The following is a 44328-nucleotide window of genomic DNA, read 5'->3' as shown; positions in this document are numbered from 1 at the left end:
GTCGCCAGGGAGGCGCGGGCATGGGCGGCCAGGGCCGCGTCGGGAGCGAAGAGGCCCTCGGGCTCCGGTTCGGTGCGCGCGCCGGCGGCGGCCCCGGGGCGGGAGGCCTGACCCCCGCCCGTCAGGTCGGCGCCCGTCAGTGCCGCCCTCGCCCGGGCCGCGCCGGTCGTGGCGTCGCCCGCGGCGGCGCGGGCCGCGGCGAGTTCGGCGGCGTGGTCCACGGCCGCGGTCGACGCCGACGGCGACCACTGCTCGCCGCGGCGCCCCGCGTCCATCGCCTCGTTCGCGAGCCGGTCCGCGTGCTTGTTGCGCTCGCGCGGGATCCACTCGTACCGCACCCGGCCCGGCGGGAAGACCCGGCCCGCCTCGGCGGCCAGCGGCTTCATGTCGGGGTGCTTGATCTTCCAGCGGCCGGACATCTGCTCGACGACCAGCTTGGAGTCCATGCGGACGTGGACGGTCGCGTCCGGGAAGAGCTCGAAGGCCGCCCGCAGGCCCGCCACCAGGCCCTTGTACTCGGCCACGTTGTTCGTGGCGACGCCGATGTACTCGGCCCGCTCGGCCAGCGTCTCCCCCGTCGCCGGGTCGAGGACGACCGCGCCGTAGCCGGCGGGTCCCGGATTGCCCCGGGAGCCGCCGTCGGCCTCGACCACGAGCTCGCGCATTACAGGCCGGACTCCGACGTACGGACGAGGATCCGGCGGCAGTTCTCGCAGCGCACGATCGCGTCGGCCGCCGCCGCCCGCACCTCGTTGAGCTCGGTGATGTTCAGCTCGATGTGGCAGCCCTCGCACTTGCGCTGGTACAGCCGGGCCGCGCCGACCCCGCCCTGCTGCTCGCGGAGCTTCTCGTACAGCTTCATCAGGTCGGCCGGGACGGAACCCGCCACCAGCTCGCGCTCCTTGGCGACCGAGGCGGCCTCGGCGTCGAGCTCGGCCTGGGCGGAGTCACGGCGGCCGGTCGCGTCGTCGACCTTGGCCTGGACGGCGGAGACCCGCTCGGTCAGCTCCGTGACCCGCTCCTGCGCGGACTCGCGGCGCTCCATGACCTCGAGGACGATCTCCTCCAGGTCGCCCTGGCGCTTGGCCAGCGAGGTGATCTCGCGCTGGAGGTTCTCCAGGTCCTTCGGCGAGGAGACGGCGCCGGAGTCGAGGCGCTGCTGGTCGCGCGCGGCGCGCTGGCGCACCTGGTCGACGTCCTGCTCCGCCTTGGTCTGCTCGCGGGCGCAGTCGCTCTCCTCGGTCTGCGCGGCGACGAGCAGGTCGCGCAGCTGGGTGAGGTCCTTGTTGAGCGACTCGATCTCGGCGTGCTCGGGCAGCGACCTGCGCTTGTGCGCGATCTGCTGGAGGCGCACGTCCAGCGCCTGGACGTCGAGGAGTCGGATCTGGTCGGCGGGCGCGGCGTTCAGTTGGGGGCTCCAGAAGAGGTGTGGTGGGAGGACCAGGGGTCGGTGACCGTCTTCGAGACGTGGACCCGCAGGTCCCAGCCGTGGCGGTCGGAGATGGTGTCGAGCTGGGCGGCGGCCTGCTCGCACCAGGGCCACTCGGTGGCCCAGTGGGCGGCGTCGACGAGCCCGAGGGGCCCGGCGGAGGAGTGCGCGGCCTGCGTCGCCTCGGAGACCGGGTGGTGGCGCAGGTCCGCGGTGAGGAAGGCGTCCACGCCCGCGGCCCGCACGGCGTCGAAGAGGCTGTCGCCCGAGCCGCCGCTGACGGCGACCCGGCGCACCGGCATGTCGGGGTCGCCGGCGACCCGGATGCCCTGCGCGGTCGCGGGCAGCCGCCTCGCGGCGCGCGCGGCGAACTCGGCCAGGGTCTCGGGCTGGTCGAGCTCGCAGATCCGGCCGAGGCCGTTCTCCGGGACGAGGGGCCCGGTGACCCGCAGGTCGAGGGCGCCGGCGAGGGCGTCGGAGACGCCCGGGTCGGCGGTGTCGGCGTTGGTGTGCGCCACGTGGAGGGCGATGTCGTGCTTGATCAGGGTGTGCACGACCCGGCCCTTGAAGTGGGAGGCGGCGACGGTCGTCGTGCCGCGCAGATAGAGCGGGTGGTGGGTGACGACCAGGTCGGCGCCGAGGTCGATCGCCTCGTCGGCGATCTCCTGGACCGGGTCGACGGCGAAGAGGACGCGGCTGATCTCCGCGTCGGGGTCGCCGCAGACCGTGCCGACGGCGTCCCACTGCTCGGCCCGCTCCGGCGGCCAGAGGGCGTCGAGCTCGGCGATGACTTCAGACAGACGGGGCACGGAGGAAAGGCTACCTGGCCGCCTTGTGCGCCTGAACCGGCGCCGCTCTCGCGGACGTGGTCCTCCGCCGTCGCGGTTCCTCGATCGACGGTCGCGTCCATCTGCGGAGACGGTCGCGGTCAGCTGCGCGGATGGCCGCGGTCATCTGCGCGGACGGTCGCGGTCATCTGCGCGGACGGCCGCGGTCATCCGCGCGGATGGTCGCGGCCGTGCCCCTGGATGGCCGCGGCCATCTCCCCAGGTGGCTGCGGTCACCTCCGCAGACGGCCGCCGCCTTCTCCGCAATGGTCACGGCAGAAGCCCCCGGCACCGGTCGTGCCAGGGGCTCCCTCGTCCGCTCGTCTACTTGACGAGGTCCGCGCGCAGGTCGTCGAGCACGCTGTTCGCGGCCGTCACGCCGAGGCCCAGGTACCAGGTCTCGTCCGGGACGTCCTTCGCCTGGCCGGCCTTGACCGCCTTCAGGTTCTTCCAGAGCGGGTTGCCCTGGGCGGTGTCGCGCTTGGTGGCCTTCGGGTCGCCGTACACGCCGGTGAAGATCCAGTCGCCGTCGGCCTGGTCGATCTTCTCCGGGCTGACCTCGACCGCCAGGTCGTCGACCTGCTGGTTCTTCGGGCGCGGCAGGCCGGCGTCCTCGAGGATGGTGCCGATGAAGGAGGCCTTGGCGTAGAGGCGGATCTTGCCCGGGAGGTAGCGGACCATCGAGACGGTCGGCTTGTTCGGGCCGATGTCCGTGCCCAGCTGCTTCGCCTTGGTCTCGTACGCGGCGAGCTTCGACTTCGCCTCGGCCGTCCGGTCCAGGGCGGCGGCGTTGAGGAGGTAGTTCTCCTTCCAGGTGAAGCCCGGGCGGATGGAGAAGACGGTGGGTGCGATCTTCGACAGCTCGTCGTACTTGTCGGCGGCGCGCAGCTGGCTGCCGAGGATGAGGTCGGGCTGGAGGTTGGCGATGGCCTCCAGGTTGAGGTTGTTGATGGTGCCGACGGACTTCGGCGCGCCGGCGTCCTTCGCGAGGTAGCCGGGGATGCCGTCGTCGCCCTCGGAGGGCGCGTAGCCGACGGGCTTGATGCCGAGGGAGACCACGTTGTCGAGCTCGCCGACGTCGAGCACGACGACGCGCTTCGGGGCGGACTTGATCTCGGTCTTGCCGAGCGCGTGGGTGAGCGTGCGCGGGAACTGGCCGGCCTTGGCGTCCGTGCCCATGGCGGCCGTCCTGGCGGCGGCGTCGCCGAAGTCCTTACCGCCGGCGGCGACGTCCTTCTTCTTGCCGCCCTCGTCCTTCTTGGCGCCGTCCGAGGAGCCGTCACCGCCTCCGCAGGCCGCGAGGGTGAGCGCGGCGGCGAGGCTGAGGGCGGCGGCTGCGGTGCCGCGGCGGCGGAGGGGCATGTCGGGTCTCCTGTACGCGTACGGGGGTGGGACTGACAAGGGGGACTACTGCGTTCGGACCACGTCCGCCGGCTCCGGCCGGACCGTGGACCGCGGGCCGCGCGCTGGAGTCAGCGCCGTGGGGCCGCGGGACCGCGGGACTGCCGGGCCGCCGGAAACGGCAGCTCGCGACCCGTCCGCGGACTCACAGATTCCACTTAGGGTCGCCTTACCTTACTCACCCCTGGCCCCACCAGCACAACCCGGCCCCGCCCCTCAGAGGAATCGGACGACCGCCACCCTTTGGTGTGAAGTGGGGTGGCTCGTGTTGTTCGGCTGGAAGTGCGAAAACTAGCTTCGTGGCCGGAGGTGACGAGTCGATGACAGCCTGTGCCATCGAGACGACCACGGGAGACGGCCCCGGAAGCCCCGCCGTCGGCCCGGGAGCGTTCACGATCACCGCGAACGGCGCCTACGCGGCGCGGCTCGCCGGTTCCGGAGACGCCCTCTACGTGGAGCGGTGGACCCTCGACGGACCCGAGCCCTACGCCGTACCGCTGCCGCTCGCGCAGCCCGAGGAGCCCGGCGCGCTCCTGACGCCGCTGGCGGACGGCCGCGTCCTGGTCGGCCGCGCCGTGGACGGGCGCCGGTACGCGTTCTCGCTCCTCTACCCCACCGGCCCCGACACCGGCGAGCTCTCCCTCGGCTCCGTCCAGGCCCCCGCACCCGGCGCCCTGACGCTCCTGCCGCCGTCGCCCGACGGCATCTGCGCGTACGCGATGTGCGTCGGCCCGGACACCACCACGCTGTGGCTGGTGGCGGGCGGGGCCTTCGGCCCCGAGCAGGTGGCCGAGGTCAGGGGCCGCTGCACGGGCGGCGTCTGGCTGGACCGTACGGGACGGATGCTCGCGCTCGACCGGCAGCTGGACGGCGGCCCGGTGAAGGCGGTCGCCGTCGACCTGGAGCGCGGCGGCGAGGTCACGCCCCTGCTCCAGATCACCGAGGACAGTCACGACCGGCTGCTCCTCGCGGACCCCGACAGCGGTCTGCTGCTCATCCGCTCCGACGCGCCGTCGCCGGGCCACGACCGGCTCGGCTGGGGCGTGCTGGGCAGCCTGCTGCCGGTCCGCTTCCCGGAGTGCCTGCGGCTCGACGACGCGGCGGTGACGCCCATCGCCGTCCAGCCCGGGCAGGTACTGATGCCGGAGAACTGCGGTGTCGCGCTCCGGATCGACGCGATGGCCGGCAGCTGGGTGGGCATGTGGCGGCCCTCCTCACGACGGATGCACCAACTCGCCGCGCCCGCGGGCTGGCTGGCCGGCTCGGGCCTGTGGACGGCCGCCGGCGTCCTGCGCCTCCCGTACGCGACGCCCGGCGCGCCCTGCGGCCTCGCCTCGCTCACGGAACCCGCCGAAACGCCCGCCGAACCGGCGGCCGCGGAAACGGAACCGCTCGCCCCGGAGCCCAAGGTCTGCCGTCCCGTCCCCTTGCAGCAGGCTCCCCTCACGAACCGCAAAAGCGCTGGCTAAACTCACGGAGCCGCACCAGAAAGAGCGACAACAACGGGGTGAGTTCCGCCATGAGCAACAAGGACGCGCAGGAGCACAACGGCTCGGGCAAGCACCGCGGACCGGCCGCGCCGGCGGAGGACTCGTCGTCCTCGCCGCACGGCCGTCACCGGCGCGAACCCGACGCGCAGTAGGCAGCGTCTGAGAAGCACGCGAACGGCCCCCGGACGACAGGTCCGGGGGCCGTTCGCGTTCCCCACCACACCCCCATGTGGATGGTCCTCGGTGAACCCGCCGGCGCTCAGCCCTTCTTCAGGCCCAGCACCTCCGCCGCCGCGAAGGTCTCGCCCGCCGGCCGCGCCGCGTAGTGCGGCGTGAGGAGTGCGTCCAGCTCCTCGTACGTGAAGACGTCCTTCGCCGTGTCGAACTTCGCCGCCACCCGGGGCCGGTCGACGACCGCCACCATGCCGCCGTGGACGACGAGCAGCTGGCCGTTGACGCCGGCCGCCGCCGGGGAGGCGAGGTAGCCGACGAGCGGCGCCACGTGCTCCGGCGACAGCGGGTCGAGCTCGTCCTCGGCCGTCGGCTCGGCGAAGCCGGCGAACACGTCCTCCGTCATCCGGGTGCGGGCCCGCGGGCAGATGGCGTTCGTGGTGACGCCGTACCGGGCGAGGGCCAGCGCCGTGGAGGTGGTCAGACCGACGATCCCGCCCTTGGCCGCCGCGTAGTTGGGCTGCCCGGCCGAGCCGGCGAGGAAGGCCTCGGACGAGGTGTTGACGATCCTGCCGTAGACGCCGCTGCCGCCCGCCTTGGCCCGGCCGCGCCAGTGCGCGGCGGCGAAGTGCGTGGTGTTGAAGTGGCCCTTGAGGTGCACCCGGATGACCGAGTCCCACTCGTCCTCGCTCATCGAGAAGACCATCCGGTCGCGCAGGATGCCCGCGTTGTTGACCAGGACGTCCAGCTTCCCGAACTCGGCCACGGCCAGGTCGACCAGGCCGCGCGCGGTCTCGAAGTCGGCGACGTCGCCGACGTGGGCGACCGCCCGGCCGCCCGCCGCGCGGATCTCCGCCGCGACCTCCTCGGCGGGCGCCGCCGAGGCCTCGCCGGAGCCGTCGCGCCCGGGCCGGCCGTAGTCGTTGACGACGACGGCCGCGCCGAGCCTGGCCAGTTCCAGGGCCTCGGCCCGGCCGAGGCCGCGGCCCGCGCCGGTGACGATCGCGCTCAGACCCTCAAGAGGCAGTGACATGGGCAGGTCCTCTCAGGTGGGGGTGCCGGTCAGATCTCGATGCACGTGCGCAGGGCCACGCCCGTCCGCATCTGCTCCAGCGCCTCGTTGATCCCGGCGAGCGGCACCCGGTGGGTGATCAGGGACGCCAGGTCGATGCGCCCGGCCCGCCAGAGCGCGATGGCCCGTTCGTACGAGCGGAGCACGTCCCCGCCGCCGTACATCGAGGGCAGGATCCGCTTCTCGTCGAAGAACAGCTCGAACATGTTGAGCTGGAGGAAGTCGTCGAGCGCGCCCGCGCCGACGACGCACAGCGTGCCGCCGCGCCGGGTCGCCTCGTACGCCGTGCGCGCGGTGGCGGACCTGCCGACGACCTCGAAGACGTAGTCGAAGCCCTCGCCGCCGGTGATCCGCTGCCTGGCGTCGGCGAGCGCGTCGGGCGCGACCGCCTCGGTGGCGCCGAAGCGGAGGGCTGCCTCGCGGCGGGACTCGACCGGGTCGACGGCGACGATCTGGGCGGCGCCCTGGAGCTTCGCCCCCTGGACGGCGGAGATGCCGACGCCGCCGCAGCCGATGACGGCGACCGACGAACCGGCCTCCACCTTCGCCGTGTTGATGGCGGCGCCGAGACCCGTCGTCACGCCGCAGCCGATGAGCGCGGCGATGTCGAAGGGCACGTCGTCGGGGATCGGGACGGCGCAGCCGGCGTCGACGACGACCTCCTCGGCGAAGGTGCCGGTCCCGGCGAAGCCGAAGACGTCTCCGCCGGGGCGCCTGAAGTTGGGGGTACCGGCGTTCATGAAGCCGGCCAGACAGAGCTGGGTCTGGCCGCGCCTGCAGGCGGGGCAGCTGCCGCAGGCGGGCAGCCAGCACAGCAGCACCCGCTGGCCGACGCCGAGGCCGGTGACGCCGTCGCCGATGTCGACGATCTCGCCGGCGCCCTCGTGTCCGGGGACGAAGGGCGCGGGCTGCGGCAGGACGCCGCTCATGGCGGAGACGTCGGAGTGGCACAGGCCGGTGGCCCGGACCCGGATCCGCACCTTGCCGGGGCCGAAGCCCACCGCCTCGACGTCGTCGAGGACCTCGAGTTTGTCCTGGCCGATCTCGTGCAGTACGGCTGCGCGCATGGTGCGGCTCCAATCAGCCCATGGGGTTCAGGAGTGTTCGACGACGGTGTCGGCGAGTACGGGGGCGTCGTCCCGTTCGACGGCGCTGACCGCCACCTGCGTACGGCCCTCGGCGGCCCACATCCGGATCCGCAGGGTCTCGCCCGGGAAGACGACTCCGGCGAAGCGGGTGCGGTAGGAGCGGACGCGCGTGACGTCGCCGTCGAGGAGGGTGTCGACCACGGCCTTGAGGGTCATGCCGTACGAGCAGAGGCCGTGCAGGATCGGCCGGTCGAAGCCCGCGAGCTTGGCGAACTCGGGGTCGGCGTGGAGCGGGTTCCAGTCGCCGGAGAGCCGGTAGAGCAGGGCCTGGTCCTCCCGGACGGTCCGCTCGACGGTGGCGTCGGGTGCGCGGTCCGGGAGTTCGAGGCGCTCGGAGGGTCCGCGGTCGCCGCCCCAGCCGCCCTCGCCGCGTACGAAGATCTGGGCGTCGCTGGTCCACAGCGGCCCGTCGTCGTCGGCGGCCTCGGAGCGGAGCACCAGGACGGCCGCCTTGCCCTTGTCGTACACGGCGGCGACGCGGGAGGTGGAGACGGCCCTGCCGGAGACGGGCAGCGGGCGGTGCAGGGTGATCGACTGGCCGCCGTGGAGGACGGCGGCGAGGTCGATGTCGATGCCGGGGGCGGAGAGTCCGCCGACGACGCCCATGCCGGCGCCGGCGACGGTGGCGAAGCTGGGCAGGACGTGGAGCCGGGATTCCAGGGTGTAGCGCAGCTCGTCGGGGTCGGTCGCGGGGACGCCCGCGCCGAGGCCGAGGTGGTAGAGCTGCACGTCCTTGTGGTCCCAGGCGATCTCGGCGCTGCGGGGCTCGGCGGCGACGGCCTTGGCGGCGTCAATGGGCATCGCTCTGTTGCTCCTCGTGGCAGGTGGAGACCTCGGCGCGGTCGTCCGCACCGTCGACCGCGCCGAGGCCGTGCGGGGGCGTTCTAGAACGCGTTCTAGAACGGTGATCCCCATGTATAGCCGAGCCCCTGGGAGTTGTGAACCCTCCTGACGGCATGTCAGATCGCTGGTTCCGGCGCCCCGGACCCGGGACATTTGTCACCGTCAGGTCCGTACGTCCGGGCCTGCCGGACCCCGGCCCCGGCTCCGTAGCTTCGTGGTCATGACGAACCAGACAGCGAGGCCGGCGGAGACGGCGGCGCCGGCGACGCGGACGGCGGTCGCCTTCTCCGCGGTGACCAGGACCTTCGGCGCCGTCCGGGCCGTGGACGGGATGGACCTCGCCATCCGCCGCGGCGAGACCGTGGCCCTGCTGGGCCGCAACGGCGCCGGCAAGTCCACCACCATCAACCTCCTCCTCGGCCTCGACGAGCCCGACGGCGGCCGGGTCCGGCTCTTCGGCGCCGAGCCCGCCCGCGCGGTGGCGGCCGGCCGGGTCGGCGCGATGCTCCAGGACGCCCGGCCGGTGCCGCGGGTCACCGTCCGCGAACTGGTCGGCTTCGTCGCCCGCACCTACCCGGACCCGCTGCCCGTCGGCGAGGCGCTGGCGCTGGCCGGTCTCACCGAGCTCGCGGACCGCCGCGTCGACCGGCTCTCCGGCGGCCAGGCACAGCGCGTACGGTTCGCGGTCGCGCTGTCCGGCAACCCCGAACTGATCGTCCTGGACGAACCGACGGCCGCGCTCGACGTCGAGGCCCGCGAGGCCTTCTGGGCCTCCATGCGGCGCTACGCCCGGCGCGGCAACACGGTCCTCTTCTCCACCCACTACCTGGAGGAGGCCGACGAGCACGCCGATCGGATCGTGGTCGTCGACTCCGGCCGCGTCCTCGCCGACGGCACCGCCGAGCAGCTCAAGCGCGCGGCCGGCGGCTCCTCGGTCTCCTTCGACCTGGCCGGCCGGCCCACCGACGGTCTGGCCGCGCTGCCCGGAGTGACCTCGGCGGAGATCCGTGGCGACCGTGCCCGGCTGCGCAGCGACGACCCGGACGCGACGGTCCTGGCGCTGGCGTCCCTGGGCCTCGTCCGGCGCCTGGAGGTCGCCCCGGTCTCGCTGAACGACGCCTTCCTGTCCCTCACCCGGGGCGACGCCGCCCGGACCGGCCCTGCCGTCCAGGCCGCCCGCGCCACCACGAGCCGCACCGACACAGCCACCGGCACCCGCACCGGCACCGGCACCGACACCGACACCGACACCCTGGAGCGGGTCCGATGATCACCGCGTACGTACGCCTCGAAGTCCGCCGCACCCTGCGCGACGCCGGTTTCGCGATCTCCTCGGTCGGCGTGCCGGTCATGATGTACCTGCTCTTCACCAACCTCGGCGGCCAGAACAGCCCCGAGTTCAAGACCGCCGCGATGGTCGGCATGGCGGCGTACGGCGCGCTGGGCGCCGCGCTGTCGCTCGGCACCGGGGTCGCCGAGGACAAGTCCTCCGGCTGGCTGCGGCAGCTGCGGATCACTCCGATGACGCCGCGCCAGGTGGTCACCGGCCGGGCCCTGACCGGCACGGTCGTCGTCCTGCCCGCCATCGCCGCGGTCCTGCTGGCGGGCGGTCTCGCCAACGGCGTACGGCTCGACGCCTGGCAGTGGGCGGTCGTGGCCCTCGCGCTGTGGGCCGGTTCGCTGCCCTTCACCCTGCTCGGCCTCGGCAACGGCTACCGCCTCTCCGCGCAGACGACGGGTGTCGTCAACGTGGCCTGCAACCTGGGCCTCGCGGTGGTCGGCGGCCTGTGGTTCCCCGTCGACCTGTTCCCGAAGTGGCTGGCGACCGTCTCCTCGTACACCCCCACCAACCGCTTCTCGGAGCTGGGCCGCGCGGTGGCGGAGGGCACGGCTCCGGGGGCGGCGGCGCTGACGGTCCTGGCGGTGTGGGCGGTGCTGTTCGGCGCGTACGCGGCGGTCTCGTACCGTCGTTCGGCATGGACGGCGTGAACGGGAAGCAGTCACAGGGGTGGGGATGAGGACGGGGACCGAGGACTGGTGGCGGTGCAGGCGCGCGGCGCTGCGGCGGCGCGCGGAGAAGCGGCACCAGGAAGGACCGAGCGGGCTGAGCCTGCTGCCGTGGCTGCTGATGGGCCTGGGCGCGCTGTCCCATCTGCTCAGCGGCGACGCACCGAACCCCTGGATCGGCGGCCTGGGTCTCCTCGCCTTCAACACCCTCTACATCGCGATCGTCCTCCGCGCCTTCGACGAGCACCGCCGCGAGACCGCGGCCACGTGGTGGCTCCTCGCCTCGCTCGGCGCGCTCACCTTCGCGCTCGCCATCGGGTACGGCCGGGAGTGGCTGCTCCTCTTCCCGCTGCTCGGCCTCGCGGTCGGCGCGATCGTGCGGGGCGCGGTGCTCCTGCGGCTGATCGTCCTCCCCCTGGTCCTGGCGGTCGCGGCGGTGACGTTCTGGCGGGACGGCTGGGACTCGTTCGGGATCGTGTACGGCACGTTCATCTCGGTCATGGTGACGGCGGCGATCCTCACCCTGAACAGCACGGTCCTGGAGCTGCGGGCCACGCAGGAGGAACTCGCCCGCACGGCGGTGGAGAAGGAGCGGCTGCGCTTCTCCCGCGACCTGCACGACCTGCTCGGCCACACCCTGTCCGTCGTCGTGGTGAAGGCGGAGGCGGCCCGCCGCCTGGCGCCGCGCGACCTGGAGGCGGCGCTCGCGCAGCTGGCGGACATCGAGACGGTCGGCCGGCAGGCGCTGACGGAGATCCGGGAGGCGGTGACGGGCTACCGCGAGGCCTCGCTCACGACGGAGCTGGACCGGGCCCGCGACGCCCTGTCCTCCGCCGGCATCGAGCCGGTGGTCCGCCAGTCGGGCCCGCCGCTCGAACCGCAGACGGAGGCGCTGTTGAGCTGGGTGGTGCGGGAGTCGGCGACCAACGCGGTACGGCACAGCGGCGCGACCCGCTGCGAGATCGAGGTCGGCGGCGGTCCGGAGCGGGTGCGGGTGACGGTGACGGACGACGGGCGCGGCGTCCCCGCCGGCAGCACGCCAGGCAGCGGTCTGCGGGGCCTTCGGGAACGGGTCGCCGCGGCGGGCGGCACCCTGGTCTCGGGGCCGGGCCCGCGCGGCGGGTACCGGGTGACGGCGGAGCTGCCGGTGGACCCGGCGGCGGATTCGGGGGCGGACCTGTAGACGCGGGTCGCCCCTGATCCGCTCGCCCGGACCGTCAGGCGTGCTGCTCGACGGCCTGGCCGCCGATGTTCGCGTCGGAGCTGTTCCCGCTGATGGACGCCTGGGGCTTGTTGTCGCGGCCCACCTTGTCGAGGCCGAGCAGGTCGACGAGACCGGCGTCCTGGGCCTGGGCGTTCGGGTTGTCGGCGGCCAGGGCCTGAGGGGCGCCGGCGAGACCGAGGGCGGCACCGGCGAGGAGGAGGGCGGCACATGCGCGCTGGGTGGTGTTCATGACCTGCCAACGAGCGGGGCGGGATCGGGGTGCGGCACCCGGGGTGCGGTCGGTATCCGGACACGTTGACGGGGTGGCCCCCGCCACACCGCGCGGCCGCCCCGGAAGATCCTTCGCGGGACGCCGTCCCCTTCTGCGGAACATTTCCCTCCGCGCGCCCGGCGGCGACCCGCGCAGCAAGATCAACTTCGTTCAACTTTGCACTTTACGCACGAAGTTGTCCACTTCGCGACCAACCCGTTCCCGGCGATTTCCGGCACACCGGCCGCTGGCGGTACCGATGGGACCTACCGGGGGCATATGACCAACCCCCGGTCGCACCACCATCAGGGGGTTTCATGTCCAGCATCACTCGCCGCAGGGCCCTGGGCGTCGCCGCGGGCGCCGCCGGCGCCGCCGCGGGGCTCGCCCTGGCCGGCCCGGCCACCGCCTCCACCTCGCGCACCACGGCCGCGACGGCCGGTCCCGCGGCTCCGGGATCGTTCGACGAGGTCTACCTCGGCCGCCGCATCAAGGGCGGCCCCGCGCAGGGCGGCGGGCAACACGGAGGCTCGCACGGGGGCGGCCACGGGGACGGCCACGGAGGCGGCCACGGCGGCGGCTACAGCGTCACGATCGACGGGGCGGAACTGCACGTCATGCAGAACGCCGACGGCACCTGGATCAGCGTGATCACGCACTACGAGCCCGTCGCCTCGCCCAAGGCGGCCGCCCGTGCGGCCGTCCGCGAGCTCCAGGGCGCGCCGCTCGTCCCGCTCGCCCTCGCCTGATCCGCCCCGACCGACCCGACCGCGTCGACCGCCTCGACCGCCTCGACCGCCCCGACCGCCCCGACCGCCCCGACCCCGGAGCCGTACCACCGTCATGACCATACGCAAGAACCAGGCCACGCTGACCGCCGACGAGAAGCGGCGCTTCGTGGCCGCGCTGCTCGAACTCAAGCGCTCGGGCCGCTACGACACCTTCGTCACCACGCACAACGCCTTCATCATGGGCGACACGGACACCGGCGACCGCGTCGGGCACCGCTCGCCGTCGTTCCTGCCGTGGCACCGGCGCTTCCTGCTGGAGTTCGAGCGGGCGCTGCAGTCGGTCGACGCGACCGTCACCCTGCCCTACTGGGACTGGACGGCCGACCGCACCTCCCGCTCCTCGCTCTGGGCGCCCGACTTCCTCGGCGGCACCGGCCGCGCGCGTGACGGCCAGGTACTCGACGGCGCGTTCGCCCGCTCCGGCAACAGGTGGACCATCAACGTCCGGGTGGACGGCCGCGACTACCTGCGGCGCGACCTCGGCGCGGGCGGGCGGCAGCTGCCGACGCGCGCCGAGGTGGACTCGGTCCTCGCCATGGAGACGTACGACACGGCTCCCTGGAACAGCTCGTCGGAGGGCTTCCGCAACCACCTGGAGGGCTGGCGCGGCGTGAACCTCCACAACCGCGTGCACGTCTGGGTCGGCGGCCAGATGGCCACCGGCGTGTCCCCGAACGACCCGGTGTTCTGGATGCACCACGCCTTCGTCGACAAGCTGTGGGCCGAGTGGCAGGCCCGCCACCCCAAGTCGCCCTACCTCCCGGCCGCGGGCACCCCGAACGTCGTCGACCTCCACGACACGATGCGCCCGTGGAACGACGTGACCCCGGCGGACATGCTGGACCACACGGCCCACTACACCTTCGACACGGCCGCGTGACACCGCCGGGAGGCCACCGGCGGGGCAGCGGGGGCCCGGCCCCGTACGACGCGCCCCAACAGGCCTCCCGGCCTACGCTGTTCCCTGTGAACGAGATGCCGCAGGACCACCGCCCCGCCAAGTCGACACGGGTCCTCCTCGCCGAGGACCAGGGGATGATGCGGGGCGCGCTCGCGCTGCTGCTCGGGATGGAGCCGGACATCGAGGTCGTCGCGCAGGTGGGGCGGGGCGACGAGATCGTGGCCACCGCGCTGACGGCCCGGCCGGACGTGGCGCTCCTGGACATCGAACTGCCGGGCCGCTCGGGTCTGGAGGCGGCGGCGGACCTGCGCGACGAGGTGCCGGACTGCCGGGTCCTGATCCTGACGACCTTCGGCCGGCCCGGCTATCTGCGCCGCGCGATGGAGGCGGGCGCGGCGGGTTTCCTGGTGAAGGACGGCCCGGTCGAGGAGCTGGCCGAGGCCATCCGCAAGGCCCTGCGCGGCGAGACGGTCATCGACCCGGCCCTCGCGGCGGCGGCCCTCAGCGCGGGCCCGAACCCGCTGACGGCCCGCGAACGCGACGCCCTCGGCGCCTCCGTGGACGGCGCGACCGTCGCCGACATCGCGGCGAAGCTCCACCTGTCCGAGTCCACGGTCCGCAACTACCTGTCCTCGGCCATCGGTAAGACGGGCACCCGCAACCGCATGGAAGCGGTGCGGGAGGCCCGTCAGCAGGGCTGGCTGTAGCCGGCCGGCCGGCCACCGGGTCGACCCAGGGTGACCGGCCGGCCAGAGGCGGGAGCCGGTGGCTCAGCCCGTGTAGTAGCCCGCCACGTCGGCGAGCAGGTCGAGCGAGCCCGCCTTGTTGTAGAAGGTGACCTTTCCGTCCTTCACCGGCACGACGACCAGGTTCGGAACCGTCTGTCCGGCCACCACGTTCAGGTTCGACGCGCTCGTACGGGTCGTGCCCGCCGGGTAGACCGACACGAAGGTGCCCGCCGTCGCGTTCGTCGCCGTCACGTTCATCACCACGGCGGTGACGTTCGTGGCCGGGACCCCGCCCTTGCCGGCGACGGTGAGCGTCACCGTGCCACCCGGGCCCAGCTTCGCCTTCGGCACACCCACACCGCTACGGGTGTCCATCACGCGCGAAGGCGTGACGGGCTCGTAGAGGGAGCCGGTGGTCTCCGTCGTGTAGTAGCCGGCGACGTCCGCGAGGAGGTCGAGCGAACCCGACTTGTTGTAGAAGGTGACCTTGCCGTCCTGTACGGGGACGATGACGAGGTTCGGGACGGTCTGGCCGGCCACGACGTTGAGGTTCGACGCGCTGGTGCGCGTCGTGCCCGCCGGGTAGACCGACACGAAGGTGCCCGCCGTCGCGTTCGTCGCCGTCACGTTCATCACCACGGCGGTGACGTTCGTGGCGGGGACCTCGCCCTGGCCGGCGACGGTGAGGGTCACCGTGCCGCCGGCACCGACCTTGGCCTTCGGCACGCCGACCCCGCTGCGGGTGTCCATCACGCGCGACGGCGTCACCGGACGGAAGCGGGAGCCTGCCCCGTCCGTCGTGTAGTAGCCGGCGACGTCGGCGAGCAGGTCGAGCGAACCCGACTTGTTGTAGAAGGTGACCTTGCCGTCCTTCACCGGCACGACGACCAGGTTCGGAACCGTCTGACCGGCCACCACGTTCAGGTTCGACGCGCTCGTACGGGTCGTGCCCGCCGGGTAGACCGACACGAACGTGCCCGCCGTCGCGTTCGTCGCCGTCACGTTCATCACCACGGCGGTGACGTTCGTGGCCGGGACCCCGCCCTTGCCGGCGACCGTCAGCGTCACCGTGCCACCCGGGCCCAGCTTCGCCTTCGGCACGCCCACGCCGCTCCGGGTGTCCATCACGCGCGACGGCGTCACCGGACGGTAGGTGCCGGAGGCGGTGCCGCCGAGGACGGTGACCGAGCCGGTGCGCTCGAGCGCAGGGCCCGCGCCGTCCGCGGGGACGGCGGTCAGGGTCCAGGTGTACGCGCCGTTGGCGGCGGGCCTGCCGGCCTCGTCCTTGCCGTCCCAGGCGGCGTCCACCCGGCCGCGGGCGTCGGTGCCGCGCAGGGTGCGGACGACGTCGCCGGTCGCCGTGTGGCGGAGCGTGAACTCCCAGGACGCGGCGGGCTTGGACAGCCACCAGCGGCCGCGGACGCTCGCGCCGGGCGTGGTGAGGTCGAGCGCCGTGCCCGGCACCGCCTGGTCGATCACGGAGAGCGGGGAGGCCTGGACGCCGGTCGGCACGATCCGCACGCGCCGGTCGTCGCCGACGTACGCGAGGTGGCCACCGAAGCGGTCCACCGTCCAGTCGGACCTGGCCCGCGTGGCCTTGCCGAGGTCGGCGCCGCTCACCGCGTTGCGCCGGGGCAGGTCGGCGTGGGCGCCGGAGGCGGGCAGTCCGCCCTGGAGGTCGTAGACGTCGATGCCCTGGCCCTCGTTGGCGACGGCGAGGTAGCCGTCACCGAGGAGGGTCGAACCGGCCGGGGCGGTCGTGAACTTCTTCGCCTGGCGGTCGTAGACGCCCGCGCCCCGGAAGCTGCCGCTGTAGCCCTCTTCGCAGCGCCAGTAGACGAAACGTCCCACGGCCTGGAGCTCGGACGGGCGGCAGGCACCCGGGATGGCGAAGGACTCGGTGACCGCCGTGCCGCCGGCCGCCAGGGACGTGGCGCTGACGGTCGATCCGCTCGTGCCCGCGCCCCACAGCGTGTCGCCCCAGAGCGCCGCCGGCATCGGGTCGCGCTTCACCACGACCTGACTCGTCCCGCCCTCGCGGAAGTCGACGACGAGCTGCGCGCCGCCCTGGACTCCGTCCTGGATCAGGCCGTAGCGGCCGGAGAGGTCCTTAACCCAGGGGCTGGACAGGGGCGCCTTGACAGCCGGGCCCCAGTTCGTGTCCCCGTTCTTGAAGAGGACCGTGCCCGCGTGCTCCATGGGGTTCCTGCGCCCGTGGAAGCCGTCGCCGCTCGCGTACATGGTGATGCAGTACGTCGTCGGATCGTTGCCGCTGTCGCCGCAGTCGTCGTCCCGACCGCCGGCGAGGACGTCCTGCGTGGTGCGTCCCGGCTCGGGGCGACCCGAGGTGTTCAGCCAGGTGCTGCGGTAGGAACCGATGATCGTGTGCGGCTCGTAGAGCTCGGAGTCGTCGGCGGTCGTCAGGATGCCGCTGCCCAGCGCGATGCCGGCCGGCCGCGCGGGCATGTCCTCGATGTCCGCGACCCGGGTACGGGCGATGGTGCCGTCGGAGGCCCGGGTGAAGCGGTAGAAGCCCCAGTCGAGCGGACCGCGGTGGGGCTTCGTCTCGGCGCCGGCCACGAGCGCCGACCCGTCGGGAAGGTTCGTGATGTCGCCCCGGGCAACGGCGAGCAGGTCCTCTTTGCCTCCGTCGGGGCGGTGGTGCCAGAGGACCCGCCCCTGGTACTCGTTGTCCCCGCCGTTGATCGGCGCGAGGGTGAGCAGGGCGGTGCCGGTGGCCTTCGTACCAATGGCCGCGACAGCGTCCTCGTACGGCACATCCCGCAGGTCCAGTTCCTGCTCGGGAGCCGCGACGTCGGCCCGGTCGAGCAGCGCGCCCTCGTAGTAGCCGTCGCGCAGGATCCAGTCGGGGCCGAGCCGGAGCTGGTCCCAGCTGTACTTCTCGGGCAGCTCCTTCAGGACGCCATCCGACAGGTCCACCAGCCAGGACCGGGTCTCGGCCTTGCTGTCGACCCAGATGCTGCCGCTGATGACCACGGACCGCGCGTCGCCGGCGACCCCGAGGCGCCAGCCCTCGGGCAGCCCCTCGATCGCGCGGTCCTGCACGGCGCCGCCCTCGGTAGTCGTCAGCAGGTGCAGCCCGGTCGAAGCCTGTTCCGTCCCGGTGCGGGTGACGACGGTGGAGCCGTACGTGGCGACGTACGACTGACCCTCCGGGATCGCGATGGTGACGGTGGGCTCCCCGCCCTTGACCGGGCCGAGGGTGACGCGCGGGCTCGGGCTCTCCTCGAACACGGCGAGCGTGTCCGTGCCGTAGCCGTACGTGCCGATGCCGGGCGCCGAGAGGAACCGACCCTCGTCGACGTCGTACACCGGCTTCTTCGGGAGCCGCTGGTCGAGGATCGTCGTGGCGCCGGTGGCGTAGTCGATCCAGCGCAGGCGGTCGTCGCCCTCCTGCGCGGTCAGGAAGCCGGTCTGGCCGGCGTTCAGGACGAGCGTGGCGCGCGGGACGAAGCGCGCGCCCGCGGGGACGACGACCGGCGCCGTCGCCGGGTCGGTCGCCGGGTCCTCGGCGAACGCCGTACCGGCGGCGGCACCGAGGCCGGCCGGTACGGCGAGCGAGAGAACGAGAGCGGCGTTGACGAGGCCGCGCGCCCGCCCGCGTCTGCGGGATGACCTGATCAAGTGGGTTTCCTCCCCATGGAACGCGGTACGGGGAGGCGTCGGCGGTGGTCGTGCCACCCGTCCGGTCCGGCGCGCGAGCCCCCAGCTCTCCGCGTCCGCTCACCCGTACGAACGGCGTGACTCTAACAGGCCGTTCATGACTCCTCCGGATCTTTTCGCGGCGTCGGACCGGAGACCTCCGGCGAGGGCTGCGGCACCGGCTTCGGCGTGGGTTTCGACGTGGGCTTCGGCAGCCACAGCAGCATCAGGAGGGCGCCCGCGAGGAGGAGGCCCGTCGCCGTGCGGAAGGCGAGGGCGTAGCCCGCGGTGAGGGTTTCCGGGGTGATGGTGGCGCCCGTGCGGGAGGTGGCGATCGTGGAGAACGCGGCCAGGCCGACGGCGCCGCCCATGATGCGGGAGGTGTTGGCGAGGCCGGAGACGAGGCCCGTCTCGGAGGGCACCGCGCCCGAGGTGGCCAGTGCGGCGAGAGGGGTCGCGGCGAGGCCGAGGCCCGTCATCATCAGGACGCCCGGCAGCAGGATCGCGGTCACGTACGTGCCGTCGGGCGTCAGCGTCGACTGCCAGCCGAAGCCGACCGCCGCCGCGAGGGCGCCGAGCACGGCGAGGTTGCGGGCGCCGGTCGCCGGCATCAGGAGCGGGGCCAGTTTGGCTCCGACGATGACGCTCACCGAGCTCGGGACCAGGGCCAGGCCGGCCTGGAGCGGGGTGTAGCCGAGGACGTTCTGCGCGTACACCGTCATGAAGAACCACATGCCGTACGAGGACGCCCCGCACACGACGATCGCCGCGTTGGACGCGGAGACCGCGCGGGAGCGGAACACCCGCAGCGGCACCAGCGGTGCGGCCGCCCGCGCCTGGACGGCCACGAAGGCGGCGAGCAGGGCGATCCCGCCGAGCAGCGGCAGCAGGGTGGCCGGGGCGGTCCAGCCCGCCGCCTCCGTCTGCACGATGCCGTACGCGAGGGCCGTCAGGCCCGCCGTGACGAGCACCGCGCCCGGCAGGTCGATCCGCCGGACCCCGCCCGTGCGGCCTTCGCTCAGCCACAGCGCGGCGCCCGTGAGGACGAGGACGCCGACCGGGACGTTGACCAGCAGCACCCAGCGCCAGGACAGCAGGTCGACGAGGACGCCGCCGACGAATCCGCCCGCCGCGCCGCCGGCCGCGCCGACCGCCGTCCACGTGCCGATCGCCCTGGTCCGCGCGGGCCCTTCCGGAGCGGCGGCGGTGAGGATCGTGAGCGTCGCCGGTGACAGGACGGCGGCGCCGAGGCCCTGGGCCGCCCGGGCCGCGACCAGTTGCCAGCCTTCCTCCGCCAGTCCGCCCGCCACCGAGGCCAGGGTGAAGAGGGAGAGGCCGGCCACGAACATGCGCTTGCGGCCGAACAGGTCCGCCGCCCGGCCGCCGAGCAGCATGAAGCCGCCGAAGGCGATCGCGTACGCGTTGACCACCCACTGCAGCCCGGCCGCCGACAGCCCCAGACCGGCCCGCATCGACGGCAGCGCCACGTTCACGACGGACACGTCGAGGACGACGAGGAACTGTCCCGCGCAGGCGATCAGCACCACCAGCCAGAGGCGGCGGGGAGGGGACAGGGCGGGGGCGGCGGTGCGGGAGGCCGGGGAGGCGGATTCGGTTCGCGGCATGCGCGTCATGGTCGCAGACATGCCAAGACCCGTACATCGCGATATCGCCCCGGCCCACGGGCCCGCCCTCGCGCCACCGCCGGCAACCGCCGCCCTACGGCCTCCGGAGCATCGTCACCACCGCCGCGCCGCCCAGGCCGATGTTGTGGGCGAGGCCCACGCGCGCGCCCGGCACCTGGCGCGGGCCCGCCTCGCCGCGCAGCTGCCAGACCAGTTCGGCGGTCTGCGCGAGGCCGGTGGCGCCCAGCGGGTGGCCCTTGGAGATGAGTCCGCCCGACGGGTTGACCACCCAGCGGCCGCCGTACGTCGTGGCGCCGGACTCGACGAGCTTGCCGGACGCGCCCTCCTCGCACATGCCCAGCGCCTCGTACGTGAGGAGCTCGTTGATCGAGAAGCAGTCGTGCAGCTCGACGACGTCGACGTCCTCGATGCCGAGGCCGGAGGCCTCGTACACCTGCCGGGCCGCGGCCCGCGACATGGGCCGGCCGACGACGTCGATGCAGGAGCCGGAGGCGAAGGACTCCTCGGTGTCGGTGGTCATGGCCTGGGCCGCGATCTCCACGGCCCGGTCGCGCAGGCCGTGTTCGTCGACGAAGCGCTCGGAGACGACGACCGCCGCGGCCGCGCCGTCGGAGGTGGGCGAGCACTGGAGCTTGGTCAGCGGCCGGTGGACGGTCCGGGCGGCGAGGATCTCCTCGACCGAGTAGACGTCCTGGAACTGGGCGTTGGGGTTGCGGGAGGAGTGCTGGTGGTTCTTGGCGGCGACGGCGGCGAGCTGCACCTCCGTGGTCCCGTGGCGGTCCATGTGCTCGCGGGCCGCGTTGCCGAAGATCTGGGCGGTGGGCGGCGCCGCCTCGAAGCCGTGTCCGGCCGCCATGATCCCGTAGTGCCGGGCGACGGGCGAGCTCGCGAGGTCCGCGCCGCCCGAGCCGCCGCCGAGGGCGCCGCGCGTCATCTTCTCGAAGCCGAGCGCGAGCACGCAGTCGGCGGCGCCGCCCGCCACGAACTGCCGGGCCGTCATCAGGGCGGTGGACCCGGTCGCGCAGTTGTTGTTGACGTTGTAGACGGGCACGCCGGTGAGCCCGAGTTCGTACACGGCGCGCTGTCCGGCCGTCGAGGCCTGGAAGCAGTAGCCGACGGGCACCTGCTGGACGAGGCCGTACGGGATGCCGGCGTCGTCGAGGGCGGCGGTGCCGGCCTCCTTCGCCATGTCCCAGTACTGCCAGTCCCGGGTCTCCGGCTTCTCGAACTTCGTCATGCCGACGCCGACGATGTACGTCTTCCCCATGTCGGGGCCCCCTCGGTCTCTCGGGTCAGTCTCTGGGCAGGCCGAGCAGCCGCTCGGCGACGACGTTGAGCTGCACCTGCGTGGTGCCGCCCGCGATGGTCAGGCAGCGGGACATCAGCAGCCCGTGCACGGCCCGCTCCCCCGGCCCTTCGGCCACCGCGCCCGCCGGGCCAAGGAGTTCGAGGCCGAGCTCGGCGACCTTCTGCTGGTGGAGGGTCTGGACGAGCTTGCGGACGCTGGCGCCGGGGCCCGGTTCGAGGCCGGACACCTGGAGGAGCGTGGTGCGCAGGCCGATGCAGGCGAGGGCGTGGGCCTCGGCGACGAGGCCGCCGATCCTGGCCCGTAGGGCGTGGTCGGCGGTGTCGCGCGCGGAGGCGGCGACGAGCGCTTCCAGGCCGGTGTCGAAGGCGACCTGGTCGGCCATGTGGACGCGCTCGTTGCCGAGGGTGTTGCGGGCCACCCGCCAGCCGTCGTTCACCTCGCCCACGACCGCGTCGGCGGGCAGCACGGCGTCGTCGAACCAGACCTCGTTGAACAGGGACTCGCCGGTGATCTCCTTCAGCGGCCGGACGTCGATGCCGGGCGTGTTCTTCATGTCGACGAGGAAGTAGGTGAGGCCGCGGTGCCTGGGCGCGTCGGGATCGGTGCGGGCGAGGAGGATGCCGTAGTCGGCCGTCCGGGCCGAACTCGTCCAGACCTTCTGTCCGTTGACGCGCCAGCCGCCGCCCTCGACGGGTTCGGCGCGGGTGCGGAGGGAGGCGAGGTCGGAGCCGGCCTCGGGCTCGGAGAAGAGCTGGCACCACTGCTGTTCGCCGCGCAGGGTGGGCCCGAGGTGGCGGTCGCGCTGGGCGGGTGTGCCGTACGCGATGAGGGACGGCACGACCCAGGTGGCGATGGACAGCGGGCTGAGCCGGATGCCGAGGGCGTCCGCCTCGCGCTGGACGGCGAGCTGCTGGAGCGGCCCGGCACCGAGTCCGTACGGCTCCGGCAGGTGCGGCGCGGCGTAGCCGCTGCCGGCGAGGGCCTTGCGCGCGGCGTGCGGATCGAGCCCGACGGCGGGCGCGAGGGCTTCGCGGGTCGCGGCCCGGAACTCCGTGGCCTCCTCGGGGAGTTCGAGGCGGAGCTCGCGCCGGGTCCCGGCGGCGGCGAGGCGGACGGCGGAGAGGCGGTGGCCGTCGCCGGTGCCGAGGAGCTGGCGGGCGACGAGGGCGCGGCGCAGGAGGAGGTGGGCGTCGTGTTCCCAGGTGAAGCCGATGCCGCCGAGGATCTGGAGGGCGTCCTTGGCGGTGCCGTAGGCGGCGTCGAGCGCGGTGGCGGCGGCGAGGGACGCGGTCAGGGACCGCGCGTCCTCGCGGGTCTCGCGGGCGGCGCGGGCGGCGTCCCAGGTCAGGGCGCGGGCCTGTTCGAGCCGGACGAGCATGTCGGCGCAGAGGTGCTTGACGCCCTGGAACTGTCCGATGGGCCGGCCGAACTGGATCCGGGTACGGGCGTGTTCGGCGGCGGTGCCGAGGGCGCGGGAGGCGGTGCCGCAGGCGTCGGCGGCGAGGAGGACGGCGGCGAGGTCGTGGACGAGGCCGGAGTCGAGGGCGAGGACGCGCCCGCCGGGTACGAGGACGCCGTCGGCGCGGACCTCGGCGGTCGGCCGGGTGGGGTCGGCGGAGGCGTGGAGGCGTACGGCGAGGGTGTCGGCGTCCACGGCGAGCCACACGGTCCCGTGGGCGGCGCGCGCGGGCAGCACGATCAGGTCGGCGCAGGCCGCGCCGAGCACGGGCGGGGCGACGCCGTCGAGGACGAGCCCGTCGGCGGTACGGGAGGGCGCGGCGGTCAGGGTGCCGGCGCCGAGCGCCACGGCGGCGATCCGCTCGCCGCCCGCGACGGCCGCGGCATCCTCCCTGCGCCCGGCGCGGTGTAGCAGCTCGGCGGCGAGGACGCTCGGCAGATGGGGCCCGGGCAGCACGGCCCGCCCGGCCTCCTCCAGGACCACGGCGAGATCGACCAGATCGCCGCCCCCGCCCCCGCACTCCTCGGGCAGATGCACCCCGAGCAGCCCCTGCCCGGCGGCCCCGTCCCAGTACGCGGGCCGCTGGGCGGCGAGGCCGGGGAGGTCGAGGTGCCTGCGGACCTCCTCCGGCGGTACGGCGCGGGTGAGCCAGCCGCGGACGGATCGGGCGAGCTCCCGCTGTTCGTGCGTGATGGCGATGCCCATGGCACGGCAGACTAGAACACGTTTCAATCTGACGGAAGGTCAGATAAGCGATGGGATCGGAACTCGGACCGGAGCGCCGGCCGGCCGGACTAGGGGGCGGGGCGCTGGTGCCCGCACTCGATGCGGGCACCCGACTGGTCGCGCACGGTGGCCTCGTAGGCGAAGCTCACCCACACGCTGACGCCCTGATCGTGAAGGACGACCTCGAACGGCTTGTCGTCCTCGCCTTCGGGGGTGTCGGCGGCGATGGCGAACCTCTCCCCCGGGTTCATCCAGTAGTCCTCGCCCCACGGCTCGACCCAGATCGCGAGTGCCCGGTCGGTGTCGTTGCCCAATCTGATCTCCGGCATGGCCGCAGGGTAGGCGCCCGGTTCCACGACGGGCTCGGTGGGTCAGACGGCGCCCGGGCCGAAGCGGCGGCGGTACTCCGAGGGTGTGAGGCCCGTCTCGCGGCGCATCAGGGCCCGCAGGTGGGCCGCCGTGCCGAGTCCGCTGCTCCGGGCCACCACGTCGAGCCGCGTCTCACCGCGCTCGATCAGCCGGCGCGCGAGGGTCAGCCGCTCACCCGTGAGCCAGGCGAGCGGTGTCGTGCCGAGCTCGGCCCGGAAGCGGCGGTGCAGGGTCGCCGGACTGACGGCGGCCCGCGCCGCCAGGTCCGCGACGGCCAGCGGCTCGTCGAGCCGTTCCTGCGCCCACGCGAGGAGGGGCGCGAGCGATTCGTCGGGGATCTCCGGCACCGGCCGCTCGATGAACTGCCGCTGCCCGCCGTCCCGGTGGGCCGCGAACACCAGCCGCCTGCTGACGGCGTTGGCGATCTCCGCGCCGTGGTCCCGGCGCAGCACGTGCAGCCCGAGGTCCAGCGCCGCCGCGCTGCCGGCCGCCGTGAGGATGTCGCCGTCGTCCACGAACAGCACGTCCTCCTCCAGCCGCACCGCCGGGAACCGCTCGCGGAAGGAGTCGGCCCACTGCCAGTGCGCGGTGGCCCGCCGCCCGTCGAGGACGCCGGCCTCGGCCAGCGTGAACGCCCCGCTGCAGAAGCCGACGAGCCGCGCCCCGCGCGCGTGCGCGCGCCGGACGGCGTCGAGCACGGCCGGCCGGCGCGGCACCTCCACGTCGGGACGGTTGGGCACGATGACCGTGTCCGCCGTCTCGATCGCGGCGAGCCCGGCGACGCCGGTGAGCGTGAAGAAGCCGTCGCGCATGAGCGTGTCCGGCTCCGGCGAGCAGAGCCGGAAGTCGTAGAGCCGCTCGCGGCCGGGCCCGAGCTCGGGGCGCCGCAGCCCGAAGACCTCGGTGGCACAGCCGAGCTCGAAGGGGTTCGAGTTGGCGTCGACGATCACGACGACCCGATGGAGCCGCCGCCGGCGGCCGCTCTGCGAGGATCCTTGCGCCATGTGCGATTCCTAGCACTCACGCGGACGCGGCTCCACCCGCGAGGATCGCCGCATGAGCCCCGCACCCATCGAACCCGTCTCCCTCGCGACCGCCCTGGCCTCCTTCGACGCCCTGTGGAGCCCCCGCATCGTGACCCGCGTCAACGACTACGACGTCCGCGTCGCCAAGGTCGCGGGCGAACACCTCTGGCACGCCCACGACGACACGGACGAGTTCTTCCTCGTCCTCGACGGCGAGCTGCACATCTCCCTGCGCGAACCGTCCGGCGAGCGCACGGTCCGCCTCCCCAAGGGCGCCGTCTTCACCGTCCCCCGCGGCACGGAACACCGCCCGTCCGCCCCCGAGGGCGCGGCGATCCTGCTCTTCGAACCGACCGGCACGTCGACGGTGGGCGACCGCCACGACGAGATCCCGGACCACGTGGACGCGACGACGGGCCACGCACTCGACGTCTGACCGACGGGCCCTCCGTCACCGTCCCCTTGCCTCGGTGGCGCTCTGGGGCGCAGCTGCCGTCGCCCGCCCTTCCTCTCACGGACGGAGAAGAAGGGCGGACCTGTTACGGGAATGCGACGTGGTTACAGCTGGTATTCGAAGAACGTGACCCGATTGAACGTCCAGTTGTTCGGTGCGGCGTACCAGCTGCCGGTCGGACCGTCGAACTTGTTGCTGGTGTTGCTGGTCCAGGTGAACATGCGCACGCTGCCGTCGCTGTAGCCGTACAAAGCACCGAGGTCGTCGCGTCCGTCGCCGTTGTAGTCGCCGGTGACGAGTTTGATGTTCTCGCGCCACATGCTGCCGGCGGGGGCGGTCCAGGCCTCGTAGCCAGTTGCGAAGGAGCCGGTCTCCGCGCTGGGCCAAACGAACACGGCGTCGTGGCCGTCGGCGTAGTCGTACCAGGCTGCGATGTCGTCGCGCCCGTCGCCATTGAAGTCACCGGCGTGCAGGGTGGTGCGGTTGAAGTCGCCCCAGGTGGTGCTGGACCAGGACGACGACTCCGTGAACGTGCCAGCAGTGGTGGACGAGAACGTCCACAGCTTCTCGCTGCCGTCGGCGTAGCCGTACATGACGGCGATGTCGTCGCGGCCGTCCGCATTGAAGTCGCCGGTCACGGTTTTGGCGCGGGCCTTTTCCCAACCGGTGAAGCGGTTCCAGGAAGTTACAGGACGGTTGAACGTGCCCTGGACGGTACTGGTGAAAGTGAAAATGGTGTCGGACTTGTCGTAGTAGTCGTACCAGACAGCGATGTCGTCGCGCCCGTCGCCGTTGAAGTCTCCACTGTGCGGCGTCATGCGGGCGAAGGTCCAATGGCCGGAGGGAACCTGCCAGGACTTGACCGGGGCAGCGAACGTACCGTCACCCTTACCGATCCAAGTGATCATTGCCACGCCGCCGTCGCTGTATCCGTACATGGCGGCGACGTCGCCGAGGCCGTCGCCGTTATAGTCCCCAGTCAGCCGCTTCATATTCTCGGCGTAGTAGTTGCCTGTGGCTGCTGACCAGACGTTCCGCGGTGCCTGGAAGGTACCATCCGAGTTCGCCGCAAATGTGTGGACCGCGTCACTGCCGTCGGCATAGTCATACCAAGCCGTCATGCCGCTGCGGCCGCTGGCGTTGTAGTCGTGTCGGATTCCCGTGCCACTGGACCACAGGGACTGGTTCTTCTCGTCGTACACCACCAAGTCACCGGAGTCCTGCAACAGGGCGTACCCAGCGGCGGGGTTGTACGCATTCGTGTCCCACACCTTGTCGCTGCCCGCGTATCCCGCGATGTTGCCGTTCTCCTGCACGCGGGCGATCGTGCCGACCCTGCCGCCTGTTGTTGCCCAGAGCTTCTTGCCACTCTTGGTCGAGGTGATGCTCAGGTTGCCATCCGCACCCATAGTTAGTTTCGCCGACTGAGAGACGACCGACTGACCAGCCTGCAGCACGGTGCCGACGACGAGACGGATTCCCCCCACCACACCGTCGATAACGAACTGGGTTCCGAAGCCAGTGAGCGCGGTTGGCGTGCCGGTGCCGGGCCAGCCGACCATGCCGTCGTCGACCTTACGGGCCCACAGGTCAATGATGCCATCGCCGTCGAGATCGCCGGAGGTGCCCAGTTGCGGGTAGTCGGACTTCTTGAAGCCCGTGCCGATCTTGACTCGTGCACTGCCCCAGGTCGCGAAGTTGACGGTCTTGACGGACGCGTCGACGCTGGCGGGGTCGGCTGTACCGTAGGAGCGGTACAGATCCCCAGAGGTTTCCTCCCGCAGCAAAAGGTCGGGAAGCATGTCACCGTTGATGTCACCGCTGGAGATGATGGTGAACCTGTCCCAGTCGAAGCCGCCCACCAGCGTAGGCCGACCATTTGCGTCGTTCAGTCTGACGGAGCGGTTGCCCTTGTAGAACCACAGCCTCTGGCCCTGCTTGACGAGGATGTCCGGCTTTCCATCGGCATTGTAATCCCCAGTCTGGATCTGGTCAGCGTCCTTCCAGTGGTTGTCCCCCTTCCAGTCCGGCTCGTCCGGGTAATGGCAGGTCGTGTTCTCGACGACCTCCGGACACCTCACCCTGAGCGTGAGAGGGCTTGCGTCTTCGAGGACGCCTTCACTGGTGTTCGCGTAAACCCGGAGGTCTTTCCTGCCTTCGTTGTCCGGGTTCGCCACCAGAGCCACGAGGTCGTTGTATCCATCCTCTCCCCAGTCGCCAGAAAAGGCGATCTGCTGCTCGGGGAAGGTGACGCCTCCGAGAGTGCCGTTGATGGTGGAGAAGTGGCGATTTCCGGCCCCCGCATATGCGAGAAGCGTGCCGTTGCTGTTGGGGCTCCAGATGTCCTTGTAGCCGTCGCCATTCAGGTCGCCGAGCTCATCTCCCAGGATGCTAGTCGCCGCATAGTAGAGATAGGTGGCCGTGTCTGAGCGGTTGCCGGCCCCGTCGACGCTATAGGCATAAATGAGATGCGGACCGGCTGAGGTGATCTTGACAAGACCTGAGTGAACACCGCCAGCAAACTGGGCCTCCTTGAGGTCTGGGTCAGTGTCGGTCCACCAGTAGATCTTCTGGACGTCCTGCGCGCCGTTGGGGTCAAACGTGAATGTGGCTTCTGTACGGGACGCGCCCGTCTCCGCTGGGCGCCCCGACTCTCCCGAGGGGTAAATGGGCTTTCCGTCGCTGCCACGAGGGGATTTGATCTGCGGAGCGCTTTCCGGACGGGTACGGTCGACGGCGAAAGCGCACGGCGCGTCCTTCCAGCCGGAAGACGCTCCATCTGCGTCGACGGCCTTGACCCGCCATGAGTAGCTGATGCCGTCACCGCCCGGTGTCACGGCGGCGGGGACGACGAGCGTCGCGTAGCGGTCCTTGAGTGCAGGGATGTTCTGCGCAAGGACGCGGGTGCTGGCAATGCCCTTCTTCTCGTAAAGCTCGAACACGGCGGTGAGATTGCCAGCGTCCTTGTCGCTGACCTTGGCGTACAGGCTAACCGTCGTGTTGCCGATCAGCGCCCCGCTGGTGCAACGGGAAGCGGGACTGGTACCCAGCCCGCTGGGCAGTCCCGGGAGGTGGTTGTAGACGGTCTCGAGGACGGCGGTCTTGGGGTCGAACTTCTTCCACCCGTACGTGTCACTCTCGTCCGCAGCCCTCATCCCCAGCGTAATGCCTTCCTTGCCGGCTGCGGCTGCGGTGCGCATCCAGCTTGTGGCGTCGAACTCAAGGTTGCCTGCCCCGCACTGCGACGACCATCCCTTGGAGGCGTTGACCTCGCTGATCGGGGTGTTGGGCACGGGTGTGGGTTGATTTACCCAGCTTGTCTTGGAGTTGATGGGCCCGCTCAGAAAGAGCTGCACCTTGCGGGGCTCGCATGACCACGACCAGATGTTCTTGATCCGGAACGTCGCCGACTTAATCTGCGCCCCCATCAGGCCGCTGGTGTCGACCTGGAAGAAGGACCGCGACAGTCCATCAGTCTCGTTCTCGTACCCAACTCGGACGACGTCCTTGGCATTCCAGTAGGAGTTCTGCGGGAACTTCTTGTAGACGCGGGTCCAGTTCCACTTCTGCCGGTCGCCATATCCCCAGCTGGGGTCGATGTACACCGGGTAGGTGGTCTCCGCCCCGGTCAGCAGCTGCTGGTCCGGGGTGATCGTGAGAGAGTCGGCGGTCAGTTCGGTGGGCATCTGGGCGTCCCTCGCCCCGACGCCCGGCTCAAATACCTCACCTCCGTCGGCCTCGGTGGCGCTCTCCGCCGTCGCCGTGGCCGTCGCTGTCCGGGCGGTCGCCCCTGAGGGCGCACTCGACGTGGACGTCGAGTCCCACATCATCGGAGCGGCGCTGGAGAAGACGATCTGTCCGGCCGGGTCCTTGGCCGTGAGGCTCCCGGTCTCCGCGTCCTTATGGACGCTCAGACCCACCGTGTCCAGGCCAAACTGGAGCTTGGCCAGTTCAGGGTTCTTCGCGGCCTCGGCAGATTTGACCACGAACAGCTGAGAGAAACCCTCGATCTCGGCCTTGAGCTGGAGATCGACGCCAGGCAAAACCTCGGCATAGGTCGCGATGTTGCCGGCCAGGACGGGCTTGGGCAGCGCCGTCGGCCAGGTCAGCGAAAGCGTGCGGCCATCCATCGCACCAGAGATCAGTGGCATGGAGCCACCACCGGAGAACTTCACCGCGACGCTCGTCGCCTTGGCAGCGACGGAACCGTCCTCGGTGAACGCCAGAGTGGGGTCAGCCGTGACCCATCCCCTGTCACGCCACAAACGCACGGGGGTCCCGTACTCGTGCACCTTGAACCCGCCCTCGGGCTGTGCCCAAGTGTCCGACGTCTCGGTACGCGCGGAGACGAGCTCGTACGGAGCGCCGGTTGCTGCCGCCCGCTGCAGGGCGTAGTCCTCTTCGCTGACGGCTCCACTGGCCACCGGATCGTAAGCCACAGCCGGAGCCAGCGACGGGCTCGCGGCGGGAGTCGCGCCGGGAGCAAGCAGCACACCGGCCAATAGCCCTGGAACGAGCCGGCCCCCCCACCCCGATCTGACAAACAATGATTTCTTTATGGACACGATCTACGCCTCCCCATATCGATGTCCTGGGAAATTCCCGCCGACTCTACCCCGAGAGAGCACCACCTGGCGGCCTTGCAGGTCATGAGGTCAAGGCATCGCGACCTGCGGTGACTTGCCCCCCGCTGAGGCATTCTTCGTCACCTACCAGTCCTGCGGCGGAAAACTACCGCACCATCACGGAAATCCGTTGCTATTGTGGCGCGGATTTTTCTCTTCCAAAGGGGTGGGACGTGAGACGCTTCCGAATACGGGGATGGGCTGCGGCATTGGCCGCAGCAATGGCAGTCGGCCTGACGCCGCCCACGGCCACAGCCGTCGGCGCCGCAGAGACCTCTACACTGAGGACTTCGCTGCCGAATCTGAAGCAGCCGAAGCCCGTGCCAGTCGTGCCGCTGCGTACGGGTGATACCCGCAGCCGTCCGGACGACGCGGCAGCCACAGCAGTGACGCGCGCGGCGTGGCCGGCTCCCGCAGCGCAGACCGTCGCGGTCACCGACACGCAGCCCGCGCTTCGTAGCCGCGCTGCGCTCGGCGCCGGACTGCCGGTCACCGTGACAGCGGTCGCCGAGAAGGACCCGAAGGCCCGGGCTCTGACTCGGGCGAGGATCTCGGTCGAACCGCGTGCGACGGCCGAGAAGGTCGGCTTGGACGGCATCCTGATGTCAGTCGGTAGAGCCGACGGCGTGAGAGCCGGGGGGCACGTCCGAGTCAGCGTCGACTACTCGAACTTCAAGGACGCGTACGGCGGCGACTGGGCGGCGCGGCTGCGTCTGGTCCAGCTCCCAGCCTGCGCTCTGACGACACCGGACAAGGCAACCTGCCGCGTCGCGAAGACGCTGGCGACGACGAACGACACGAAGAGCCAGAAGCTGTCAGCCGTCGCTCCGGTGCCCGCCGGTACCAGCTCTGGCGCGCTCGCGCCGAGTGCGATGACTGTTCTCGCCGCGACCTCGAGCGAAGGCGGCCCGACCGGCACCTTCAAGGCCACGTCCCTCGAGGCATCCGGCGCTTGGAACGCCGGTGGCGCCACGGGCGCGTTCACTTGGAGTTACCCGGTTAAGACGCCTCAGGTTCCGGGCGGCCTCAACCCCAGCGTCGCGCTGTCCTACAACTCCCAGTCCGTCGACGGCCGCATGGCCGCCACCAATAACCAGGCGGGCTGGATCGGCGACGGCTGGTCGTACGAGCCGGGCTACATCGAGCGTCGCTACAAGTCCTGTGAAGACGACAAGACTGGTGGCACCAACACCACGCAGGTCGGCGACCAGTGCTGGTACACAGACAACGCCACGCTGTCTCTCGGCGGTAAGACGACCGAACTTGTCTACGACTCCGCCAAGGGCTGGCACCCCGTCTCCGACGGCGGCGAGAAGATTGAGAAGCTGACCGGCGCAACCAACGGCGACCTCGGCACCGCGGGCGCCAAGGGCGAGGGCGCCACCGGCGAGTACTGGAAGATCACCACGCTCGACGGCACCCAGTACTACTTCGGGCGCAATCGACTGCCCGGCTGGACCAGCGGCAACCCGGAGACCAACTCCACTTTGGCAGCACCGGTTTTCGGAAACCACTCCGGCGAGCCTTGTTACAACGCCTCCTTCGCTGCCGCCTGGTGCCAGCAGGCGTGGCGCTGGAACCTCGACTACGTCGTCGACCCACGCGGCAACGCCATGGCCTACTTCTGGAAGAAGGAGAAGAACAACTACGGCCGCAACGTCAACGCGACCACGGGAGCGTCCACCAAGACACCCTATGACCGCGGAGGCTACCTCGAGCGCATCGAGCACGGCCTGCGCGACCCTGCTCCGTACGGGGCGAAAGCCATGGCAAGAGTGCTGTTCACTTCCGTCGACCGATGCGATGCAGGAAACACCTGCTCCTTCGACGCAACGAACGCACCGAAGTGGCCTGACACCCCGTTCGACCTGTACTGCGCGGACAGCGCAACAGCCTGCAAGGACCAGACTTCACCCAGTTTCTGGTCCAAGGTGCGACTGCAGAACATCAAGACGCAGGTCCTCACCGGCGGCACCTACGCGGACGTCGACAGTTGGGAACTGACTCAGTCGTACCCGCCGTCCGGAGACGGCATCTCCCGGCCCATGTGGCTGTCCGGAATCGGGCGCAAGGCCACAGACGGCACCACCACCGTCGACGTCCCCACCGTCACTTTCTCCGGCCAGCAGAAGGCCAACCGCGTCGACAACCTCACTGACGGCCTGGCGCCGTTCATCCGGCTGCGCATGTCGCAGATCACCACCGAGACCGGCGGCACCATCGGTGTCTTCTATCACGACCCTGACTGCACAGCGTCGACCCTGCCCCCGCTGGACGCCAACAACGGGACCCGCTGTTACCCCGTCAAGTGGGAGGCCGAGGGAACCAGTCCCACACAGGACTGGTTCAACACCTATCCCGTCAGCAAGGTGGTCGAGGGTGACAACCTCGTAGACACTCCAGACGTTGTGACCGAGTACAGCTATGTCGGCGACGCAGAGTGGGCCAAGAGCGAGGACGAGTTCACCAAGGCCGAGTACCGCCAGTACTCCGAGCCACGCGGCTACTACCTTGTCCAAACCCGGAAGGGCGCCGGCATGGACCCGCGCACCCTGACCGAGACGCGCTACTTCCGCGGCATGGACGGCGCCCAGGTGAAGAACACCGCCGACGTCTCCGTAACAGACCGCAAGCAGTTCTCCGGCACGCCCCGCGAGCAGGTCACGTACAACGGCGACGGCGGAGCGTTCGTCAGCTCTACCTCGTTCACCCCATGGTCCTCGGCTGCCACCGCAACTCGCAGTCGATCAGGCCTTCCCGACCTCAATGCCTTCATGACCGGCACAGAGGCCGAGGAGACCCGCACGGCGGTCACCGGCGGCAAACGGTCCACCAAGAGCATCCGCACCTTCGACGAGTACGGGCTGGCCAAGACCGTCTCCGACCTCGGCGACACCGCCAAGACCGGCGACGAGAAATGCACCACCCTCACCTACGCCCGCACCGGCACCGCGATGATCCTGGACAAGGTCGCGCGTGCCGAGACCGTCGCGGTCGCCTGTGGGGCCGCGGTGTCCAGGCCCGGTGACATCGTCGACGACGTCCGCACGTACTACGACGGCAAGCCGCTCGGTGAGGCACCGACTAAGGGCCTGGTGACCAAGACCGACCGCATCAACGGCGCAGGCAACGACTACGAGGACACATCCTCCACGCCCAGCGACTGCGGAGCGGACGGCAAGCAGCTCTGCTACGACGACTACGGCCGCCAGCTGGCCACGGCCGACGCGTATGGCGAGGTGACCCGCACCGCCTTCACCGGCACGGCGGGTGAGGTGCCGACCGGCATGACTGTCACCAACCCACTCCTCCACAAGGTCACGACTGTTCTTGAACCGCGGCGCGGCCAGCCGACCAAGATCACTGATGCCAACGGCAAGGTGAAGACCATGGTCTACGACCCGCTCGGTCGTCTCACCAAGGCCTGGTTGCCGTCACGCCCGCAGGCTACGAACCCGACCTCGCCGAATTTCCAGTTCGACTACCTCGTCCGCAACAACGGACCGATCATTACCACCACCAAGACGCTCAGCCACGACAACAGGTACCAGACGAGCTACACCTTCCAAGACGGCCTTCTCCGTACCCTGCAGACCCAGCGGGAATCCCCGGACCGCGCCGGCCGACTCGTCACCGAGTTCTTCTACAACTCGCGCGGCGAGACCGTCCGCGACTCCGGCACGTACTTCGCCGCAGGCCCCCCTGAGCAGGTCGCCGTCACCGGCCAGCAGACCATGTACCCGTCGTCGACGGAGACCCTCTACGACGGCGCCGGCCGGGCCACCGCGGTGATCGCGAAGAAGTACACGACCGAGACCAAGCGCACCACCACCACGTACACCGGCGACACGACCACGGTCGTTCCCCCGGCCGGTGGGACCGCGACCACTACGGTCGTAGACGCCCTGGGTCGCACGGTCGAGGTCAAGGAGTACACAGACACAGCTCGCAGCACGTCGCAGTCGCTGACCTACGCCTATGACAAGCACGGCCGCATCCAGAAGATCACCGATGCCTCCGGCGCCGCGTGGACCTACGGGTACGACATCCGTGGCCGCCAGACAGATGTGACGGACCCTGACAAGGGCTCTACGCACACGGACTTCGACAAGGGCGACCGTGCCATCGATGTGACCGATGCACGTCAGATCAAGCTCCACACCGACTACGACAAGCTCGGCAGGCCCACAGCTCGCAAGAAGGGGACGACTCTTCTCGCCGACTGGACGTACGACGCCCTGAATGCCAAGGGACTGCCGGCGAAATCGACGCGGTACGACGAGAAGGGCAATGCCTGGGTCACCGAGGCCAGTCATTACGACGGTCTCGATCTCCCGACCGTGACGAAGGTGACGGTGCCGGCCTCGGAGACGGGGCTCGCGGGGACATACGAGTGGTACACCACGTACAACCCGAACACGGGCCAGATCGCCGACGTCGAGCAGCCGGCGATGGCGGACCTTCCCTACGAGATGGTCAGCAACGGTTACACCGCCGTCACCGGTCTCCCCGACAGCGTCACCACGGACGACCACACGCTGATCTCGCAGACCAGGTACGACCACTACGGCCGTCCGACGCGTGTCGAGTACAGCGAGTTCGGTCGTCACCTGGTGACGACCTCCGAGTACGACGAACACACGGGTAACCTGACCCACTCCTACACCGACCGGGACACGGCCCCTCAGCGTATCGAGGACACCGCGTACACCTACGACCCGGCGGGCAACATCACGCGGATCGCGACGGCCTACGGCCAGGACGCAGCCCGCACGACCGACACCCAGTGCTTCCAGACCGACGCCCTGCGCCGGATAACCGAGGCATGGACCAACACCGGTACCGAATGTGCCGCGACTCCGTCGGAGAGCGTGGTCGGCGGTCCGGAGGCTTACTGGACCAGCTACACCTACGACGCTGTCGGCAACCGCAAGACGGAGGTCCAGCACAAGACCACGACGGGCCCGACGGCCGACGTCGCCCGCACGTACGCGGCACCGGACACCGGTAAACACAACCTGCCTTCGGTGACGCAGACGGGTTCGGATGAGCGTACGGACACGTACACGTACGACAAGGCCGGCAACACCCAGACCCGGAAGATCGGCACCGCGGATCTGGAGAGCTTCGCCTGGGACGACGAGGGCCACCTCAAGTCCACCACCAAGGTCACCGACACCACCAGCTACCTCTACGACACAACTGGTGCGCGCCTGGTGCGCCGGGACTCGACGGGAACGACGCTCTACCTCCCCGGCGGCAACGAGCTGCACCGGGACAAGGACAACAAGGTCACGGGCACTCGCTACTACGGCAGCTACGCCATGCTGAAGGGCGGCAAGCTCACCTTCCTCCTGACAGACCACCACGGCACGACCACGACCCAGGTTACTCACGACGCCCCGCAGACCGTCACGCGCCGCAAGACCAACATCTTCGGGGCTCCCCGCGGCAACCAGCCCACTGACTGGCTCGGCGACAAGAGCTTCGTCGGCGGCACCAACGACGCCGACACGAACCTGACCCATATCGGCGCCCGCGAATACGACCCGATCACGGGCCGCTTCATCAGCGTCGACCCCCTCCTGGAACTCGACAAGCTGCAGACCCTGTCCGGCTACAGCTACGCCGCCAACAACCCCGTCTGCTTCTCCGACCCGACGGGTCTCGGTCTCGACGACGGCACCGGGCACACGGAGCGCACGGACGGGAAGGCGGGTCAGGGAGACGGGAAGCAGTGGTGGCAGCGAGAAACCGGCGAACTGAACGAGACTACCGTCGCAGCTGTCACAGATCCTGCAAACGAAACCGAGCGCTTCATCACCGAAGCGGCCAAGAAGCACCTTGGCACCGGTGACGGCTATGCGAAATGGCGGCAGGTCTACCGGAAATACATAAACACTTGGCCTGGAGAATCCGCGACTGCACAGGAACTGATGGCGGCTGCCGCAGCCTCCTGTATCGGGCCCAACGCTGCGGAATGCCCTCCAGCTTTGGTCGATTTGTTCTGGGATATTTCACAGTACCGCGACCTCGTTGTAATCACTGAAGAATACGGAGCGTACGAGGGTGCACCGCGGGCTCCCGGAGGCGAGGGGGTGCGAGGGCAGTCGAGAGGCTGCACCCAGTGCTTCCTGGCCGGCACCGACGTCAAGATGGCCGACGGATCGACCAAGGACATCGAGAAAATCAAGGTCGGCGATCAGGTGCTCGCCACCGATCCCTACACCGGAAAGACCGAGGGACGCACGGTAACTCAGCTCATCGTCACGGAGGACGACAAGAAGTTCAACGAGCTGACAATCCTTACGCCGCACGGCCGCGAAAAGCTCACGGCTACGCACGAGCACCCGTTCTGGGTTGTTTCCGAGCATCGCTGGGTCGAGGCAGGGACCCTGCAGGCAGGGATGACTCTGCGCACCGACAACGGCACTACGGTCACCGTCGCCGGCAATCACTCCTTCTCGAAGACGGCCCGCACTTACAATCTCACGGTCGATGGCCTGCACACGTACTATGTGTTGGCTGGTGCGACTCCCATCCTGGTTCACAATTCGAACTGCCCCAAGTTCTGGACGCGGACCGAATACGGCGGCCAGCGCATCTACCAACGTGACGACCTGGTGGATCCGGGCTATGTTTCTCCTGCAGACAAGTACGGTCGGAGCAATCTTAAGAGAATGAAGCAGGGGCTGGCCCCGATGGGTCCGGACGACAAACCGATGAACCTTCACCACATGCTCCAGACCCAAGATGGGCCGATTGCCGAAGTGACGAACTCTATGCACTTCGGCAACTACAATCAGTTGCACTGGAAGTCAGGCACAAAGATCCCCAGCGGAATCGACCGAGATGCATTCAACGCCTGGAAATCCCAGTACTGGAAGAACCGAGCGAAAGGATTTGGCGGATGACGCGAGGTGTCGAGGCGAGTGAGCGGCTGATCGAGCTGGTTCGCAGGAACGACGACATTGCAAACCACGCCGCCGGCTGCGACGCAGAAACGGTGGCCGCCGCCGAAAATGAGCTGGGTATGGCTTTCCCTACATCGTACCGACTCCTGATTAAAGAGTTCGGGACTTGGGACATCGCCGGCGAAGAGTTCCTCGGCGTATACCAGACGTCCGCAATGGGGTCGAAACTCTTGGGCTCCGTAGCAGAAACCCTGGATGCCCGCAGACGATACGGAATGCCATCTGACCTCATCGCTGTGATGTTCGACGGAATGGGCGGTCTGGTAGTCCTAGATTCCTCGCGCGTGGATCAGGAAGGCGAGTATCCCGTCCTTGTTTGGAACCCAGGAGTTGCGGACCGTCAAAGCATGGAGAGGCTCGGGGACGATTTCGGGTCCTTCGCATTCGCCTTGTGCCAGCGGGCCGTAACCCGCTGGCGGGAATCCGACTGAAACTGAACGCCAGGTGAAAAGCTGGAGGTCTCGCCAAAGCACAGCCTGGCGAGACCTCTGCTGTTTTGGTGGAATGATCAGCCGACTACGGCTGCTACAGGGCGACAGAATTTTCGTCCTGGCCGCCGTGCGCATGACACAGGATTACCGCCCTTCGGGCGGTCCTTCTAGGACCGGCTGCACGGGCTTGTCTTGAACAGATCCGTCACACTGAAATACCGCCAAACTCCTCATTGCCGGATGCACGCTGAATCACACGCTGCCCAATTTGTGGAAGATCATGGCGGCCAGAGGCATCGAGACGCATGCCAGGGAAGGGCGCTAGGCGCCCAGGAGGCGGCGGAGCCAGTGGGTGCGGGTGGTGCGGGCGTCGGTGGTGAGGGGGGCGTGGCGGGCGAGGCCGTCGAAGCCGTGGCAGGCGCCCGGGACGACGTGGAGTTCGGCCTGGCCGCCGGACTGCCAGATCCGGTTCGCGTACGCCACGCCCTCGTCGCGGAACATCTCCGCCGAGCCGACCTCCACGTACGCCGGAGGCAGCCCGGACAGGTCCGTCGCGCGGGCCGGTGCCGCGTACGGCGGGACGTCGGCCGCTCCGGGCTCGTAACGCTCCCCCAGATACGCCCGCCAGATCGTCGCGTGCGACGTCAGGTCCCACACGTCCACGCCCGACATCTGGCGCGCGGAGTACGTCTCCAGGCTGTCGTCCAGCATCGGGGAGAGGAGCAGTTGGCCGAGCGCGGCCGGGCCGCCGCGGTCCCGCGCGAGGAGCGCCAGCGCCGCGGCGAGCCCGCCGCCCGCGCTCTTGCCTCCGATGACGATGCGGCCCGGGTCGACGCGTAGTTCCTCGGCGTGCCCCGCCGCCCAGACCAGGCCCTCGTACGCGTCCTCCAGCGCCGCCGGGTACGGCGCCTCCGGCGCGAGCCGGTACTCGACCGAGAGGACGGCCAGCCCCAGCGGCTCCGCCCATTCACGCAGGACCGTCGGCAGCACGGACCAGGCATTGCCCATCACCATCGCGCCGCCGTGCAGGTAGTAGAGCAGCGGCAGCGGCCCGTCGAGCCCTGCCGGCCGCGCGCTCACCAGCGTCACGTCTCCCACGCGTAGCTCTTCCACCTCGAAGCGCCCGCCCGCCCGCAGCTCCCCGGCCGTCGGCCGGGGCCGCGAGGCGGCGTCCCTCGCCCGGCGCTCGGCCAGGTTCTCCGGCGTGACCGGCTCCCGCCAGTCCGTTCCCAAGGCGTCGACAGCGGCGGCCACTTCGGGGTCGAACGGTGTCGGTCCGCTCATCGGGCCTCCCGCCGTGCGCGCACCGCGTGGACAACCGCCGCGCCCGTCGCCGCGATCCCCGTGACGCCCAGGAGCAGCAGCGCGGGGTTGACCCAGCCGGGGACGATCTCCTCGCCCTTGCAGACCAGGCTGACCGGCAGCGCGCTGGAGGAGTCGGGCAGCACCTTCGAACCCGCGTTGAACCAGCACGCGTCCTCAGGGAAGAGGAACGGCATGTACGACAGTCCGTACGCGTGGACGGCGCCGCCCGCGAGGAAGGCGAGTACGGCGACGGCGGCCGCCAGCCTGGCGGGCGAAGGCCGCCGCCAGGGCCGCCGCCCCGGCCGGTCGGCCCTACGGCTCCGTGACCATCCGACGACCGTGGCCCCCGCCCAGGCCGTCAGGGCCACGACGAGGACCACCATCCCGAAGAGGGTCGCCACGGCGGTCAGCGCCGCCCGATCAGACCCTCCGCGGCGGCCGTCACGAAGGCCGTGAAGGCCACCGGGGAGGCGAGGAAGACGGGGCCGGTGGGGTTCTTGGAGTCCCGGACGGCGATGTGGGCGGCGAGGTCGGCGACCTCGATGCAGTCGCCGCCGCTGGGGCCGCTGAAGGATGACTTACGCCAGGCGGCGGTGCCGAGCGGCGCGCATTCGATGCACTCGCCGCCGTCGGAGCCGCTGTAGGACGACTTACGCCACCGCAGTTCCTGGCTGGTGCCCATACCGTTCCTCCATCACGCGTGCGATCAGCGCCGCCGAGTCCTCCCGCGAGAGGGCTGAGGCTTGCAGCCGAGCGTAACCGACGGAACGTTCCCTGATCACTTGCGGATTGGCCGTCATGTGGCCCCCGCCGTAGACCGGCGCGTAGAAGAGGTCCGGGTCGTCGTCGAAGCGCAAGAGGGTGAACGAACCCATCAGCGCCGAGTGCTGGCCGGCCGCGAACGGCAGCACCTGCACCTGGATCCACGGGTGGTCGCGGAAGGTCAACAGGTGAGCGAGTTGGTTTCGCATGATCTCCGGGCTGCCGATCTGCCGGTGCAGCACAGCCTCGTCGAGCACGACGCACAACACGGGCGGCTGCTCGCGGCCCAGAATGCGCTGGCGTTCCATCCGCGCCGCCACCATCTCGTCGACCCTGTCCGGGTTTTCGACGCCGAGCACCGCGCGGGCGTACTCCTCCGTCTGGAGCAGGCCGTAGACCAACTGCGCCTGGTACGTCGAAATGTACGTCGCCCGCGCCTCCATCTCCGCGTACGGCTGGAACCACGTCGGCAGCTGGCTCTTCAGCACCAGCCCCACCAGCCGTGAGAACAGCCCGCCCGTCATCAGCGCCGCGTCGACCCGTTCCGAGAACTCCCGTGTCGGGACCTTCCGCGCCGTCTCGATCTGGCCAACCAGCGAGCCGGTGCAGAACAGAATTGCCCCCAACTGGTCCTGGTTGAGTTTTGCCTCCTCCCTCAACCGGCGTAATTCCGAGCCGTAGTAGTCCAGCGGCGAGGCGCTCGGATCGAGGTTGCGGATGTTGGCCACGGCGGGTCACCCCCAGGCTCACGCCCGAGCTGACGCGTGCGGGCGTTGCTTCCAGTCCGTAGCCGAGCGTAACGGGAGCGCTCCATCCTGGTGGCGTGAATCACACAACAGACCTCCACCCTGCGGAAGTTACCCACAGCTACCGCATGGGCTTCACCGTCGGTGAGCACTCCGCCGGTCACATGCGTCGCATCCTCCGCATGTTCCTCACGCGTTGGCGGCTCGACCACCTCGTCGACGCCTCCACCCTCGCGCTCACCGAGCTCGTCGCGAACGTCGTCCGACACGTTCCCGGCCGCCGGTGCACCGTCCTCATCCTCCGGGAGCCGTTCGGGCTGCGCGTGGAGGTCTCGGACGGCGTGCCGGGCACGGTGATCGCCAAGGCGGCCGATCCGCTCGCCGAGAGCGGGCGCGGCCTGGCGCTCGTCGAGGCCGTGACCGACCGCTGGGGGTGCACGGAGACGGCCGGCGGGAAGACGGTGTGGTTCGAGTGCGACACCGACACGTAGAGGACGGCGCGGGGTCAGGTACGCGAGGCGTTCGCCTCCAGCTTCTCCGGCCCGCAGCCGATGCGCTCCGCCTCGGCCGCCACGTACGCGGGCAGCAGCTCACGGGTGAGCCGGCCCGCGTCGTCGTAGAGGGGCCGGTCCTGCTCCACCATGAACAGCACCCGTCCGGTCTGGCACTCCGCCTGGTACACCGCCCGGGTCTCGCTCACCCTCCCGTACCCCTTGGTGCCCTTGACCCCCGACCCGCGGTAGAGCACGTCCTTCACGAACACGTCGGTCAGCCCGCGGTCGACCACCGTCGTCAGCCGCACCGTGGCCCCCAGACTCCGGTAACCCGCCTCGCACACGCGCGCCGGGCCGCCGTCGCCGCTCGACCTGGACCAGGTCAGCGACTCGCGGGTACCGGTCGGCGCCTTCAGCCCCTTGATCCCGCAGAAGGAAGTGGCGGAGACGGGGCCCCGCTTGGGAAGGGCGGGCAGGCGGTCCGGGGTGCGGTAGGTGCCGGAGCAGCCGAAGTCGCGCATGACGCCGTTGGCCGCGGCGACGACCGCGCGGGTCAGGGCGGCGCGGTCCTCGTCCTGGTACTCCCACTCGATCTCCAGCGCGGCCCCCACCGAGACGTCGACCACGGTCGCCGCCTCGTTGTCGCCGACCGGGCCCGTGCAGCTCTCCGGCAGGGCCAGCCAGGCCCGTTCGGCGGAGGTCATGCCGGGCAGGCCCTCGCCGAGCGGGACCATCCGGGACGTGAGGAACTCCTGGGGCCACCCGTGAGCGTCGGTGCCGTAGAGGCCGTCGAGGCGGTGGACGCCGACGTTCAGCCGGCGCCTGATCCGGTCGTCCTTGTAGCTGGTGATCCGGCACTCGCCGTACGTCAGGCCCCGAGCGCGGCCGTCGCTCTCCAAGGCCTGCTCCTCGACCTTGGTCTCGCGGTCGCCGAACAGCGCCTTCATCGTTCCCTCGTCGAAGGAGTCCCAGCAGGGAGCGTGGCCGCTCACCAGGGGCAGCGTGTCGGTGCGCCAGGCGACGGTCCCGGCGCCGAGCAGTGCGCCGACGACGGCGGCGACGGTCGCGGTCCGGGCGGTACGGCTCCGCAGCAGGCGGCGCAGGCGGGACGGCGCGGGCGTCTCGTTCGTGTCGTCGGTCATCGTGCCTCTCCCCCGGTCGCGCAGCCGATGCGCTTGCTCACGGACGTGACGAAGTTCTGGAACACCCGCCGGTCGTCCGGCTGTCCGTGTCCCTGCAGACCCGGCCGGATGTCTCCGTAGAAGACCGTTTCCCGCCCGTCGCACGTGGCGCGCACCAGCCCCTTGTCGGCGCCCTGGGGCAGGCCCGCGAACAGCGCGACCAGGCGCGGCTCGCCCGCCATCACGAACTGGGCGGCGGGTTCGGCGGGAAGCCGGCGGGCGCCGTACCACGCCGAGCAGGTCTGGAGCCGGTCCCCGACCGTGCCCACCTGCTGCTCGTAGTTGGCGCTCCTGTCGTAGGTGAAGGTCACGCCCGGTATCCGGCACAGGGGTGTGTCGGCGATGGAGCTCCGCTCCGCGACCTTCACCATCGGGGAGGTGATGCGCAGCGACTGCTCCGGCGCGCAACCCGCCTTCTCCATGAGCAGGTTGGCCGCGTCGACGAGCAGGCGGCCGACAGCCGACCGTGACCCCATGGTGAAGTCCTCGGTCCGGACCGTCACCGCCACCGGCCTGCCGTCCGCGCCGTCCCCGTCCCCCGCGTCACAGGCTGCGGGCAGGACGAGCATGCCCCGGTCACCCGCGACGAGGCCCGGGAGGCCGTCGGGCAGCGGGGACGCGGAGCCGTGGAGGTACTCGGAGATCCACCGGCGGCGTTCCTCGGCCCCGGCGGGCACGGCCCCGTACTCCAGCGTGACCTTGCCCGCGTCGTCTCCGTCGTCGGGCGAGGCCACCTCCACCGTGCAGGTGGCGTGCGGCCGGTCGGGGGCGGGCGGCGCGGACTCCGTGGAGCGCCGCTCGGCGCCGGACTCGGCGAGGGCCTCCTCGCCGAGGAAGTCCGCGCCGCTGTTCTCCTGCCAGGCACCCCAGCAGTAGCTGTCCCGGAACGGCCCGGTGTCCGTGGCCCAGAGCCCGATGCCCGCGCCCGAGGCGATCATCGCGCCCGCGATCACGACGGCGAGCACTCCTCGCCGCCGTTTCCGCCTGTCACCGTCCACGCCGTTCCCCCTTGCGAAGCATCCATGCCAAAGCAAACGCCCCGATGCTACGGCCCCGGGGGCTCCGGGTGGGACGCGGGGCGGGGCATGGGGCACGATGGGCGCCCACACGTCGTACCCACCAGTAGGAGTGGTCCATGGCCGCCACGGAGCCCAGCCCCGAGATTCTCGCCGCCTTCGAGGCGGCCAAGGGCTTCATGCCCGTCAAGGAGGGGCTGGCCCTGTACGAGGCCGCCGCCGAGGCCGCGAAGCTGGGTCTTCCGCTCCTGGAGGTCGGTACGTACTGCGGGCGCTCGACGATCCTGCTCGCGGACGTGGCGCGGCAGGCGGGCACGGTGGCGGTGACCGTCGACCACCACCGGGGCAGCGAGGAGCAGCAGCCGGGGTGGGAGTACCACGACCCGACGGTGGTCGACCCGGAGGTCGGCGTGATGGACACGCTGCCGACCTTCCGCCGGACGCTGCGGAAGGCCGGTCTCGAGGAGCACGTGATCGCGGTCGTCGGCCGCTCCCCGCAGGTCGCGCGGGTGTGGGCCGGGCAGCTGGGCTTCGTGTTCGTCGACGGCGGGCACACGGACGAGCACGCCACGAACGACTACGAGGGCTGGGCCCCGAAGGTCGCGCCGGGCGGCGTCCTCGTCATCCACGACGTCTTCCCGAACCCGGAGGACGGCGGGCAGGCCCCGTACCGCATCTACCTCCGGGCCCTGGAGTCCGGCGAGTTCGAGGAGATCTCGGTCACCGACTCCCTCCGCGTCCTGCGCCGCCGCTCCTAGACGGAGGCGCAAGCCCGCTCCTGTACGGGGGCGCAAGCCCGCTCCTGGACGGGGGCTCCCGTCGCGCCCGTGCCCGCGACCGCGCGCGTGAAGGCGTCGGGGGCGTCGAACATGATGTTGTGCCCGGCGCCGGGGACGGTCACCACCTCCACACCGGCGGCCACGAGGCCGTCGGCGCCGGGGAGTTCGCCGCTGAGCCCGCCCTGGAGGTAGACCCGCTCGGCGCGGGACTCCCGGAACATGTCCCGCATCACGGGCTCGGTGCCCCGCACCAGACCCGCGGCCGTGCGGTACAGCGCGAGCGGGTCCGCCAGGCGCATGGTCGCCGCCCAGGTGGGGCCGACGCGCTCCAGGACGCGGGCGAAGCCGCCGCCCGTGACGAACTCCTCCTCCGTGTACGAGGCGATGCCGCTGCTGCCCGCCGTGGGCGGGGGGAACGGGTCGAGGTTGCCCTCGGTGACGACCAGGCGGCCCACCAGGTCCGGCCGACGGTGGGCGAGGACGATGGCGACCGCGCCGCCCATGCTGTGCCCCGCGATCACACCGCCGCGCACGCCCGCCTCGTCGAGCGCGGCGGCCAGCGCGTCCGCGTGGTCCTCCAGGGTGTAGCCGAAGTCGGCGGGCCGGTCGCTGATGCCGTGCCCCGGCAGGTCGACGAAGAGGATCCTGCGGCCCGCGAGCTCCGGGCGGGCCGCGATGTGGGCGTGGTAGACGGTCGAGGCGGCACCGAGGCCGTGCACGAACACGGTCGCCGGCCTCCCGCCCGCCCCCACCGGGTCCGTGCCCGCCCCACCCGGGCCCGCCTCACCCTGGCCACGCGTGCCCGCCCCGCCCGGGCCCGTCCCCTCCCGGCTCTCCTCGCCCCGCGCCTCGGTCCACCGGATCATGCTGCCCCGCGCGTCGAATCGTGCCTCACGCACCGTCCGCTCCCCCTCTTTCCTCCGCCTCGGTCTGCCACCGGCGTGGCGACGGCCCGACCATACATCGCTGACGTAGTACTACGCCACCGATGTACACCGGCGTGCGGCATGAGATGCGGGAGAATGCCCCCATGCTGGAACTGTCGATCCTCGGATTCCTCTACGAAGCCCCTCTGCACGGC

Annotated in this window: 36 protein-coding genes (1 of these 36 cut by a window edge); 14 read left to right on the top strand and 22 right to left on the bottom strand. The window is 70.9% G+C overall.

The window, feature by feature from the left end:
* From ACFWJO_RS16260 to ACFWJO_RS16245, 4 genes are all read right to left on the bottom strand, one after another.
* On the bottom strand, window positions 1-665 hold a 665-nt coding region (locus tag ACFWJO_RS16260), incomplete at its 3' end, for a reverse transcriptase-like protein (protein ID WP_386865522.1).
* Window positions 665-1408, bottom strand: a complete 744-nt coding sequence (locus ACFWJO_RS16255; protein ID WP_386865531.1) for a zinc ribbon domain-containing protein — start codon at window positions 1406-1408, stop codon at window positions 665-667. The genes ACFWJO_RS16260 and ACFWJO_RS16255, both read right to left, overlap by 1 nt.
* Window positions 1405-2238 carry a Nif3-like dinuclear metal center hexameric protein gene (locus ACFWJO_RS16250; protein WP_386865521.1) on the bottom strand — a complete coding sequence of 278 codons (834 nt, stop codon included), beginning with the start codon at window positions 2236-2238 and terminating at the stop codon, window positions 1405-1407. The genes ACFWJO_RS16255 and ACFWJO_RS16250 overlap by 4 nt, the downstream gene beginning before the upstream one ends.
* Window positions 2239-2580: 342 nt before the next feature.
* Window positions 2581-3618: an ABC transporter substrate-binding protein gene (locus ACFWJO_RS16245; RefSeq protein ID WP_386865520.1), complete on the bottom strand. Its 1038-nt coding sequence runs from the start codon at window positions 3616-3618 to the stop codon at window positions 2581-2583.
* A gap of 359 nt (window positions 3619-3977) precedes the next feature.
* On the opposite strand from ACFWJO_RS16245, the gene ACFWJO_RS16240 reads away from it, so the two are divergent.
* On the top strand, window positions 3978-5126 hold the full coding sequence (locus ACFWJO_RS16240) for a hypothetical protein (RefSeq protein WP_386865518.1): 1149 nt from the start codon (window positions 3978-3980) through the stop codon (window positions 5124-5126).
* A 50-nt stretch (window positions 5127-5176) separates the two neighbouring features.
* The gene (locus ACFWJO_RS16235; RefSeq protein WP_386865517.1) at window positions 5177-5299 is read left to right on the top strand and encodes a hypothetical protein; all 123 of its coding nucleotides are present in this window, start codon (window positions 5177-5179) and stop codon (window positions 5297-5299) included.
* A gap of 107 nt (window positions 5300-5406) precedes the next feature.
* On the opposite strand, the gene ACFWJO_RS16230 is transcribed toward ACFWJO_RS16235, so the two are convergent.
* Genes ACFWJO_RS16230 through ACFWJO_RS16220 form a run of 3 tightly spaced genes read right to left on the bottom strand, consistent with a single transcriptional unit; the run spans window position 5407 to window position 8339 of the window.
* Window positions 5407-6351, bottom strand: a complete 945-nt coding sequence (locus tag ACFWJO_RS16230; protein ID WP_386865515.1) for a 3-oxoacyl-ACP reductase — start codon at window positions 6349-6351, stop codon at window positions 5407-5409.
* A 29-nt stretch (window positions 6352-6380) separates the two neighbouring features.
* Window positions 6381-7457 (bottom strand): Zn-dependent alcohol dehydrogenase, encoded by a 1077-nt coding sequence (locus tag ACFWJO_RS16225; RefSeq protein WP_384418661.1) that lies wholly within the window; start codon window positions 7455-7457, stop codon window positions 6381-6383.
* Window positions 7458-7484: 27 nt separating this feature from the next.
* Window positions 7485-8339 carry a MaoC/PaaZ C-terminal domain-containing protein gene (locus ACFWJO_RS16220; protein WP_386865513.1) on the bottom strand — a complete coding sequence of 285 codons (855 nt, stop codon included), beginning with the start codon at window positions 8337-8339 and terminating at the stop codon, window positions 7485-7487.
* A gap of 373 nt (window positions 8340-8712) precedes the next feature.
* Here ACFWJO_RS16220 and ACFWJO_RS16215 point away from each other — a divergent pair, with 373 nt between their 5' ends.
* The 3 genes from ACFWJO_RS16215 to ACFWJO_RS16205 are packed head-to-tail and all read left to right on the top strand — an operon-like array spanning window position 8713 to window position 11571.
* On the top strand, window positions 8713-9651 hold the full coding sequence (locus ACFWJO_RS16215) for an ATP-binding cassette domain-containing protein (protein WP_386865529.1): 939 nt from the start codon (window positions 8713-8715) through the stop codon (window positions 9649-9651).
* A complete protein-coding gene (locus tag ACFWJO_RS16210) occupies window positions 9648-10370 on the top strand; it encodes an ABC transporter permease (RefSeq protein ID WP_386865511.1) in 723 nt (240 codons plus the stop codon). Before ACFWJO_RS16215 ends, ACFWJO_RS16210 begins: the two co-directional genes overlap by 4 nt.
* Before the next feature lie 25 nt (window positions 10371-10395).
* Window positions 10396-11571, top strand: coding sequence for a sensor histidine kinase (locus ACFWJO_RS16205; protein WP_386865509.1), 1176 nt, complete (start codon window positions 10396-10398; stop codon window positions 11569-11571).
* A 34-nt stretch (window positions 11572-11605) separates the two neighbouring features.
* On the opposite strand, the gene ACFWJO_RS16200 is transcribed toward ACFWJO_RS16205, so the two are convergent.
* Entirely contained in the window at window positions 11606-11842 is a 237-nt protein-coding gene (locus ACFWJO_RS16200; protein ID WP_386865507.1) for a hypothetical protein, read from the bottom strand.
* A gap of 338 nt (window positions 11843-12180) precedes the next feature.
* Between ACFWJO_RS16200 and ACFWJO_RS16195 the strand changes: the two genes are divergently transcribed.
* The 3 genes from ACFWJO_RS16195 (at window position 12181) to ACFWJO_RS16185 (ending at window position 14262) form a co-directional block, all read left to right on the top strand.
* Window positions 12181-12612, top strand: a complete 432-nt coding sequence (locus ACFWJO_RS16195) for a tyrosinase family oxidase copper chaperone (protein WP_386865505.1) — start codon at window positions 12181-12183, stop codon at window positions 12610-12612.
* Between the two features lie 94 nt (window positions 12613-12706).
* Window positions 12707-13534, top strand: a complete 828-nt coding sequence (locus tag ACFWJO_RS16190) for a tyrosinase family protein (RefSeq protein WP_386865503.1) — start codon at window positions 12707-12709, stop codon at window positions 13532-13534.
* Between the two features lie 95 nt (window positions 13535-13629).
* Window positions 13630-14262, top strand: a complete 633-nt coding sequence (locus tag ACFWJO_RS16185) for a response regulator (protein ID WP_386865527.1) — start codon at window positions 13630-13632, stop codon at window positions 14260-14262.
* 63 nt (window positions 14263-14325) lie between these two features.
* Here ACFWJO_RS16185 and ACFWJO_RS16180 read toward each other — a convergent pair whose 3' ends face one another.
* The 6 genes from ACFWJO_RS16180 to ACFWJO_RS16155 form a co-directional block, all read right to left on the bottom strand.
* Window positions 14326-17928: a FlgD immunoglobulin-like domain containing protein gene (locus ACFWJO_RS16180; protein WP_386865501.1), complete on the bottom strand. Its 3603-nt coding sequence runs from the start codon at window positions 17926-17928 to the stop codon at window positions 14326-14328.
* Window positions 17929-18062: 134 nt separating this feature from the next.
* Window positions 18063-19571: an MFS transporter gene (locus ACFWJO_RS16175; protein WP_386865499.1), complete on the bottom strand. Its 1509-nt coding sequence runs from the start codon at window positions 19569-19571 to the stop codon at window positions 18063-18065.
* 94 nt (window positions 19572-19665) lie between these two features.
* Window positions 19666-20859, bottom strand: a complete 1194-nt coding sequence (locus ACFWJO_RS16170) for a lipid-transfer protein (RefSeq protein WP_386865497.1) — start codon at window positions 20857-20859, stop codon at window positions 19666-19668.
* Between the two features lie 25 nt (window positions 20860-20884).
* Window positions 20885-23065, bottom strand: coding sequence for an acyl-CoA dehydrogenase (locus ACFWJO_RS16165; protein WP_386865495.1), 2181 nt, complete (start codon window positions 23063-23065; stop codon window positions 20885-20887).
* A gap of 89 nt (window positions 23066-23154) precedes the next feature.
* A complete protein-coding gene (locus tag ACFWJO_RS16160; protein WP_386865493.1) occupies window positions 23155-23415 on the bottom strand; it encodes a hypothetical protein in 261 nt (86 codons plus the stop codon).
* A gap of 42 nt (window positions 23416-23457) precedes the next feature.
* Complete coding sequence (locus ACFWJO_RS16155; RefSeq protein WP_386865491.1) at window positions 23458-24459, bottom strand: helix-turn-helix domain-containing protein; 1002 nt, start codon at window positions 24457-24459, stop codon at window positions 23458-23460.
* Window positions 24460-24511: 52 nt separating this feature from the next.
* Between ACFWJO_RS16155 and ACFWJO_RS16150 the strand changes: the two genes are divergently transcribed.
* Window positions 24512-24916 (top strand): cupin domain-containing protein, encoded by a 405-nt coding sequence (locus ACFWJO_RS16150; RefSeq protein WP_386865489.1) that lies wholly within the window; start codon window positions 24512-24514, stop codon window positions 24914-24916.
* A 122-nt stretch (window positions 24917-25038) separates the two neighbouring features.
* On the opposite strand, the gene ACFWJO_RS16145 is transcribed toward ACFWJO_RS16150, so the two are convergent.
* Window positions 25039-29427 carry an FG-GAP-like repeat-containing protein gene (locus tag ACFWJO_RS16145; protein ID WP_386865487.1) on the bottom strand — a complete coding sequence of 1463 codons (4389 nt, stop codon included), beginning with the start codon at window positions 29425-29427 and terminating at the stop codon, window positions 25039-25041.
* Between the two features lie 341 nt (window positions 29428-29768).
* On the opposite strand from ACFWJO_RS16145, the gene ACFWJO_RS16140 reads away from it, so the two are divergent.
* On the top strand, window positions 29769-36473 hold the full coding sequence (locus tag ACFWJO_RS16140; RefSeq protein WP_386865485.1) for an HNH/ENDO VII family nuclease: 6705 nt from the start codon (window positions 29769-29771) through the stop codon (window positions 36471-36473).
* The gene (locus ACFWJO_RS16135) at window positions 36470-36964 is read left to right on the top strand and encodes an SMI1/KNR4 family protein (RefSeq protein WP_386865484.1); all 495 of its coding nucleotides are present in this window, start codon (window positions 36470-36472) and stop codon (window positions 36962-36964) included. The genes ACFWJO_RS16140 and ACFWJO_RS16135 overlap by 4 nt, the downstream gene beginning before the upstream one ends.
* Window positions 36965-37285: 321 nt before the next feature.
* Here the strand turns inward: ACFWJO_RS16135 and ACFWJO_RS16130 are convergent, their stop codons facing one another.
* The 4 genes from ACFWJO_RS16130 to ACFWJO_RS16115 are packed head-to-tail and all read right to left on the bottom strand — an operon-like array spanning window position 37286 to window position 39759.
* The gene (locus ACFWJO_RS16130) at window positions 37286-38248 is read right to left on the bottom strand and encodes an alpha/beta hydrolase (protein WP_386865483.1); all 963 of its coding nucleotides are present in this window, start codon (window positions 38246-38248) and stop codon (window positions 37286-37288) included.
* Window positions 38245-38670, bottom strand: coding sequence for a hypothetical protein (locus ACFWJO_RS16125; RefSeq protein ID WP_386865481.1), 426 nt, complete (start codon window positions 38668-38670; stop codon window positions 38245-38247). Before ACFWJO_RS16125 ends, ACFWJO_RS16130 begins: the two co-directional genes overlap by 4 nt.
* A 5-nt stretch (window positions 38671-38675) precedes the next feature.
* Window positions 38676-38951, bottom strand: coding sequence for a DUF397 domain-containing protein (locus tag ACFWJO_RS16120; RefSeq protein WP_386865479.1), 276 nt, complete (start codon window positions 38949-38951; stop codon window positions 38676-38678).
* Window positions 38920-39759, bottom strand: a complete 840-nt coding sequence (locus ACFWJO_RS16115; RefSeq protein WP_386865478.1) for a Scr1 family TA system antitoxin-like transcriptional regulator — start codon at window positions 39757-39759, stop codon at window positions 38920-38922. Before ACFWJO_RS16115 ends, ACFWJO_RS16120 begins: the two co-directional genes overlap by 32 nt.
* Before the next feature lie 200 nt (window positions 39760-39959).
* Between ACFWJO_RS16115 and ACFWJO_RS16110 the strand changes: the two genes are divergently transcribed.
* A complete protein-coding gene (locus ACFWJO_RS16110; RefSeq protein ID WP_386865476.1) occupies window positions 39960-40268 on the top strand; it encodes an ATP-binding protein in 309 nt (102 codons plus the stop codon).
* Window positions 40269-40282: 14 nt separating this feature from the next.
* Here ACFWJO_RS16110 and ACFWJO_RS16105 read toward each other — a convergent pair whose 3' ends face one another.
* Window positions 40283-41413, bottom strand: coding sequence for a hypothetical protein (locus ACFWJO_RS16105; protein ID WP_386865474.1), 1131 nt, complete (start codon window positions 41411-41413; stop codon window positions 40283-40285).
* Complete coding sequence (locus tag ACFWJO_RS16100; RefSeq protein ID WP_386865472.1) at window positions 41410-42450, bottom strand: hypothetical protein; 1041 nt, start codon at window positions 42448-42450, stop codon at window positions 41410-41412. Before ACFWJO_RS16100 ends, ACFWJO_RS16105 begins: the two co-directional genes overlap by 4 nt.
* Before the next feature lie 137 nt (window positions 42451-42587).
* On the opposite strand from ACFWJO_RS16100, the gene ACFWJO_RS16095 reads away from it, so the two are divergent.
* Window positions 42588-43226, top strand: coding sequence for a class I SAM-dependent methyltransferase (locus ACFWJO_RS16095; RefSeq protein ID WP_386865471.1), 639 nt, complete (start codon window positions 42588-42590; stop codon window positions 43224-43226).
* Here the strand turns inward: ACFWJO_RS16095 and ACFWJO_RS16090 are convergent.
* Window positions 43223-44146 (bottom strand): alpha/beta fold hydrolase, encoded by a 924-nt coding sequence (locus tag ACFWJO_RS16090; protein WP_386865469.1) that lies wholly within the window; start codon window positions 44144-44146, stop codon window positions 43223-43225. The genes ACFWJO_RS16095 and ACFWJO_RS16090 overlap by 4 nt on opposite strands.
* 131 nt (window positions 44147-44277) lie before the next feature.
* On the opposite strand from ACFWJO_RS16090, the gene ACFWJO_RS16085 reads away from it, so the two are divergent.
* A protein-coding gene (locus ACFWJO_RS16085; RefSeq protein WP_386865467.1) for a PadR family transcriptional regulator crosses the window boundary here: on the top strand, window positions 44278-44328 show its beginning. It continues 492 nt past the right edge of the window; the window shows 51 of its 543 coding nt (coding positions 1-51); its start codon is at window positions 44278-44280; the stop codon falls past the right edge of the window.

Origin of the sequence: Streptomyces sp. NPDC127092 (genome assembly GCF_042722475.1) — a bacterium.
Lineage (GTDB): Bacteria > Actinomycetota > Actinomycetes > Streptomycetales > Streptomycetaceae > Streptomyces.
This window is presented reverse-complemented; position numbering and strand designations above follow the sequence as displayed.

What these genes read in the sequence shown, in the direction of transcription:
- ACFWJO_RS16245 (WP_386865520.1), bottom strand. Translation starts at nt 3,618, where the DNA reads ATGCCCCTCCGCCGCCGCGGCACCGCAGCCGCCGCCCTCAGCCTCGCC.
- ACFWJO_RS16240 (WP_386865518.1), top strand. Translation starts at nt 3,978, where the DNA reads ATGACAGCCTGTGCCATCGAGACGACCACGGGAGACGGCCCCGGAAGC.
- ACFWJO_RS16235 (WP_386865517.1), top strand. Translation starts at nt 5,177, where the DNA reads ATGAGCAACAAGGACGCGCAGGAGCACAACGGCTCGGGCAAGCACCGC.
- ACFWJO_RS16230 (WP_386865515.1), bottom strand. Translation starts at nt 6,351, where the DNA reads ATGTCACTGCCTCTTGAGGGTCTGAGCGCGATCGTCACCGGCGCGGGC.
- ACFWJO_RS16225 (WP_384418661.1), bottom strand. Translation starts at nt 7,457, where the DNA reads ATGCGCGCAGCCGTACTGCACGAGATCGGCCAGGACAAACTCGAGGTC.
- ACFWJO_RS16220 (WP_386865513.1), bottom strand. Translation starts at nt 8,339, where the DNA reads ATGCCCATTGACGCCGCCAAGGCCGTCGCCGCCGAGCCCCGCAGCGCC.
- ACFWJO_RS16215 (WP_386865529.1), top strand. Translation starts at nt 8,713, where the DNA reads ATGGACCTCGCCATCCGCCGCGGCGAGACCGTGGCCCTGCTGGGCCGC.
- ACFWJO_RS16210 (WP_386865511.1), top strand. Translation starts at nt 9,648, where the DNA reads ATGATCACCGCGTACGTACGCCTCGAAGTCCGCCGCACCCTGCGCGAC.
- ACFWJO_RS16205 (WP_386865509.1), top strand. Translation starts at nt 10,396, where the DNA reads ATGAGGACGGGGACCGAGGACTGGTGGCGGTGCAGGCGCGCGGCGCTG.
- ACFWJO_RS16200 (WP_386865507.1), bottom strand. Translation starts at nt 11,842, where the DNA reads ATGAACACCACCCAGCGCGCATGTGCCGCCCTCCTCCTCGCCGGTGCC.
- ACFWJO_RS16195 (WP_386865505.1), top strand. Translation starts at nt 12,181, where the DNA reads ATGTCCAGCATCACTCGCCGCAGGGCCCTGGGCGTCGCCGCGGGCGCC.
- ACFWJO_RS16190 (WP_386865503.1), top strand. Translation starts at nt 12,707, where the DNA reads ATGACCATACGCAAGAACCAGGCCACGCTGACCGCCGACGAGAAGCGG.
- ACFWJO_RS16185 (WP_386865527.1), top strand. Translation starts at nt 13,630, where the DNA reads ATGCCGCAGGACCACCGCCCCGCCAAGTCGACACGGGTCCTCCTCGCC.
- ACFWJO_RS16175 (WP_386865499.1), bottom strand. Translation starts at nt 19,571, where the DNA reads ATGCCGCGAACCGAATCCGCCTCCCCGGCCTCCCGCACCGCCGCCCCC.
- ACFWJO_RS16170 (WP_386865497.1), bottom strand. Translation starts at nt 20,859, where the DNA reads ATGGGGAAGACGTACATCGTCGGCGTCGGCATGACGAAGTTCGAGAAG.
- ACFWJO_RS16165 (WP_386865495.1), bottom strand. Translation starts at nt 23,065, where the DNA reads ATGGGCATCGCCATCACGCACGAACAGCGGGAGCTCGCCCGATCCGTC.
- ACFWJO_RS16160 (WP_386865493.1), bottom strand. Translation starts at nt 23,415, where the DNA reads ATGCCGGAGATCAGATTGGGCAACGACACCGACCGGGCACTCGCGATC.
- ACFWJO_RS16155 (WP_386865491.1), bottom strand. Translation starts at nt 24,459, where the DNA reads ATGGCGCAAGGATCCTCGCAGAGCGGCCGCCGGCGGCGGCTCCATCGG.
- ACFWJO_RS16150 (WP_386865489.1), top strand. Translation starts at nt 24,512, where the DNA reads ATGAGCCCCGCACCCATCGAACCCGTCTCCCTCGCGACCGCCCTGGCC.
- ACFWJO_RS16135 (WP_386865484.1), top strand. Translation starts at nt 36,470, where the DNA reads ATGACGCGAGGTGTCGAGGCGAGTGAGCGGCTGATCGAGCTGGTTCGC.
- ACFWJO_RS16130 (WP_386865483.1), bottom strand. Translation starts at nt 38,248, where the DNA reads ATGAGCGGACCGACACCGTTCGACCCCGAAGTGGCCGCCGCTGTCGAC.
- ACFWJO_RS16120 (WP_386865479.1), bottom strand. Translation starts at nt 38,951, where the DNA reads ATGGGCACCAGCCAGGAACTGCGGTGGCGTAAGTCGTCCTACAGCGGC.
- ACFWJO_RS16110 (WP_386865476.1), top strand. Translation starts at nt 39,960, where the DNA reads ATGTTCCTCACGCGTTGGCGGCTCGACCACCTCGTCGACGCCTCCACC.
- ACFWJO_RS16105 (WP_386865474.1), bottom strand. Translation starts at nt 41,413, where the DNA reads ATGACCGACGACACGAACGAGACGCCCGCGCCGTCCCGCCTGCGCCGC.
- ACFWJO_RS16095 (WP_386865471.1), top strand. Translation starts at nt 42,588, where the DNA reads ATGGCCGCCACGGAGCCCAGCCCCGAGATTCTCGCCGCCTTCGAGGCG.